General features: G+C 58.3%; 57 protein-coding genes and 1 tRNA gene (2 of these 58 cut by a window edge). 29 read left to right on the top strand and 29 right to left on the bottom strand.

Annotated elements, in window-relative coordinates:
- The 3 genes in view from arnT to arnF are tightly spaced (each overlapping or abutting the next) and all read left to right on the top strand, a layout consistent with a single transcriptional unit that may run on beyond the window.
- A protein-coding gene (arnT, locus tag G5154_RS12075; protein WP_288728582.1) for a lipid IV(A) 4-amino-4-deoxy-L-arabinosyltransferase crosses the window boundary here: on the top strand, positions 1-383 show its 3' portion. Its footprint begins 1261 nt before the window's first position; the window shows 383 of its 1644 coding nt (coding positions 1262-1644); its start codon lies off the left edge, out of view; the stop codon is at positions 381-383.
- Complete coding sequence (locus G5154_RS12070) at positions 383-727, top strand: EamA family transporter (RefSeq protein ID WP_216979916.1); 345 nt, start codon at positions 383-385, stop codon at positions 725-727. Before arnT ends, G5154_RS12070 begins: the two co-directional genes overlap by 1 nt.
- Entirely contained in the window at positions 724-1131 is a 408-nt protein-coding gene (gene arnF, locus G5154_RS12065; RefSeq protein WP_421250904.1) for a 4-amino-4-deoxy-L-arabinose-phosphoundecaprenol flippase subunit ArnF, read from the top strand. Before G5154_RS12070 ends, arnF begins: the two co-directional genes overlap by 4 nt.
- A 78-nt stretch (positions 1132-1209) precedes the next feature.
- On the opposite strand, the gene G5154_RS12060 is transcribed toward arnF, so the two are convergent.
- The 7 genes from G5154_RS12060 to yqhD form a co-directional block, all read right to left on the bottom strand.
- Positions 1210-2538 carry a CoA-disulfide reductase gene (locus G5154_RS12060; protein WP_421250905.1) on the bottom strand — a complete coding sequence of 443 codons (1329 nt, stop codon included), beginning with the start codon at positions 2536-2538 and terminating at the stop codon, positions 1210-1212.
- Between the two features lie 98 nt (positions 2539-2636).
- Entirely contained in the window at positions 2637-4037 is a 1401-nt protein-coding gene (locus tag G5154_RS12055; protein WP_005339766.1) for an L-cystine transporter, read from the bottom strand.
- Between the two features lie 133 nt (positions 4038-4170).
- A complete protein-coding gene (locus tag G5154_RS12050) occupies positions 4171-5457 on the bottom strand; it encodes a serine dehydratase subunit alpha family protein (RefSeq protein WP_421250906.1) in 1287 nt (428 codons plus the stop codon).
- A 278-nt stretch (positions 5458-5735) separates the two neighbouring features.
- Positions 5736-6515, bottom strand: coding sequence for a substrate-binding periplasmic protein (locus G5154_RS12045; RefSeq protein WP_421250907.1), 780 nt, complete (start codon positions 6513-6515; stop codon positions 5736-5738).
- 98 nt (positions 6516-6613) lie between these two features.
- The gene (gene pntB / locus G5154_RS12040) at positions 6614-8098 is read right to left on the bottom strand and encodes a Re/Si-specific NAD(P)(+) transhydrogenase subunit beta (RefSeq protein ID WP_236320159.1); all 1485 of its coding nucleotides are present in this window, start codon (positions 8096-8098) and stop codon (positions 6614-6616) included.
- Positions 8099-8109: 11 nt separating this feature from the next.
- Positions 8110-9636 (bottom strand): Re/Si-specific NAD(P)(+) transhydrogenase subunit alpha, encoded by a 1527-nt coding sequence (gene pntA / locus G5154_RS12035; protein WP_110304129.1) that lies wholly within the window; start codon positions 9634-9636, stop codon positions 8110-8112.
- 507 nt (positions 9637-10143) lie between these two features.
- The gene (gene yqhD / locus G5154_RS12030) at positions 10144-11307 is read right to left on the bottom strand and encodes an alcohol dehydrogenase (protein WP_005356302.1); all 1164 of its coding nucleotides are present in this window, start codon (positions 11305-11307) and stop codon (positions 10144-10146) included.
- 157 nt (positions 11308-11464) lie between these two features.
- Between yqhD and G5154_RS12025 the strand changes: the two genes are divergently transcribed.
- From G5154_RS12025 to G5154_RS12000, 6 genes are all read left to right on the top strand, one after another.
- A complete protein-coding gene (locus tag G5154_RS12025; RefSeq protein ID WP_421250908.1) occupies positions 11465-12367 on the top strand; it encodes an AraC family transcriptional regulator in 903 nt (300 codons plus the stop codon).
- Between the two features lie 17 nt (positions 12368-12384).
- Positions 12385-12897 carry a lipocalin family protein gene (locus G5154_RS12020; RefSeq protein WP_005356301.1) on the top strand — a complete coding sequence of 171 codons (513 nt, stop codon included), beginning with the start codon at positions 12385-12387 and terminating at the stop codon, positions 12895-12897.
- Between the two features lie 450 nt (positions 12898-13347).
- Positions 13348-14043 (top strand): DUF969 domain-containing protein, encoded by a 696-nt coding sequence (locus G5154_RS12015; RefSeq protein WP_005341931.1) that lies wholly within the window; start codon positions 13348-13350, stop codon positions 14041-14043.
- Entirely contained in the window at positions 14043-14966 is a 924-nt protein-coding gene (locus G5154_RS12010) for a DUF979 domain-containing protein (protein ID WP_421250909.1), read from the top strand. The genes G5154_RS12015 and G5154_RS12010 overlap by 1 nt, the downstream gene beginning before the upstream one ends.
- A gap of 14 nt (positions 14967-14980) precedes the next feature.
- A complete protein-coding gene (pcp, locus tag G5154_RS12005) occupies positions 14981-15628 on the top strand; it encodes a pyroglutamyl-peptidase I (protein WP_421250910.1) in 648 nt (215 codons plus the stop codon).
- Positions 15625-16089: a gamma-glutamylcyclotransferase family protein gene (locus G5154_RS12000; RefSeq protein WP_421250911.1), complete on the top strand. Its 465-nt coding sequence runs from the start codon at positions 15625-15627 to the stop codon at positions 16087-16089. The genes pcp and G5154_RS12000 overlap by 4 nt, the downstream gene beginning before the upstream one ends.
- 65 nt (positions 16090-16154) lie before the next feature.
- Here the strand turns inward: G5154_RS12000 and G5154_RS11995 are convergent, their stop codons facing one another.
- Together G5154_RS11995 and G5154_RS11990 are read right to left on the bottom strand one after the other, a co-directional pair.
- On the bottom strand, positions 16155-18047 hold the full coding sequence (locus G5154_RS11995) for a methyl-accepting chemotaxis protein (protein ID WP_064338951.1): 1893 nt from the start codon (positions 18045-18047) through the stop codon (positions 16155-16157).
- Positions 18048-18307: 260 nt separating this feature from the next.
- Positions 18308-18384, bottom strand: a tRNA-Trp gene (locus G5154_RS11990).
- 201 nt (positions 18385-18585) lie between these two features.
- Here G5154_RS11990 and G5154_RS11985 point away from each other — a divergent pair.
- From G5154_RS11985 to G5154_RS11965, 5 genes are all read left to right on the top strand, one after another.
- The gene (locus G5154_RS11985) at positions 18586-19128 is read left to right on the top strand and encodes a hypothetical protein (protein ID WP_421250912.1); all 543 of its coding nucleotides are present in this window, start codon (positions 18586-18588) and stop codon (positions 19126-19128) included.
- Positions 19129-19227: 99 nt separating this feature from the next.
- A complete protein-coding gene (locus tag G5154_RS11980) occupies positions 19228-19422 on the top strand; it encodes a hypothetical protein (RefSeq protein ID WP_421250913.1) in 195 nt (64 codons plus the stop codon).
- Positions 19403-20323 carry an aspartate carbamoyltransferase gene (gene pyrB, locus G5154_RS11975; RefSeq protein WP_005339735.1) on the top strand — a complete coding sequence of 307 codons (921 nt, stop codon included), beginning with the start codon at positions 19403-19405 and terminating at the stop codon, positions 20321-20323. The genes G5154_RS11980 and pyrB overlap by 20 nt, the downstream gene beginning before the upstream one ends.
- A 15-nt stretch (positions 20324-20338) precedes the next feature.
- Positions 20339-20803: an aspartate carbamoyltransferase regulatory subunit gene (gene pyrI / locus G5154_RS11970; RefSeq protein WP_005339730.1), complete on the top strand. Its 465-nt coding sequence runs from the start codon at positions 20339-20341 to the stop codon at positions 20801-20803.
- A gap of 200 nt (positions 20804-21003) precedes the next feature.
- The gene (locus G5154_RS11965) at positions 21004-21495 is read left to right on the top strand and encodes an arginine repressor (protein ID WP_005339728.1); all 492 of its coding nucleotides are present in this window, start codon (positions 21004-21006) and stop codon (positions 21493-21495) included.
- 131 nt (positions 21496-21626) lie between these two features.
- Here the strand turns inward: G5154_RS11965 and G5154_RS11960 are convergent, their stop codons facing one another.
- From G5154_RS11960 to arcA, 4 genes are all read right to left on the bottom strand, one after another.
- On the bottom strand, positions 21627-23033 hold the full coding sequence (locus tag G5154_RS11960; RefSeq protein ID WP_005339725.1) for a YfcC family protein: 1407 nt from the start codon (positions 23031-23033) through the stop codon (positions 21627-21629).
- Positions 23034-23156: 123 nt separating this feature from the next.
- Complete coding sequence (gene argF, locus G5154_RS11955) at positions 23157-24161, bottom strand: ornithine carbamoyltransferase (RefSeq protein ID WP_005339721.1); 1005 nt, start codon at positions 24159-24161, stop codon at positions 23157-23159.
- Between the two features lie 79 nt (positions 24162-24240).
- The gene (gene arcC, locus G5154_RS11950; protein ID WP_139428743.1) at positions 24241-25167 is read right to left on the bottom strand and encodes a carbamate kinase; all 927 of its coding nucleotides are present in this window, start codon (positions 25165-25167) and stop codon (positions 24241-24243) included.
- Positions 25168-25229: 62 nt separating this feature from the next.
- Positions 25230-26450 (bottom strand): arginine deiminase, encoded by a 1221-nt coding sequence (gene arcA, locus G5154_RS11945; RefSeq protein ID WP_139412110.1) that lies wholly within the window; start codon positions 26448-26450, stop codon positions 25230-25232.
- A 747-nt stretch (positions 26451-27197) separates the two neighbouring features.
- On the opposite strand from arcA, the gene G5154_RS11940 reads away from it, so the two are divergent.
- The 3 genes from G5154_RS11940 (at position 27198) to G5154_RS11930 (ending at position 28489) form a co-directional block, all read left to right on the top strand.
- Positions 27198-27374, top strand: coding sequence for a hypothetical protein (locus G5154_RS11940; protein WP_421250914.1), 177 nt, complete (start codon positions 27198-27200; stop codon positions 27372-27374).
- 97 nt (positions 27375-27471) lie between these two features.
- Positions 27472-28119: an AAA family ATPase gene (locus tag G5154_RS11935; protein WP_421250915.1), complete on the top strand. Its 648-nt coding sequence runs from the start codon at positions 27472-27474 to the stop codon at positions 28117-28119.
- Position 28120: 1 nt separating this feature from the next.
- Positions 28121-28489: a CopG family transcriptional regulator gene (locus tag G5154_RS11930; protein WP_421206330.1), complete on the top strand. Its 369-nt coding sequence runs from the start codon at positions 28121-28123 to the stop codon at positions 28487-28489.
- Positions 28490-29209: 720 nt separating this feature from the next.
- Here G5154_RS11930 and hemN read toward each other — a convergent pair.
- The 4 genes from hemN to G5154_RS11910 all read right to left on the bottom strand — a co-directional run bounded on the left by hemN (position 29210) and on the right by G5154_RS11910 (position 33108).
- Entirely contained in the window at positions 29210-30583 is a 1374-nt protein-coding gene (gene hemN / locus G5154_RS11925) for an oxygen-independent coproporphyrinogen III oxidase (protein ID WP_421250916.1), read from the bottom strand.
- A gap of 30 nt (positions 30584-30613) precedes the next feature.
- Positions 30614-31054 (bottom strand): DUF2489 domain-containing protein, encoded by a 441-nt coding sequence (locus G5154_RS11920; protein ID WP_337073314.1) that lies wholly within the window; start codon positions 31052-31054, stop codon positions 30614-30616.
- Between the two features lie 11 nt (positions 31055-31065).
- Entirely contained in the window at positions 31066-31653 is a 588-nt protein-coding gene (gene yihI, locus G5154_RS11915) for a Der GTPase-activating protein YihI (RefSeq protein WP_337073276.1), read from the bottom strand.
- Between the two features lie 837 nt (positions 31654-32490).
- Positions 32491-33108: a c-type cytochrome gene (locus tag G5154_RS11910; protein ID WP_005341942.1), complete on the bottom strand. Its 618-nt coding sequence runs from the start codon at positions 33106-33108 to the stop codon at positions 32491-32493.
- Between the two features lie 142 nt (positions 33109-33250).
- Here G5154_RS11910 and yihA point away from each other — a divergent pair, with 142 nt between their 5' ends.
- Positions 33251-33907: a ribosome biogenesis GTP-binding protein YihA/YsxC gene (gene yihA, locus G5154_RS11905; RefSeq protein ID WP_005339709.1), complete on the top strand. Its 657-nt coding sequence runs from the start codon at positions 33251-33253 to the stop codon at positions 33905-33907.
- A 776-nt stretch (positions 33908-34683) separates the two neighbouring features.
- On the opposite strand, the gene G5154_RS11900 is transcribed toward yihA, so the two are convergent.
- The 9 genes from G5154_RS11900 to G5154_RS11860 all read right to left on the bottom strand — a co-directional run bounded on the left by G5154_RS11900 (position 34684) and on the right by G5154_RS11860 (position 41446).
- Positions 34684-34944: a DUF1488 domain-containing protein gene (locus G5154_RS11900; RefSeq protein WP_019445781.1), complete on the bottom strand. Its 261-nt coding sequence runs from the start codon at positions 34942-34944 to the stop codon at positions 34684-34686.
- Complete coding sequence (aroE, locus tag G5154_RS11895; RefSeq protein ID WP_421206325.1) at positions 34941-35762, bottom strand: shikimate dehydrogenase; 822 nt, start codon at positions 35760-35762, stop codon at positions 34941-34943. Before aroE ends, G5154_RS11900 begins: the two co-directional genes overlap by 4 nt.
- Before the next feature lie 103 nt (positions 35763-35865).
- On the bottom strand, positions 35866-36774 hold the full coding sequence (gene hemF, locus G5154_RS11890) for an oxygen-dependent coproporphyrinogen oxidase (protein ID WP_216979902.1): 909 nt from the start codon (positions 36772-36774) through the stop codon (positions 35866-35868).
- A 112-nt stretch (positions 36775-36886) separates the two neighbouring features.
- Positions 36887-37447 carry an L-threonylcarbamoyladenylate synthase gene (locus G5154_RS11885; RefSeq protein WP_421250917.1) on the bottom strand — a complete coding sequence of 187 codons (561 nt, stop codon included), beginning with the start codon at positions 37445-37447 and terminating at the stop codon, positions 36887-36889.
- Positions 37448-37580: 133 nt separating this feature from the next.
- Complete coding sequence (gene purE, locus G5154_RS11880) at positions 37581-38084, bottom strand: 5-(carboxyamino)imidazole ribonucleotide mutase (RefSeq protein WP_421250918.1); 504 nt, start codon at positions 38082-38084, stop codon at positions 37581-37583.
- A 74-nt stretch (positions 38085-38158) separates the two neighbouring features.
- Complete coding sequence (locus tag G5154_RS11875) at positions 38159-38716, bottom strand: type I DNA topoisomerase (protein WP_042054851.1); 558 nt, start codon at positions 38714-38716, stop codon at positions 38159-38161.
- Between the two features lie 55 nt (positions 38717-38771).
- Positions 38772-39245, bottom strand: coding sequence for a DUF494 family protein (locus G5154_RS11870; protein WP_005341954.1), 474 nt, complete (start codon positions 39243-39245; stop codon positions 38772-38774).
- Positions 39238-40353, bottom strand: coding sequence for a DNA-processing protein DprA (dprA, locus tag G5154_RS11865; protein ID WP_421244911.1), 1116 nt, complete (start codon positions 40351-40353; stop codon positions 39238-39240). The genes G5154_RS11870 and dprA overlap by 8 nt, the downstream gene beginning before the upstream one ends.
- Position 40354: 1 nt before the next feature.
- Positions 40355-41446, bottom strand: a complete 1092-nt coding sequence (locus G5154_RS11860; protein ID WP_337073272.1) for a LysM peptidoglycan-binding domain-containing protein — start codon at positions 41444-41446, stop codon at positions 40355-40357.
- A gap of 108 nt (positions 41447-41554) precedes the next feature.
- On the opposite strand from G5154_RS11860, the gene def reads away from it, so the two are divergent.
- From def to G5154_RS11835, 5 genes are all read left to right on the top strand, one after another.
- Positions 41555-42067: a peptide deformylase gene (gene def / locus G5154_RS11855; RefSeq protein ID WP_005341960.1), complete on the top strand. Its 513-nt coding sequence runs from the start codon at positions 41555-41557 to the stop codon at positions 42065-42067.
- 12 nt (positions 42068-42079) lie between these two features.
- Positions 42080-43024 (top strand): methionyl-tRNA formyltransferase, encoded by a 945-nt coding sequence (gene fmt, locus G5154_RS11850; protein ID WP_236347849.1) that lies wholly within the window; start codon positions 42080-42082, stop codon positions 43022-43024.
- 60 nt (positions 43025-43084) lie between these two features.
- A complete protein-coding gene (gene rsmB, locus G5154_RS11845; RefSeq protein ID WP_421250919.1) occupies positions 43085-44377 on the top strand; it encodes a 16S rRNA (cytosine(967)-C(5))-methyltransferase RsmB in 1293 nt (430 codons plus the stop codon).
- An 87-nt stretch (positions 44378-44464) separates the two neighbouring features.
- Positions 44465-45841, top strand: a complete 1377-nt coding sequence (gene trkA / locus G5154_RS11840) for a Trk system potassium transporter TrkA (RefSeq protein ID WP_005339689.1) — start codon at positions 44465-44467, stop codon at positions 45839-45841.
- A 96-nt stretch (positions 45842-45937) separates the two neighbouring features.
- On the top strand, positions 45938-47380 hold the full coding sequence (locus tag G5154_RS11835) for a TrkH family potassium uptake protein (protein ID WP_421250920.1): 1443 nt from the start codon (positions 45938-45940) through the stop codon (positions 47378-47380).
- 250 nt (positions 47381-47630) lie between these two features.
- Here G5154_RS11835 and typA read toward each other — a convergent pair whose 3' ends face one another.
- Entirely contained in the window at positions 47631-49442 is a 1812-nt protein-coding gene (typA, locus tag G5154_RS11830; protein ID WP_201981586.1) for a translational GTPase TypA, read from the bottom strand.
- A 351-nt stretch (positions 49443-49793) separates the two neighbouring features.
- Here typA and glnA point away from each other — a divergent pair, with 351 nt between their 5' ends.
- The 5 genes from glnA to add all read left to right on the top strand — a co-directional run bounded on the left by glnA (position 49794) and on the right by add (position 55607).
- Complete coding sequence (glnA, locus tag G5154_RS11825) at positions 49794-51203, top strand: glutamate--ammonia ligase (RefSeq protein WP_005339672.1); 1410 nt, start codon at positions 49794-49796, stop codon at positions 51201-51203.
- Between the two features lie 115 nt (positions 51204-51318).
- On the top strand, positions 51319-51900 hold the full coding sequence (locus tag G5154_RS11820) for a DUF4124 domain-containing protein (protein ID WP_421250921.1): 582 nt from the start codon (positions 51319-51321) through the stop codon (positions 51898-51900).
- An 80-nt stretch (positions 51901-51980) separates the two neighbouring features.
- Positions 51981-53036: a nitrogen regulation protein NR(II) gene (gene glnL / locus G5154_RS11815; RefSeq protein WP_043850701.1), complete on the top strand. Its 1056-nt coding sequence runs from the start codon at positions 51981-51983 to the stop codon at positions 53034-53036.
- A gap of 9 nt (positions 53037-53045) precedes the next feature.
- Positions 53046-54464, top strand: a complete 1419-nt coding sequence (gene glnG / locus G5154_RS11810) for a nitrogen regulation protein NR(I) (protein WP_043850700.1) — start codon at positions 53046-53048, stop codon at positions 54462-54464.
- Between the two features lie 141 nt (positions 54465-54605).
- Positions 54606-55607, top strand: coding sequence for an adenosine deaminase (gene add, locus G5154_RS11805; RefSeq protein WP_421250922.1), 1002 nt, complete (start codon positions 54606-54608; stop codon positions 55605-55607).
- A gap of 151 nt (positions 55608-55758) precedes the next feature.
- Here the strand turns inward: add and rmuC are convergent, their stop codons facing one another.
- Both rmuC and G5154_RS11795 read right to left on the bottom strand, forming a co-directional pair.
- On the bottom strand, positions 55759-57099 hold the full coding sequence (rmuC, locus tag G5154_RS11800) for a DNA recombination protein RmuC (RefSeq protein ID WP_421250923.1): 1341 nt from the start codon (positions 57097-57099) through the stop codon (positions 55759-55761).
- On the bottom strand, positions 57096-57311 hold the full coding sequence (locus G5154_RS11795) for a hypothetical protein (RefSeq protein WP_216979893.1): 216 nt from the start codon (positions 57309-57311) through the stop codon (positions 57096-57098). The genes rmuC and G5154_RS11795 overlap by 4 nt, the downstream gene beginning before the upstream one ends.
- A gap of 140 nt (positions 57312-57451) precedes the next feature.
- Here G5154_RS11795 and G5154_RS11790 point away from each other — a divergent pair, with 140 nt between their 5' ends.
- Positions 57452-57671, top strand: the beginning of a protein-coding gene (locus G5154_RS11790; protein WP_216979892.1) for a ferredoxin-type protein NapF. 302 nt of this gene lie beyond the right edge of the window; 220 of the gene's 522 nt are visible here — the first part of the coding sequence; the start codon lies at positions 57452-57454; its stop codon lies beyond the right edge, outside the window.

Here is a 57671-nt window from a genome sequence, read left to right as displayed (position 1 = left end):
TGGCGCTGCCGTTATCGCTGGTGGACTCCAAACTGCCGGAGCACTTCATCAAGGCCAACCGGGAGATCCTGATGGAGTCCCACACCCTGCTGGCCAACGAGGTGGGTACCGCCTCCTCCATCGCCTGGGAGACCAAACGCAGCGAGGTCAACCTGCTCGATAGCATGGGTGAGCTGAGATATGGCCTTGACTATCCCGATGGCAAGGGGCGCTACATCACGCAAGAGGAGTTCCCGAACTGGCTGGCACAGGCACGCAAGAAGGGGCAGGTAGCCCTGTTGCTGCGCACCAATGATGACGAGGAGATCGCTGCGCTGCCTCCGGCAGACCAGACTATCCGCAGTCACCGCTTCACTCTGCTCGTCTACCACGGGAGTCGCTGATGGATATCCTGCTCCTCCTGCTGGTCAGCCTCCTCACCAGTGCGGGACAGATGCTGCAAAAGCAGGCGGTCATCAGCTGGCAACGCACACCGCACGACCACTGGCAGAAGCTCGCTTCCCCCTGGTTGCTGGGGAGCGTTGCAGCCCTTGGCAGCGGTATGCTGCTCTGGATCTACCTGCTACAGCGGCTGCCACTGAGCATGGCCTACCCCATGCTCAGCCTCAATCTGGTGCTGGTGATGCTCGGCTCGCGCCTCTTTTTCCGCGAGCCGGTGAGCAGCCGCAACTGGCTGGGGGCTGCCGCCATCATCGTCGGCGCCCTGTTGTTGGGAGGTCTGCTATGAAGGGTTATCTCTACGTACTGGGCAGCATAGTGCTGGTGACGGTGGCGCAACTCTGCATGAAGTGGGGGGCAATCAGCCTCCCTGAGTGGCAGGCCGATCCCGCCGTGATGCTGGCTCACCCCCTGCCGCTCCTCACCATCGCCATCGGCATCCTCTGCTACGGGCTGTCGCTGCTCTGCTGGCTGGCGGCGCTGCACTCAACGCCGCTCAATATCGCCTACCCGCTGCTCAGCACCAGTTACGGGCTGGTCTATCTGCTGGCGGTGAGCATGCCGGCCTTTGCCGAACCGCTGGTGGCAAGCAAGGCGGTAGGCGTTGCGCTTATCTTCTTCGGCGCAGTGCTGGTCGGCAGCAAACCTGCGGCAGGAAAGCCGGAGCGGCAGATGCCCCCTGCCGGTTCCTGACAAAGGGCAAGGTTAAGCGAAAAATGAGGCGGCACCCTGTGCCGCCTCTTGCCACTGTCAGGTTGGCCTGCCCCCCCTTTATTTGGCGACGTTACCCGCCACGTTCAGGGCATCCCAGGTGCGGGAGAAGGGGGGCGCGTAGGCAAAGTCCAGCATGCCGAGCTGCTCGGTGGTCACCCCCATGGTGATGGCAACCGCCAGCGCGTCGATGCGGTGGACCGCCCCCTTGCGACCGAGGATCTGACCCCCCAGCAGCCGCTTGCTGCCCGCCTCGTAGACCAGCTTGACGTGAATGTCTGACTGGCCCGGGCAGTAGTTGGTGTGGCACTTGTCCTTGATCACCACGGTGCGATAGTCGATGCCCATCGCCTTGGCTTCCTGCTCGGAGAGGCCGGTACGGCCCGCCTCCAACCCCAGTACCTTGAGCGCGGCAGAACCCAGAGTGCCCGGGAACTCTTGCTCTGCACCGGCCAGGTTCTCACCAACCATGCGGCCCAGCTTATTGGCGATGGTGGCGAGCGGCACATAGACCTGCTGCTGCTTCACGGCGTGCCAGACGCTGGCACAGTCGCCGGCCGACCAGACGTTGGCCAACGAGCTGCGTCCCTGCCGATCCACCTTGATGGCACCGTTGCCGAGCCGCTCGATGCCGGTATCAGCCAGAAACTCGGTGTTGGGCTTGACCCCGGTGCAGACCACCACGATATCGGCCTCGTACTCGCCCTGGCTGGTGCGTACACCGGTCACCCGACCATCCCCCAGCAGTGCTTCAACTCGCTCATCCAGATGAAGAGAGACCCCCTGCTCGCGCAGTTCGGTTTCGATGTGCTGGGTGATCTCGCCATCAAACGCATCGGGGATGACCCGATCCGCCAGCTCGATGAGACGCACCTCCTTGCCCTGATGGACCAGCGCCTCGACCACTTCCAGCCCGATAAAGCCGGAGCCAATCACCACGGCGCGGCGATTATTCTTGTCTTGCACCGCAGCTTTGAGCGCCAGCCCGTCGGCCATCCGGCGCAGACCGAATACCCCTTGCTGCTGCAGACCGGGGATGGGGGGCATCACTTCGCTGGCACCGGTGGCGATCATCAGCCGATCGTAGCGGTCGGTGAAGGTGTCGCCGTTGTGCTCCACCACCAGAGTCTGGGCAGCCGCATCGACGCTCAGCACCCGATGGCCAATCTTGACCTCGATCCCCTTGGCGGCGAACTGCTCGGGGGTGAACTCGGCCATGTAACCGGGCTCCTGAAACTCGTCACCGACGAAGTAAGGCAGGCCGCAGGCACCGAAAGAGATCACCTCGGACGCCTCATACACCACGATATCGGCATCTTTGGCCAGACGGCGCGCCTTGGCCGCCGCACTCATACCGGCGGCTTCGCCACCGATGATCAGAATTCTCATAGTTTTTCCTCTCAATGGCGCAGGGAGGGCATGCCCTCCCTGCGGTCTATGACGGGAAAGAGTCGCCCCTTTCCACGGGCAGATCAACCGACAGCAAATCAGACGGTGGACTCTTCGCCGTCCAGACTCACTTCGTGATCGCTGTTGAAGACATGCATGTCAGTCTCGCCCATCAGGCGGCTGGTCACCGTCCCTGCGGTGATGGAGCCGGAGACGTTGAGCGCGGTACGACCCATGTCGATCAGCGGCTCGATGGAGATGAGCAGCCCGGCCAGCGCCACCGGGAAGTCCAGCGCAGAGAGCACGATCAGCGCGGCAAAAGTGGCGCCACCGCCAATCCCGGCCACCCCGAAGGAGCTGACGGTGATGATGGCGATCAGGGTCATGATAAAGCCGGGATCCATCGGGTTGACCCCGACAGTCGGTGCAATCATCACAGCCAGCATCGCCGGATAGATACCGGCACAGCCGTTCTGGCCGATGGTGGAACCGAAGGAGGCAGCGAAGTTGGCGATCCCCTCAGGAATACCCAGCGACTTGGTCTGGGTCTGCACGTTCATCGGAATGGAGCCCGCACTGGTACGAGAGGTGAATGCAAACGCCAGCACCGGAGTGATCTTCTTGAGGAAGCGCAGCGGGTTGATGCCAACCATGCTCACCAGCAGCAGGTGCACGACAAACATGATGGCTATGGCGCCGTAAGAGGCCATCACAAAGCTGAGCAGGTTGAGAATATCCGCGTAGTTGGAACCGGAGACCACCTTGGTCATCAGCGCCAGTACGCCGAACGGGGTCAGGCGCAGCACCAGAGTCACCATCCGCATCACAATGGCGTGGGCCACGGCCACGAAGTGGCTGAAGCTGGCGAAAATCTCCGGCTTCTTGCGGGCGATGCCGGTGGCAGAGAGGCCGATGAAGATGGAGAAGATCACCACGGCGATGGTGGAGGTCTTGCGCGCGCCAGTCATGTCGAGGAAGGGGTTGGCCGGAATAAACTCAAGCATCATCTTGGCGAAAGACATGCTCTCGACGCTGCCGAGGGTGGTCTGCAGCGCGGCGCCCCTGGCGCTCTCGGCGGCACCGGAGGTGAGCCCTTCAGCGGTCAGGCCAAACAGGTTGGACATCAGGATGCCCGCCCCGGCGGCGATAGCGGTGGTGAAGATCAGCACGCCTATGGTCATGGCACTGATCTTGCCCAGCGCAGTGCCGCCATTGAGCTTCAAGATAGCGCTGATGATGGAGACCATGATGAGCGGGATGATGATCATCTGCAGCAGCTTCACATAGCCGCTACCCACAATATCCAGATAGTCGATGGTCTGAACAATGACGGACGAACCAGCACCGTAAAGCAGTTGCAACGCGGCGCCGAACAGAATACCGAGCCCCAGACCGGCAAATACCCGGCGGGTGAAGCTCACATGTTTTTCCTGTAACCGGTAGAGAAAGAACAGCAAGATGGCGGCGATGGCCAGATTGCCGATAACGCTAAATGTCATGGTATGACTCCCCAAAAAGCGGGCTTGCGCCCGAGAAACAAGAGCAAGCGCCATGCTTGCCCTGGCAACCGTGTCAGACGGTCTGCGCCGTCGTGACAAGAACAAGGGGGTCTATCGCCCCCTTGTCACAGATTCACTGCTTCTGCTGTTTCGCTCGCATGATGTTGATGATTTCGATGTCGGTATCCAGCATCCCCTCTTTGGAGAGGCGGCCCAGATTGGCGATGGTCTGGTCCACATCATCGGAAACGATCCCCTCGCTCTGGGGGACATGCAGGTTGTTGATGGCCATCAGCGAAGACTTTACCGCCGCCGAGGTGGAGGTGGAGACCTTCATGGAGCAGGCGCTGCCCGCGCCGTCGCAGATGATGCCGGAGACATCGCCAATCATGTTGTTGATGCAGTGGCTGATCTGCTGATACTGGCCGCCCAGCAGCCAAGTAATGGCGGCACCGGCACCCATGGCGGCGGTACTGGCGGCGCAGAGGGCCGACAGCTTGTTCTGATAGGTCTTGATGTAGATGGCCACCAGATGGCTCATCACCAGTGCCCGGGTCAGCTGCTCGTCGCTCGCCTTGAGGAAGCGGGCGGCCGCGACCACCGGCATGGTGGCGGCAATGCCCTGATTGCCAGAACCGGAGTTGGACATGGCGGGCAGCATGGCACCATCCATCCGCGCATCGGAGGCGGCGGAGGAGAGGCGCATCGCCAGCGTCATCAGGTCATCGGAGAGCAGCTTGCGCTCCACCTGTTCGGTGAGGATCTTGCCAATCTTCAGGCCGTAACCCTGCAACCCTTCATCTGCCAGCGCCTGATTCATGGTGGCGGCCTCGCGGATAAAGTCGATCTCCGCCAGCTGCACTTCCAATGCAAAATCGACGATCTCCCGCAGGGTCATGGTCGGTTTGGCGGATTTGGCTGGCTGGATCTGCACGCCGGGGGCACTGGCCTGCTCCATCAGAACCTCGCCATCCTTCTCCATCAGGATGATACGGGTGTGGTCGGTGCAGATCACCACCCGGGCACTGTGCCCTTCAACTTCGGCCAGAACCTCGGCGTAGAGCACGTCCGGCACATCCTTAACATCCACCTTGATCACCGGCAGCAGCGCCTTGGCCGCTTCCACCTGTTCTGGTGTGAGGGTCTTGAGCACCTCCAGCCCGGCATCGGGATTGCCCCCTGTGATGCCGACCGCAGCGGCCACCGGTAGACCGATCATGCCGGTGCCCGGTACCCCGACCCCCATGCCGTTCTTGAACAGATTGCCACTGACCCAGACGCTGATGCGGGTCGGGGTCTCCCCCAGCAGCTTGCGGCAGTTGGCCGCCGCCAGCGCCACCGACATCGGCTCGGTACAGCCCAGGGCGGGCACCACTTCACGCTTGAGCAGGGTAACAAAGTCGGTCCATTGTGGTTTCATCTGTGCATTCTCATCTTGGTAGTGCAATACCTGTCATCGCCACAGGCAACAGCATGGTAAAAAAGGGTGACACTGGGTCAGCATCAAGCAGGAACGCGTCGCCGTGGCGTCGCGAGAGAGGTGGCCGTCTGATGACAGCCCATACCAATCAACTTAATTTGATTTTAATATCAATAAAATCAAATTAAGTTGCGCAACATCGCTTTTTCAGCGCCATTATGCCCATCTTTTAACAAAGCGCGACAAATTGTGATGTAACGCACAGACGGAGGGGCTGCCTAGAGATGGTAGCGGGCCAGCAGCTGCTTGTAGGCGGGGGTCTGTTTGAACGCCTTGAGGGCAGAGGAGAAGCGGATAGCCAGCTGGTCGTGGCCGGGCTTGTGGGTAAACGCGAGGAAGTTGCGGTTGTCGTCGGTCAGCAGGCGCGAGCCATGGCTCACCTGATCCTGCAGCCCCTGGGTATGCAGCAAGTAGCGACCGACCCGCTCGTTGAGCACCACCCCGTCCAGCCGACCGGCCATCATCAGATGCAGCTGTTTGATGGCATTCCCCTCCCCCGTCATCGGCATCCGGATCACCCCGGGATCGGTCAGAAAATCGGGGCTGTAGGCATAATCTTCCTGAATACCTATCCGCAGCCCCTTGAGGTCGGAGAGCTGCCTGAAATCCACCGGACGAGCCGATGGATAGAAGAGCACTTCACCGCTGTAAGAGAGCGGCTCTTCGGGGTAGTGGAGCCAGTGCTGGCGGGAAGGTTCAAAGAAGACGTCGACTACCGCATCCCCCTGCTTGAGACGGGCCTGCTGCAGAACCCGCTTCCAGGGCAGCACCCTGATTTCAGTGCGATAACCCATCTGGCGCAACACGGTACAGGCCAGATCGAGATCGGCGCCAGCCAGCTCGCCATTGTCACCACGCATCACATAAGGGGGCCACAGCTCGGTCAGCAGCGTCAGAGTCGGCGGCTCGTTCGTCGCCACGGCCGAACCAGTACCAAACAGGGAGGCCAGCAGCCAGCCGTACAACCCGATCCTTCGCCAACCCTGACACCACATCATGGAGATCCCTCATGGTCCGTATGGATTGAGGATATACAAGGGATGAGCAATAAAAAAGGAGGCCGAAGCCTCCTTGATATTCACTCTCTGAGCGGCACTTACAGTGCTTTCAGGATTGCCTCGACGCTGGCCTTGGCATCGCCAAACAGCATCTGGGTATTTTCCTTGAAGAACAGCGGGTTCTGGACACCGGCGTAGCCAGTGTTCATGGAACGCTTGAAGCCGATGACATTCTGCGCTTTCCACACTTCCAGCACCGGCATACCGGCGATCGGGCTGCCCGGATCTTCCATCGCGGCCGGGTTGACGGTGTCGTTGGCACCAATCACCAGCACGGTATCGGTATCGGCGAAGTCGTCGTTGATCTCGTCCATTTCCAGCACGATGTCATACGGCACTTTCGCTTCCGCCAGCAGCACGTTCATGTGGCCAGGCAGACGACCGGCAACCGGGTGGATACCGAAACGCACCTTGACGCCACGATCACGCAGCTTCTGGGTGATTTCAGCCACCGGATACTGGGCCTGCGCCACCGCCATACCGTAGCCCGGGGTGATGATGACGGAGCTGGAGTTCTTCAGCAGGTCAGCAACTTCCTCGGCGCTGGTTTCGCGGTATTCGCCCATCTCCTGATCAGCCGTGGAGGCCACGCCATCGGAGCCGAAGCCACCGGCGATCACGGAGATGAAGGAGCGGTTCATCGCCTTGCACATGATGTAAGAGAGGATCGCACCGGAGGAACCTACCAGAGCACCGGTGACGATCAGCAGGTCGTTGGAGAGCATGAAGCCCGCCGCCGCAGCCGCCCAACCGGAGTAGGAGTTGAGCATGGAGACCACGACCGGCATGTCTGCGCCACCGATGGAGGCAACCAGATGCCAGCCGAAGGCGAAGGCGATCAGGGTCATCACCAGCAGGGCGAAGGTAGAGCCGCCCGCGTTGACGAAGTAGAGCATCAGCGCCAGCGAGGCGACCACGGCCAGCAGGTTCAGCTTGTGGCGGTGCGGCAGCATCAGCGGCTTGGAGGAGATGAGACCACGCAGTTTGCCGAAGGCAACCACGGAACCGGTGAAGGTCACGGCACCGATGAAGACGCCCAGGAAGATCTCGACCAGATGGATGTTCAGCATGGCGCCGGTCAGGTGCTCGACCTGGGCAACGCTGTTGGCCTGCTCGAACGCCGCACGGGCGGCTGCCAGAGTGGCATCCAGGTTGGAACCGACGGAGACGACCACCTCAGCAGGTGCAGAAGGGTGCAGATCGATGAAGCTGTTGAAGCCCACCAGCACCGCTGCCATACCCACGAAGCTGTGCAGCACGGCCACCAGCTCGGGCATCTCGGTCATCTCGACCTTGAGCGCCAGACGCACGCCGATGGCACCGCCGATCACCATGGCCAGGATGATCCAGTGAACACCACTGGTCTCCGGGTTGAATACGGTGGCGAGCAGGGCGATAGCCATACCCGCGATACCGAACAGGTTGCCATGCTTGGCCGTTTCTTGCTTCGACAGTCCCGCGAGACTGAGGATGAAGAGCACGGCGGCAACGATATAGGATGCTGTTACCAGTCCTTGAGACACGTTAAACCCCCTTAATCCTTACGGAACATCTTCAGCATGCGCTGAGTGACGGTGAAGCCGCCGAAGATGTTGATACTGGCAATCAGCACGGCGATGAACGCCAGCGCGGTAACCAGAGTCGACCCTTGCCCGATCTGCAGCAGGGCACCGACCACGATAATGCCGGAGATGGCATTGGTGACCGACATCAGCGGCGTATGCAGGGCGTGCGAGACGTTCCACACCACGTAGTAACCGACCACACAGGCCAGGATGAATACGGTGAAGTGGGAGAGGAAGGCTGCCGGGGCAACGGAGGCGATCCAGCCGAAGGCGGCGATACCGATGGCACCGAACACGAACTTCTTGTTGGAGGGCTTGGCCTCTTCCTTCTTGGCGGCCGGTTTGGCGGCGGCCGGTTTCTGCGGGGCGGCAGAGACGGAGATGGCGGGCGGCGGGAAGGTCACTTCACCGGCCTGGATCACCGTCATGTTGCGCTGAACCACGTCTTCGAAGTCGATAGCGACGTTGCCGTCCTTCTCCTTGCACATCAGCTTCATCAGGTTGACCAGGTTGGTACCGTAGAGCTGGGAGGATTGGGCAGGCAAACGACCCGGCAGATCGGTGTAACCGATCACCTTGACGCCGTTGTCGGTGACATGCAGTTCACCCGGAACCGTGTATTCACAGTTACCGCCAGCCTGAGCGGCCATGTCCACGATGACTGAGCCCGGCTTCATGCTGTCGACCATCTCTTTGGTGATCAGCTTGGGAGCCGGCTTGCCCGGGATCAGGGCGGTGGTGATGATGATGTCCACCTCTTTGGCCTGCTGGGCGAACAGCTCCATCTCGGCCTTGATGAACTCATCAGACATGACTTTGGCGTAACCATCACTGGATGCGCCGTCTTCGCCACCGAAGTCCAGCTTGAGGAATTCCCCACCCATGGATTCGATCTGCTCGGCCACTTCCAGACGGGTATCGAACGCACGCACGATGGCACCGAGGGAACCGGCCGTACCGATGGCAGCCAGACCGGCAACACCGGCACCAATCACCAGTACCTTGGCAGGCGGCACTTTACCGGCTGCGGTGATTTGACCGGTGAAGAAGCGACCAAACTGGTGCGCAGCTTCAACCACGGCGCGATAGCCACCGATGTTGGCCATGGAGGAGAGGGCATCGAGGGACTGGGCACGGGAGATCCGCGGCACCATATCCATCGCCATCACATTGATGTTGCGCTCGGACAGCTTCTTGACCAGCTCAGGGTTCTGGGCAGGCCAGATGAAGCTCACCAGAGTGGCGCCATCTTTAATTTGTGCGATCTCGGCATCGGTCGGCGCATTGACCTTGAAGATAAGGTCGGCTTGCCAGACATTCGGCACCACGCTGGCACCGGCAGCCTCGAAGGCGGCATCATCGAAGCTGGCCGACAGGCCTGCGCCGGTCTCGATGGCGACCTCGAAGCCGAGCTTTTTCAGCTGCTCGACGGTAGCCGGGGTCGCTGCGACCCGGGTCTCACCGGCGAGACTCTCTCTCGGTATTCCAATCTGCATGACTATTCCCTGATGGTTAATAAACAATCGCTGCCCAGTGTCTCACTTCTGACGAAACAAGACATGACCAAAGTGCAGGTCCAGGGCTCTTTGTTATGAAAATCAGTAGGCTTTACCTCAACCTCCTGTCATGGTCAGGCCCCCGCTTTTCAGGCGCGAAGGTGATTAGTATCAAATTTTGGAGTTTTATTACAACCGCAGTCCCGACGGCACTCGTACAGAATTCAGCCCATCCCTGGCTACGATTAAAAAAAACAAACCAAATTAGAGGCTTATACCAGTAAAAACGGCTGAAAAAAGTGATCCAACCAGTCAAAAAAAATGTTTTACCGGCCCTCTATCTTAGCGTTTTTTGTTCTTACGAAATCCGCTTTCGTCGCACTTCTCGCAGCGAAACGCCGAAAAGTAACATTTTCCCAACAAAAGCGGGGCCACTCTGCCGCCAGAAGGCGGGAGAGGGCCCCGACAATTCAATCGTTTCGCCCGTTTGGCACCGATTGGCGGCCCTTACCAGGCCGCTTCATAAATATGCTGGCTCTGCACCAGATCGATGTCGCTGTGCTCGCCCAGACGGGTCATGCCGTGCTCACCCAGCTTGCCGATCAGGGTGTCGATACCCAGATCTTTCAGACCGTAGTCACGCAGTCGGGTCTTGACCCCCATCCGCTCGAAGAAGTCGCGGGTCGCGGCGATGGCATCGTCGATGCGCTCCGCTTCGCTGCCGCTGTTCAGACCCCACACCCGCTCTGCGTATTGCAGCAGCTTGGCATGTTTCTGTTTGCGCTTGGCCTGCAGCAGGGCGGGCAGCACCACCGCCAGAGTCTGGGCGTGGTCGAGGCCGTGCAGGGCAGTCAGCTCGTGACCCAGCATGTGGGTGGCCCAATCCTGCGGCACACCGGCGCCGATCAGGCCGTTCAACGCCATGGTGGCGCTCCACATGATGTTGGCGCGCACCTCGTAGTTGTGCGGTTCGGCCAGCGCCTTGGGGCCCTCTTCGATCAAGGTCAGCAGCAAGCCTTCAGCGAAGCGATCCTGCACCTTGGCATTGACCGGATAGGTGAGGTACTGCTCCACTATGTGGACGAAAGCATCCACTACCCCGTTCGCCACCTGACGCTCGGGCAGGGTGTAGGTGAGCACCGGATCCAGCACGGCGAAGCGCGGCATCACGAACGGCGAAAAGAAGTGCACCTTGTCACCACTGCTGCGACGGGTGATGACGGCCCCCATGTTCATTTCGGAACCGGTCGCCGGCAGGGTCAGCACAGAACCAAGCGGGATGGCGGAACGCACTTCGCTGCCGACGGTCTCGAGAATGTGCCAGGGATCCTTGGCCAGATCGTAGTGCGCGGCAGCGGCGATAAACTTGGTGCCATCGAGCACGGAACCACCGCCAACGGCGAGCAGGAAGTCGACCCGCTCGGCACGGGCCAGCTCCACGGCGCCCATCAGGGTCTCGTAGGCCGGGTTCGGCTCGATGCCGCCAAATTCAAACAGGGTCATGCCAGCCAGCTCGTTGCGGATCTGTTCCAGCAGGCCGCTGCGTACCACGCTGCCGCCACCGTAGGTGATCATGACGCGGGCATCGCTCGGAAGCTGCTCGCGCAACTGGGCGATCTGCCCTTGGCCGAACAGGATTTTGGTCGGGGTATGGAGAGTAAAGTTGTTCATCGACATTGCCTTCTTCTGATAGTCAGGGCGGCCAGGCCGCGAAATCGTGATTGCATTTTTCTCCATAACCACCCTACCATCAAGACAACATTCTGCTTTATTCTTGCCTATTTCTACAAAGCAGCAAAAACCGGAACTATCGAATCAAAGAGCGCACATGCAAAACCGTTACAGCGACCTCGCAACCAGATTGACCCGCCACGTCACCGCCCCCGGCATCACCCCATCACCGGTGAAACAGGTCAACCTCATCTATACCACTGAGCACCATGGCCGCACCCCGGTGCTCTACCAACCGCGGATGATCGTTATCCTGCAGGGACACAAGGTGGGTTATCTGGCGGATCAAGTGTTTCGCTACGACCCCAACCACTATCTGCTGATGACCCTGCCGCTGCCCTGCGAGTGCGAGTGCTTCGCCTCCCCCGAGCAGCCGCTTATCGGTTTTACCATCGAGATCGATCTGGTAACCCTGCAAGAGCTGCTGCTGGAGCTGGGCGATGCCCTACCCGCCCCCGCGCCACAAAAGAGCGGCGTCCACTCGGTCCCCCTGTCGGAAACCATGTTTTGCGCCGCCGAGCGACTGATCGAGCTGATGGACAACCCGTTGCACGCCAGGGTGCTGGGGCCGCAGACGGTGCGGGAGATGCTGTTCCACGCCCTCACCGAGGGGGGAGGCCCGGCGCTGCAGGCGCTCGCCAATCGCCACAACCATGTGGGCCAGATCGCCCGGGTGCTGCGTATGATAGAGTCCCGTTATGCCGACAACCTCACCATGGAGGAGCTGGCGCGAGAGGTGAACATGAGCATCTCCGCCTTTCACCACCACTTCAAGGCGGTCACTGCCACCTCGCCGCTGCAGTACATCAAGTCGTTTCGCCTGCACAAGGCGCGGATGATGATGCTGCACGATGGCATCAAGGCGGGCACCGCGGCGGCCAGAGTCGGTTACGAGAGCAACTCCCAGTTCAGTCGGGAGTACAAGCGCTTCTTCGGCAGCACGCCGACGGATCAGGCCTCCCGCTTCCGGGATGGCCAGCTGCGCATCATCGAGGGATAACAAGAAAGGGATTACTTATGCGTTCACTGCTTTGCCTGTTCACCGCTTTACTGCTGACGGCCTGTACCGGGATTGCCGACGGCATTCGCCCCGTTACTGGCTTCCAGCTCGACCGTTATCTTGGCACCTGGTACGAAATCGCCCGCCTCGACCACAGCTTCGAACGGGGGCTGGAGCAGGTGAGCGCCACCTACAGCCTGCGGGACGATGGCGGCGTCAAGGTGCTCAACCGCGGCAAGCAGAGCGATGGCAGCTGGCGCGAAGCCGAGGGCAAGGCCTACTTCGTCGGCAACCCGGACGAGGCGCGGCTCAAGGTGAGTTTCTTCGGCCCCTTCTACGGCGGCTACAACGTCATCGACCTCGACCCCGATTACCAGCTCTCGCTGGTGACCAGCTACAACCACGACTACCTCTGGATCCTCTCCCGCTCACCCAACCCGCCCAAGGCGAAGGTGGATGCGCTGGTCGCCAAGGCGAAGTCGCTGGGCTTTGCCACCGACCAGCTGATTTGGGTCAAGCAGACCCCCTGAGACAGCACCGGTGGCGATGCCATCGCCACCGGTTCTCTCCGCCTTTCCCTCTCGAGTTCCTCAACCCTGCTCCGCACAACCACCGCCATACCCAGCCATTCGCTGACGGTTGCCAGATAGACATTGCGCAACAATCCCCATCACCCATCACCCATCACCCATCACCCATCACCCATCAATGGAAGAGAATAGCGATCATATTGTCAGCCCAATATTTATTGTCGCCAGGCTCCCCAAAATAATCTGAATGAATGATTAGGGGGCAACAAAATAGCCTGGACGGTGCAGGACTCACCATTTACCAACGAACGATAAACCGACAAAAAGCCCCAACAAGAAACCAATCGAATCCCTTTTTGGGGATTTTTTGTTGCCATCGCAGTAACCAGATGATAAACAGCTCGGCCACCCCAAAATGCATATAAATATTCACTTTAACGAGGTGATTAATTGGAATTTATTAAATTAAGCGGAATTCTTATTATTTTATTGGGATTTTATTTCAAACTCGACACTCTGGCCGTCGTACTGGTGGCCGCCGTCACCACGGCGCTGGTCTCCGGCCTATCCATGACCGATTGCCTCTCCCTGCTGGGTGAAGCCTTCGTCTCCAACCGCATGGTGACGCTGTTTCTGCTGACCCTGCCGATGATCGGCATCTGTGAACGCTACGGTCTGAAACAGCAGGCAGTCACCCTGATCGAGCGGATCAAGAAACTCACCCCGGGCAAGTTCATGACCCTCTATATGTTTATCCGCGAACTGGCCGGCCTCTTCTCGGTGCGGGTTCAGGGTCACACCCAGTTTATTCGTCCGCTGGTCAACCCTATGACTCAGGCTGCTGCTACCAAGGTGCACGGCAAATTAAGCGAAGAGGATGAGGAATATATCAAGGCGCGGGTTTCCGCCACCGAAAACTACGGCAACTTCTTTGCCCAGAATACCTTCGTCGCCTCAGCCGGGGTATTGCTGATCGTCGGTACATTTGAATCTCTTGGATATAGCGTCTCTGCCGTCGATATTGCCAAGGCATCCATGCCAATAGCCATTATTGCCCTGCTGATGGTGGCTATTTCCAATATGTGGTTTGACCGTCAGATGGCCAAGACATATACCGTGAGCAGCGACAAGGAGGGGCAACAATAATGGCGACCCTCATCCCCAACATGCTCGAATTCTTTTATGTGCTGATCGGCGTCATCCTGTTCAGCAGCGCCTGGCGCGTCCTGCGTGACCCCAGCCACCCGGCCAAGATCGGCACCGCCCTGTTCTGGACCATCCTGGGTGTGCTGTTCGCCTTCGGCAGCTATATCCCCAATGTCATCAATGGCGTGCTGATCCTCGCCATGGGGGCCATCACCCTGCTCAAGCAGGTGAAGATCGGCAAGCTGGAGCAGGCGAGCGAGGAGGAGTCCCAGCGCCACGCCAACCGCATCGGCAACCGGATCTTCCTCCCCTGCATCCTGCTGGCCGTGCTGGCGGTGGTGATCGCCCAGTTCACCCCCCTTGGCGGTCAGGTCGGTATCGGTCTGGCGGCGGTCATCGCCTTCGTCATCACGGTACTGCTGACCCGGGCCACCCCCTCCACCGTAGTGGGTGACTCCGACCGGATGATCCAGCAGGTCGGCATCACCGGCATTCTGCCGCAACTGCTGGCTGCGCTCGGGGTGATCTTCAACACATCCGGCGTCGGCGATGTCATCTCCCACGGGATCTCAACCGTAGTGCCGGTCGGCAGCCCCTTCGTCGGGGTGGTGGCCTACTGCCTCGGCATGATGGTCTTCACCATGATCATGGGCAACGCCTATGCCGCCTTCACCGTCATCACCGCCGGCATCGGCATCCCCTTCGTCATCGCCCAAGGCGGTGACCCGGTGTTAGCCGGTGCGCTGGCGATGACCGCCGGCTTCTGCGGCACCCTGATGACCCCCATGGCAGCCAACTTCAACGCCCTGCCCGCCGCCCTGCTGGAGATGAAGGATCTCAACAAGGTGATCAAGGTGCAGGTGCCGATGGCGCTGACGCTGGTGCTGATCCATATCGCCCTCATGTATTTCTGGGCATTCTGACCATTCGGGAGAAGATGATGAAAGTACTGATTACCGGTTTTGACCCCTTCGGCGGCGAGCCCATCAACCCGGCATGGGAGGCGGTCAAACGCCTGCCGGAAACCATTCTGGACGCCACAGTGATCAAGGCGCAGATCCCCACCGTCTTTGGCAAGTCAGCCACCCTGCTGGCAGAGCTGATGCGCCAGTACCAGCCCAACGTGGTGATCAACGTCGGTCAGGCGGGCGGCCGCTTCGCCATTACCCCGGAGCGGGTCGCCATCAACATCGACGATGCCCGCATCCCCGACAACGAGCAGCAGCAACCCATCGACGAAGTGATTCAGGCCGATGGTGCTCCGGCCTACTTCTCCCGTCTGCCCCTCAAGGGGATGGTGCAGCGCATCAAGGAGAACGGCATTCCGGCGGCGGTCTCCAACACCGCCGGCACCTTCGTCTGCAACCACATCATGTACCAGCTGCACTACCTGATTGAAAAAGAGTTCCCGGCGGTGCGCGGCGGATTTATCCACGTTCCCTACATCACCGAGCAGGTAGCGGACAAGGTGAACCAGCCCTGCCTCGCCATGAGCGACATTACCCGCGCTCTGGCGCTGGCCATCGAGGCGGTGGTGCTGCAGCAGGATGGCGATATCAAGGTCGTGGGCGGCGAGATCTCATGAGCCTTTGCCAGCCACGCCCGCTGTTCGTCTACGGCAGCCTGATGGACGGGCTGTTCAACTACCGCCGCTATCTGGCTCACCACGTGAGCCAAGCGCCGCGGCGCGCCCGGGTGCGCGGTGCCCTCTATCATCTGCAGCACAAGGGCTACCCCGCCCTGCTGCAGGGGGATGACTGGGTTTATGGTGAGCTTTTTGTGCTGGACGACTTCCCTGCCGCCATCGCGGCCCTCGACGAGATGGAGAACTTCCACGGTGAAGATGATCCCCAGAGCGAATATCTGCGCCAGCTCATCGAGGTGGAGATCTTCGACCCGACGCAGGGGCGTTATGTCGGCCAGCAGCAGACCTACCACTACCGCTACGTGGTACAGCACGATCCCAGTTGGCAGCAGGGCAAGCACTACCTGCCCGACGGCAACTGGCGTGCCTTCCATCTGGCGCAGCTGGAGAGCGCCGCCTGACGGTCAGCGACAATAAGAAAGGGCAGCCCGCGGGCTGCCCTTTTTCATGGAAGATGGCCTGAGGATCAGAGCCGGAAACGGCCGATCTCCTGCTCCAGCCGCTCGGTCAACGACTTGAGTTCGGCCGCCTGCGCCGCCTCGCTGCCCGCCTGCTCGGCCAGCTCTTGCGAGACGTGGCGGATATTCTCGGTATTGCGGCTGATCTCGCCGGTCACCGAAGTCTGCTCCTCGGCCGCCGCCGCGATCTGGGTCGCCATGTCGCTGATGGAGCCGATTGCCTCGTTGATCCGGGCAAGGCTCTGGTTGGCCGCTTCCGCATCCTCGACGCTGGTACCCGCCAGCTGACGGCTGGTCTCCATGCCACCCACGGCGCGACGGGTGGTCTGCTGCAGGGTCTCGATCATCTGCTGGATCTCGTCGGTGGAGTCGTGGGTACGGCGTGACAGCACCCGCACCTCGTCCGCGACTACCGCGAAGCCGCGGCCCTGCTCACCAGCCCGCGCAGCCTCGATGGCCGCGTTGAGCGCCAGCAGGTTGGTCTGCTCGGCGATGCCGCTGATGGTCGCCAGAATGCCGCTGATCTTCTGGGCATGGCTGTCGAGCTCATTGATGATCTGGCTGGCATCGGCCACTTCGTCCGCCAGACCGGTAATGCTGCGCTGACTCTGGCCAACCTGGGATTGGCCGGCGACCGCCAGTGCGACCGCATCGGTGGCGGTAGTGGCGGCAAACTCGGCGTTACCGGCGATCTCCTGGGTAGCGGAAGCCATCTCGGTCACCGCGGTCGCCACCATCACGATCTCATCCTGCTGCTGGCGCACCCGCTGACTGCGGGCCTGCGCCCCGGCCGCCTGAGCGCGAGACTGGGCCGCCAGCTCGACGGTCACATCCCGCAACCGGCTGACGATACCGTGCAGCCGCGCCACGAATTGGTTGAAGTTCTGGGCCAGCTGACCCACCTCATCCTTGCTGTGAGTGTTGATGTGAACGGTGAGATCCCCCTCGCCGTGGGCAATGTCGTGCAGGGCGTGCGCGACCCGACCGAGATCGGCGAACAGGTATTTGAAGGTGGCGGTGAGCAGGGCGCTGAACACCAGCATCAGCACCAGCGTCAGCCCCACCAGCTCCCACAGCAGGCTGCTGAGCGGCGCCTCCAGCACATCGCGATACATCACCATGGCCAGCAGCCAGTCGGTGCCCGGTACCGGTTGTACCGCCAGCAGCACATCCCGCCCGTCGAGGGTGGCGGCGTGCAGCTCGCTGTTTTCACGGCCCCACTGCTGGAAGGTGGCGGCAGAGAGTCCCGGCGCCAGCTCGGCGATGGGCTTGAGCGCCAAATCCTTCTGCGGATGGCCGACGATGAGGCCGCTACTGTCCAGCAGCATGGCATAGCCCTCACCCTGCACCTTCATCGCCAGCACTTCGTCGATCAGCTTGTCGAGCGCCAGGTTGGCCCCCACGGCACCGACCAGCTCGCCCTGATGGCGCACCGGCTCGGAAAGAGTGACCACCAGCTTCTGCATGGTGACGCTGACATAGGGGGCGGTGACGATGAGCTGCCCCGCTTTCACCGCATCCTGATACCAGGGGCGCTCGCGCGGGTCATAGTTACCGGTGTTGAGGGAGGGGTCCTGCCGGGTCATCACCCCCTGCGCGGAGCCAAAATAGGTGAGGCCGAAGCCGCCCGAGGTGTAGGCCTGCTTCAGGTGCGGCACCAGCTCGGCTTGGGGGTTATCGCTGATCAGGTTGACCAGCGCATGGACGGTGTTCTTGCGATCCGTCATCCATTCGCCGATGGCGACCGAGTAGGCGTGGCCATAGTTGACCGCCTCGCTCTGGATGGCGCTCATGGTGCGGGATTTTAGGGTGTGAAAGGCAACGATGCCGAGCAGTGATGCCATCAGCAGCACTACGCCAAGACTGGTGGCCAGCAGCTTGCCGCGCAGAGAGAGGGTCATGACGACGAATCCTTGTTGTTGTGTCAGGCAGGGAATACCCTGATGTATCAAAGGCTATCGGCCGCAATATGAACAGACTTTAGTGAATCCGTATATTTTTACATCTATCAACAACAGAGATTGCTACCATAAGTTGGTTGCTCGCTATTCCATGCTATCCAGCAGTGGAGCAATCAGGAGAAGAAACAGGGGGCGGGAGGGACAGACGGTGAACGCCGGAAATGCGAAAGGCCAGCTCAATGAGCTGGCCTTTCTGATAATGGCAGGGGCGGCAGGACTCGAACCCGCAACCATCGGTTTTGGAGACCGCTGTTCTACCAATTGGAACTACGCCCCTGCAACAAACGAGGCGTAGTATACAAAGCGGGTTTCAAAGGTAAAGGCTTTTTTCACACTTTCAATGCGATTGCACAAATCCCGAACAAGTCGCGCTTGTTTGTGCAGCAAAGCGGGATAACTTGCTGTATTTGCAGCCCTGCCGGGGTAGGAATGGGACATAAATGGGGGTAGGGTGAAATCAGGTACCGGGAGGCCACTTATGCTCAATTACCGACTGCTCCAACAATTGGCGCCCCTCAATTTCAGGGATGAACGCAAGACAGAAGCCCTGCCCGCCTATCTTGAACGGGTCGCGCCGCTGGTGCCCTTTATTCCTGAAAATGTGCTCTCCCAGTGGATTTACCGTCATTGGCGCGGTTTTGAGTCCAACTGGAGCTTCATCGATCTCGCCAGCCATCAGTTCACCTGTGAAAGCTGGCCCACCGCGCAGCTGGTGGATCAGGTGGACTCCCGCCATATGGAGGTGATCGAGCGCTGGGGCGAGATGCTGCGCAGCAATCGCTATGTGCGCCGCTCCTGGCTCGGCGAGAAGATGCTGAGCGACGGCACCTGGCCCGAACCTGTCATCGTGCTGGTGCCGGAAGAGGGTGCCAGCTACCCGAACGGGCAACCGCTGCCGCAACCCTACTGCTTGCTGGAAGGACACCACCGACTCGGTTATTTGCGCGCCATGGCCCGCGATGGGGAATCGCTGCAAGAGACGCACAAGGTGTGGATTTGTCGTCATGTTTCCGCCACTTAAACGTTTTTCATGCTGAAATTGGCATCGGAAATAAAATTTTGACAATTAAAAAAGCGGCCCTATAATCTGTCCGGTTTTGAAAAAGGTCGGGAAGAAACGATGCAGTTTTTGATTCAGAAAACAGCCTTGCAGACGGGTGGTGCGCACCAGAGCGTCCCCGTTGTTTCCGGTTCCCACCCCAACGATCCCCAGTTATTTTTAAAAAAAGCCCCTGTTTCAGGGGCTTTTTTTTGTGCCCGAAAAACCTCCAATGATGTCAAAGGGAATGCAGACGATGACCAATCCACTCTATAAGAAACATGTCATCTCCATTTCGGACCTGACCCGGTCAGAAATGGAACTGGTAGTCTCAACCGCACAACGGTTGAAGGCTGAACCTGACACCAGCCTGTTGAAAGACAAGCTGGTTGCCAGCTGCTTCTTCGAAGCCTCCACCCGCACCCGCCTCTCCTTCGAGACCGCGGTACAGCGCCTTGGCGGCAACATCATCGGCTTCGCCGACGGTGGCAACACCAGCGCCAAGAAGGGCGAGACGCTGGCTGACTCCATCAAAATCATCGGCTCCTACTCGGATGCGGTGGTGATGCGCCACCCGAAAGAGGGCGCGGCCCGTCTGGCCTCCGAGTTCTCCCGCGTGCCGGTCATCAACGGCGGCGACGGCTCCAACCAGCATCCGAGCCAGACCCTGCTCGACCTGTTCACCATCCATGAGACCCAGGGCCGTCTGGACAACCTCAACGTCGCCTTCGTCGGTGACCTGAAATATGGCCGCACCGTGCACTCGCTGGCCCAGGCACTCAGCCTGTTCAACTGCCGCTTCTTCTTCATCTCCCCGGAAGCGCTGGCGATGCCGGACTACATCTGCGAAGAGCTGGAAGAGAAGGGCATCCAGTTCAGCGTCCACCAGACCATGGAAGAGGTGATGCCGGAGCTGGACATCCTCTACATGACCCGCGTCCAGAAAGAGCGCTTCGACGAGACCGAATACAAGCACATGGCTGCCAAGTTCATTCTGGAGCTGGCAACCCTGGAAGGGGCCAAGCCCACCATGAAGATCCTGCATCCCCTGCCCCGCGTCGACGAGATCGATGTAGCGGTCGACAAGACTCCCCACGCTTGCTACTTCCAGCAGGCTGAGAACGGGGTCTATGCACGCCAGGCGCTGCTGGCACTGGTACTGAACGAAACTGTCTGAGCTTAGGGGAATATCATGTCTGACAAGAACCAACTGCAAGTCGAAGCCATCCGTCACGGCTCCGTCATCGATCACATCCCCGCTGGCCAGGGCATCAAGATCCTCAAGCTGTTCCAGCTGGTTGAAACCCAGGAGCGGATCACCGTCGGCTTCAACCTGAAATCCGGCGCGCTGGGCAAGAAGGATCTCATCAAGATCGAGAACACCCGCCTGACCGAACAGCAAGCCAACCAGCTGGCACTGTTCGCCCCGAAAGCGACCGTCAACATCATCGAAGACTTCAATGTGGTGAAGAAGCACCAGCTGGAGCTGCCGGAGTTCATCGCCGGCGTGTTCCACTGCCCCAACTCCAACTGCATCTCCCACAACGAGCCGGTAGACAGCTACTTCCGGGTGCGCGAAGTGAAAGGCGTGGTACGGATGAAGTGCAAATATTGCGAGAAGTCCTTCACTCAGGACATCGTCAGCGAGCGTTACTGATATCTGATTGGGCCCCTCGGGGCCCATTTTTGAACCCTGTCACATCACCGAATTTCCAGTCAGCTATAATTTGCCATCGCAAGATGGTAATGCCCGCTCATTCCCTGCATATAGATGGATTATCAGTATTTTTGCCTGATAACTGACTGCTATGGCAGATATCGCGCGTTTACCTCCGGTCATCATCAAAGGAATTCGCCGTGGTCAAAACCCTCAGTCGTCCCGTTGCCCAAGAGCCCGATCTGGCCCAGCTGGATGCCTGTCGCCAGATCATCGGTCAGCACTGCTACAGCACCCAGGAAGAGATCCGCCGCGAGCTGTCGGAGCGCGGCTTTGCCGACATCAGCCAGTCCACCATCTCCCGCCTGCTGCGCCGCCTCGGCGTTGCCAAGGCCCAGAATGCCAACGGCAAGAAGGTCTACACCCTGGTCGACGAGCAGCTGGAACCTGCCGGCAGTACCCGCTCGATCCACGACATGGTGCGCGAAGTGGTGCACAACCAGCAGATGGTGCTGATCCACACCACTCCGGGGGCCGCCACCGTGGTGGCTCGCCTGCTGGATCGCAACGCCAATCCCGAGATCATGGGCGCCGTCGCAGGCAATGACGTGGTGCTGGTCGCGCCGCGCCATATCAGCCGTACCCGTCAGGCCCATGCCGCCGTGGTGCGCACGCTGGCGCAGGCCCGCTAAGCCATTTCCCCTAAATATATCGAGGCGACCCGCGGGTCGCCTTTTTGTTGCCTGCTACTTTGTGTCCATCACTTCTTGCGCCCATAAAAAACGGGAGCCCGCAGGCTCCCGTTTCATCTTGCTTGTCACTCTCAGGAGAGCACGGCCCCCAGGCTCAGGCAGACCACGATCAGCACGGTCAGGATACCGAGCAGCGGAGCCACCCACTTCAGCCAGCGCACATAAGGCACCTTGGCGATGGCCAGGCCGCCCATGACCACGGCTGAGGTCGGGGTCACCAGATTCACCAGACCGGAGGCTGACTGGTAAGCAGTCACCACCAGATCGCGGCCCACGTTGGCGAAGTCGGCCAGCGGCGCCATGATCGGCATGGTCAGTACGGCCAGACCGGAGGAGGACGGCACCAGGAAGGAGAGCACCACTTCCAGCACGAACATCACGTTGATAAAGACGATGGTGGAGAGGCCGGTCACGATCCCTTCTGCACTGTGCAAAATGGTGTGAGTGATCATGCCGTTATCCATCACCACCACGATACCGCGGGCGATACCGATGATCAGCGCCACCCCCAGCAGGTCACGGGCACCGTCGATAAAGTTGGAGGTCAGCTCCTCCTCGCTCATGCGGGAGATAAGACCAACGATGATGGCGGCAGCCAGGAACACGCCGGAGATCTGCGCCATCCACCAGCCCAACACGGCCACACCGTAGATCATCACGGCAAAGGCGGCGACGAAGATACCCAGCACGATTTTACGGGTCAGGGTGAACTCCAGCATCTGGTCGCTCTTGTTGCCAAGGAAGTGGGCACGGTTCTCTTCCCACTTGTCAGCCACCAGCGATTTGCTCGGATCGCTGCGCACCATCTTGGCGTAACGCATGACGTAGGCAACGCAGAGCAGCCAGCCGGCGACCAGCATGGCGACGCGCAGCCAGATACCGTCGGTGAAGGAGATACCGGCCGCGTTGGCCGCAATCACGGTCGCAAACGGGTTGATGGTGGAACCCAGAGTACCGATACCGGCCCCCAGCAGCACGGTTGCTGCAGCCACCACAGGGTCGAAGCGGGCGGCCATCATCACCGGCACCAGCAGGGTGTAGAACGGCAGCGACTCTTCGGCCATGCCGTAGATGGTGCCGCCTGCGGCGAACAGCGCCATCAGGATCGGGATCATCCACTCTTCCCGGCCGCGCAGACGATCGGTGACGCGCTCGATACCGGCATCGATGGCACCTGTCTTGGTCACAATGCCAAGAAAACCACCGATGATCAGGATAAAGAGGGAGACGTCGATGGCGCCTGCCTCATAGGTGTCGTGGTTATAGAGGCCATCGATAGGTGCCAGCAGCACATCGACGATCCCCTGGGGATTCCCCTCCACCAGTTTGTAGGTACCCGCCACCGGCACTTCTTTGCCGAGGGCTTCGTTCATGGTCATCTCATATTTGCCGGCCGGCACTATCCAGCTCAGGGCGGCCACCAGGGCGATCAGCACAAACAGTATCGTGTAGGCTGACGGGAACTTGAATTTGGTCATGGTCCAGCTTCCTTCTGTGGGTGTGGTATCCATGCAGGCTGCGGGTTGTAGGGTTAGAGGTATTATGCCGCTGTCACATGGTCGAAAAGCCGGGGGTCGCCCCCCGGCACCACTACTGCGACCTTAGTCGCCCAGCGTAGCAACCATCACTGCCTTGATGGTGTGCATCCGGTTTTCGGCCTCGTCGAACACGATGCTGTGCTCAGATTCGAACACGTCCTCGGTTACTTCCAGGCCTTTCATGCCATATTTGTCAGCCACTTCCTTGCCCATGGTGGTCTCGTCGTTGTGGAACGCCGGCAGGCAGTGCATGAACTTCACATCCGGGTTCTTGGTGGCGTTGATGACATCCATGTTGACCTGATACGGGGTCATCAGTTTGACGCGCTGATCCCAGGCTTCTTTCGCTTCACCCATGGATACCCAGACGTCGGTGTAGAGGAAGTCCGCACCCAGCACGCCCTCTTTCACATCTTCGGTCAGGGTGATGCGTGCGCCGGTCTCTTCGGCGATCAGGCGGCACTTGGCAACCAGCTCCTCTTCCGGCCAGAAAGCTTTCGGCGCGACCAGACGGATGTCCATGCCCATTTTGGCGGCGCCGACCATCAGGGAGTTACCCATGTTGTTGCGGGCATCACCCAGGTAGGCGAACTTGATTTGATCCAGACGCTTGCCCTTGCCGTGCTCCAGCATGGTCATGAAGTCGGCCAGGATCTGGGTCGGGTGGAATTCGTTGGTCAGGCCGTTCCAGACTGGGACACCGGCGTAGGCGCCCAGCTCTTCCACGATCTCCTGACCGTAGCCGCGGTATTCGATACCGTCATACATACGACCCAGTACACGGGCGGTGTCCTTCATGGACTCCTTGTGACCAATTTGGGAACCGCTCGGGCCAAGGTAGGAGACTTGCGCGCCCTGGTCGAAGGCCGCCACTTCAAATGCACAACGGGTACGGGTGGAGGTCTTCTCGAAAATCAGGGCGATGTTCTTGCCGACCAGATGCTTGCGCTCGTAGCCACCGTATTTGGCTTTCTTCAGGTCGATGGCCAGGTCGATCATGTATTGGATTTCGCGCGGGGTGAAGTCCAGCAGTTTCAGGAAGTTACGGTTACGCAGATTAAAAGCCATGATGAGTTCTCTCTATATATGTTTCAGACCAGTTCGGGCAGTAGTGTTGACTACGCATTCTCAGTACAGCTGTCGGTAATTACGCATGTACGGTGCGGGTGGCGACGATATTGGTGCCGGCTTCACCCTTGAGGATGGCGAGGCCATCTTCCAGCGAGCCGATGCCAACCATGCCGCCGGTCGCTTTGACAAATTCACAGGAGGCTTCGACTTTCGGTCCCATGGAACCTGCGTCGAACTTGACCCCGGCCAGCTCGTCCGGGCTGGTGATCCGCAGCGGACGCTGGGTCGGTTTGCCCCAATCCAGATAGACGGCATCGGCATCGGTCAGGATCAGCAGGGCGTCGGCCTTGATCTGCTTGGCCAGATAGGCGGCAGACATGTCTTTGTCGATCACCGCTTCGATACCGGTCAGGCTCTGGCCATCCCAGGTCACCGGGATACCGCCACCACCGGTACAGATGATGAGGTGGCCCTGGGCAATCAGGGTTTCAATGGCGTCGCCTTCAACGATGCGCTGGGGCAGCGGGGATGGCACTACGCGGCGGAAGAACTTGCCGTCAGCCTTGACCACCCAGTGCTTCTCTTCTGCCAGAGTGCGGGCTTCAGCCTCTTCGTAGACGGGGCCGATAAATTTGGTCGGGTTGGCAAATGCCGGATCCTTGGGATCGACCTGCACCTGAGTCAGCAGCGCGGTGACGTTGCGGCTCGGCATCAGGTTTTTCAGCTCCTGGATCAGCATGTAGCCGATCATGCCTTGGGACTCGGCACCCAGCACATCCAGCGGATAGGGGGATACCTTGGTGTAGGCGCTGTTTTGCAGGGCCAGCAGGCCGACTTGCGGGCCGTTGCCATGCACCAGCACCACGTTGTACTCCTGAGCGATCAGTGCGATGGTCTTGGCGGCAGTTGCAATATTCTTGCGCTGGATATCCGCTTCCAGTGGCTCACCACGACGGAGCAGAGCATTGCCACCCAGAGCGACGACGACAGTTGGTTTTTTCATAGTGGTTAATCTCGAGTTTGGTTCTGTGTGGCGCCAGCCTCTGCCGGCGCCACGCCGTCTCATCAGATGCTGTCGCGTTCCATCGGGCAGCTCATGCAGCGGGCGCCGCCGCGGCCACGGCCCAGTTCATCACCCGGGATGGAGAGAACTGTGATACCGGCCTTGTCATACTTCTCATTGGTGTAGGTATTGCGCTCGTAGCCCACCACCACGCCGGGACGCACGGTCAGCACGTTATTGGCGTCGTTCCACTGCTCGCGTTCGGCTTCGAAGCTGTCACCGCCAGTGGTGATGATCTTCAGCTGATCCACGCCCAGTGCTTTCTCGATAGCAGTGACGAAGTAACCCTCTTCCTTGATGTTCATGCCGGTGGCGCCGCCCGGAGTCAGGCTCCAGCACTGCACATCCTTGCGGATCACTTCCGGATAGACGGAGAAGGTGTCGATATCCATATGGGTCATGACGGTATCCAGGTGCATGCAGCTGCGGTGTTTCGGCAGTTCCATGGCGATGACCTGTTTGGCCTGACCATGTTTGAACAGGCTGCGAGCCAGATGCTCGACACCTTGCGGGGTGGTGCGCTCGGACATGCCGATCAGCACGGCGCCGCGGCCGATAACCAGTACGTCGCCACCCTCGATGGTGGAGTTGTCGTAGTCACGATCCTCGTCACCGAAGTACTTGATGAAGTCCTGACCGGCAAACATCGGGTGCCAGCGATAGATAGCCTTCACGTGGTTGGTCTCGCGGCGACGGGCTGGCTTGGCCATGGGGTTGATGGAGACGCCGCCATAAACCCAGCAGGAGGTATCACGGGTAAAGAGGTGGTTGGGCAGCGGCTCAATGATGAAATCGGTCGGTGCGTGCATGCCTACTACCATGTTGACGCCGCTGTAGGGCATCTCGGAGTAAGTCAGACCGCCAGAGAGAATGCGGGCCAGTTCGCGGTGCGGCATGTCAGCCAGGAAGCAGCGCACATCGTTGGCAAAAGAAGAGCCGAGGCGATAGTCGGAGACCTGATGTTGCAGCAGCCAGGTTTTGGCTTCCGGCACATCCAGGGTTTCGGCCAGCAGATTGGTCAGCAGGAAAACTTCGACATTCTGATCGCGCAGTACCTGAGCGAATTTGTCGTGCTCCTGACCGGCACGTTCAACAGACAGGACGTCATCGAACAGCAGATCCTGGCAGTTGGAAGGAGTCAGACGCTTCAGACTGAGGTTGGGGCGGTGCAACATGACACGGCGCAATTGGCCAACTTCAGAACCTACATAAAATTTGCTCATGATTATATTCCGTCTAGCAGTGGTCCCTGCGAGTGATTGAATAGATTCCTTCTATTCATGCTCGTGGCTAAGGCGGGATATTCTTTATGTAGGGTAATCGGCTTGTGTTCTATCCTGCCCTTGCCTTTCGAAGCCGAGGTTAGACCTGCCAATCGCAATAAACTTAGACATTGATCACATTCACTTGGAACTGAATATATTCACCTTTCAATCTATGACTCCAGTAGCAATTTACGCATTTTCCTCCAAGCAAACCCTGAATCTTCATGCAAAACCACCCTGATATATTTCAGGTTGATTCAACTTTTATTCATGCCGACTCACTGGGAAGATTAAAATGAAAAACAAAAAACCATTTAAAAGCAATAAGATGGGTGAAAACTAAAATAATATCTGAATATTACTACCTGTGTATTGAATACATCGGCGTGACGAGAGGAACATAGGGGAAATAAATACTCATATCGCCCAGATTTACTGCATAAATCTTTTCTTGTCCCAGATCATGGCATTGACGCCAACCCCATCAGGCTGAGCCTCATAAGTCATCACCTCTTTGTGCAGTTCAACTTAATATGCACAAAGTCCGCATCGAGGTGGGTAACCATTCTCGTCGGTCATCACAACGCCTTTTGATACTTTTTTCATTAATTGAATTTATTCACTTCACCTTGCGCTGGCGCCAACCTCGACTTAACTCAGAAAGTGATCCGGATCACACACATATGGCACTACCAAGGAGTTGTTATGAAGATGAAACCCATGCTGTTGCTCGCGACGTTGCTGCTCTCTGCGCTCCCTACATTCAGTCAGGCTGAAGGAGCCCCTGCCATGCCCATGGTGGTCTGCCATGTCGACAAGGCCCCCCAGATGCTGGTGCCCGACTATGTCTGCCGCTGGCATGGAGGCAGTGTTCACTATTAACCTGCAGAACGAGAGGAGCATCACTCCTCTCGCCTTGTGATGAGCCAACCCCCTCCTATACTGAAATCAGCGGTTTTCTCGTGGATAGGGGAACGTCATGATCTTGTTGGTCGGTGGGGAGAAGGGTGGCAGTGGCAAGAGCTGCCTGGCGCAAAATCTGGCGGTCTACCTCAGATCCCAATTTCAGGGAGAGGTGTTACTGGTCGACTGCGACCCGCAACGCACTACCTCGGACTGGATTCAGGAACGCAATGACAACCCGGATCTGCCGCAAATCAACTGCGTTCAGCTCTATGGCAATATTCGTAACGATCTGCTCAGCCTGAAAAATCGCTATGACTACGTTATCGTCGATTGCGGCGGGCAAGACAACCGGGCGCTGCGCTCTACCATGGCGGTCGCCACCCACGCACTGATCCCCTTGCGACCCAAGCGGCGCGACCTCAAGACCCTGCCCCATATGGAAGATCTCATCACCACCTGCAAGATGGTCAATCCGACCCTCAATGCAGCCGTTGTGTTGACCCAATGTCCATCTTTACCCAATCAGGTAAAGCGGATTCTAGAGGCCAAAGAGGTATGTGCCTCGTTCGGAGTCGATGTACTGAATTCCATCACCTATGGCCGCAACGTCTACGACGACAGTGAGGAAAAGGGATTATCGGTAATGGAGATCGAGCCGGATGGCAAATCTGCCGAAGAGATCCGGGCCATCGCCAAAGAGTTCTTGCAAGTGGGGGTGTGAGATGGGTCTGGCCGATCTTAAGAAAAAGCACCAGTTGCATCACCAGAAAAAGTTCACTGTTGACGAGTTTATCGAAGATGCGGAGTTCTACGCCAAGGGTAAACCCAAGGTGGTCAGCCTTGAGTTGACTCTGCATAGGGATGAAGCCTTGTCGGCACTGGCCTTTATCGAGAGTGGTGAGCATCTGAAGCCCAGCTACAAAAAAGCCACCTTCTCCATGAGTACAGTGGCCATCGATGAGCTGGGTAATCTGACCCAACAAGACGGCATGAACAAGTCCCTGTTGCTGCGCCTCTTTACCCACTACTTCTCTTCGCTGACTCCTGAAGAGCGCCAGACCATCTATGAGCGCCTCAACCAGCACCTATAAATACCCCATTAACTGCTCTTTTCCTGCCATCACACCCACATTGGATGATCACCATCAGAGCACAGAATCTGTTTCCAAAGTAACCAAAATTCCGTGTAAGAGATCCGCCATTCCACATGTAAGCCAAAAGCCGAAAAGATCCTCGAGATAATCGGAAGATAGGATCTTAAAACATGAAGGCGAATAACTTAACTCCATGTTTATAAATGAATAAATAGAAACACACCGTTTTCGAAAGCGTTAATAACAAAAACGTTTTCCAATCTGGCGTTGTAGCCCGTTAGAAAATCCTTATAGTTACTCATGCACGGACGCAATGAAGTCGGTCAGGAAGACTGGCTGCCAGGGTTGGGCAAATGGACTCACCACAGGATGTGGTAAAGGACACCTCCCAGGACGGAGAAAGTGCGACGGGACAGGATGACTCGTCAGGCCAAGATGGCTAAAGGACACCCCAAAGGATTGGGAAGGGGAAACCTAAAGGAAGAGGTAAACAGTCAGGGATTGCAGGGAGCAACTTCGTTCAAGGATCTGAGCGATACGACTACCGGGGGCGACGAAAGTCGCCCCCATCTTTTTATCTGAGTTTCACATCCCCATCGCTTACCTCAGCCCAGCGCCTTCTTGCCAGAACCTTCTCGGCCCGCTGTTTAAGCACCAGTCGATATGAAAAGGGCACCACGATGGCGCCCTTCTCTATTTTTTGATCAGCAAACAAGCTTAAATCACGCGAGAGAACTGCTGCTGGCGTGCCTTGTTGCGCAGATAGACATCGAAACACATGCAAATATTACGGATCAGCAGCTGTCCTGTGGAGGATACCTCCAGACCATCCTCCGTCATGCGCACCAGTCCATCGTTGATGAAGGTCTGCAGCAGTTTGAGATCGTCAGCAAAATACTCTCTGAAATTGAGCCCGTGCGCCTGCTCGACCGAAGCAAAATTCAAACGAAAATCGCAGATAAGCCGCTTGATCACCTCACGGCGGATCAGGTCATCCTGATTGAGCGAGCAGCCTTTCCACTGGGCATGACCCAGCTCTGAAACCTGTGCGTAGTAGGCCTTGAGCTCTTTCTGATTCTGGGAGTAGGCATCACCGATCATGCTGATGGAGGAGACCCCCAATCCCAGCAGATCGCAATCACCTTGAGTGGTATAGCCCTGGAAGTTGCGGTGCAGCTTGCCCTCGCGCTGCGCCACCGCCAGCTCGTCATCGGGTTTGGCAAAATGATCCATCCCGATAAACTGGTAACCCTGATCGGTGAGGAAGGCGATGGTGTCCTGCAGCATGGCCAGCTTCTCCTGCGGAGCAGGCATGTCGTCTTCTTTCAGCTTGCGCTGGGCGGCAAAGCGGCTCGGCAAGTGGGCATAGTTGAAGATGGAAAGGCGCGCCGGATCCGTCTTGAGCACCTCTTCCAGCGTATGGTGGAAACTGGCACGATCTTGATGTGGCAGGCCATAGATAAGGTCGAGGTTAGTCGAGCGGAAGCCAAGCTCACGGGCCCGTTCCAACATGGCTTTAATAAAGTCGTTGTCTTGCTCACGGTTGACCGCGACCTGCACATCCTTGTTGAAATCTTGCACACCAAGGCTGATGCGGTTGAAGCCGACTTCTCTCAGCACATCCAGCATGGTAATGGCAATCTCACGCGGATCGACCTCGATGCTAAACTCTCCCTCTTCGGCGAAATGGAAGTGCTCACGCAGCATGGCCATCAGTCGGCGTGTTTGCGCTGCATCCAGATAGGTGGGCGTACCACCACCCCAATGCAGTTGGGTGACAAGCCGCTGCTTGAAGAGCGGAGCCTGCGCCTGGATCTCCTGTTCCAGATAGTCGAGGTACTCGTCAGCCTTGTGCTGATGGCGGGTAATGACCTTGTTGCAGCCGCAGTAGTAGCAGAGCTTATGGCAGAAAGGGATATGCACGTAGAGCGACAGGTTGCGCTCGGGATACTGACCAGCTGCACGGACAAAGTCCGCATAGCCGAAGCTCTCGTTAAACTCCAGCGCGGTGGGATACGAGGTGTATCGCGGACCACTGTAGTTATATTTTTCGATCAGAGCCTGATCCCACACAATCTGTTCTGCTTGCACGTTCGCTTCCTCTCTATTGTTATTGTTGGCTCATCGGCCTAACTGAAAATCCTTCAGTTGGGCTACATCCTTGAGGATCTGTGCCTCCAGCTCGGCCTCGTAGCCGCTGCGTTCGAGATCCATCTTCATCACTTCATTGCGTTTGAGTGCTCGTCTTGCCTCGTGAGTCGGCATATCTTTCACCTTCTCGTACAGTCCGTAGAGACCCGGAAATTCGGTAGCAAATCTCCGTCCGCCCTTGATCTGCAACGCATCGAGCAGATTGGTCAGCCGAATAGCACCTTCTGAGTAATCACACTGCCCCTCCTGCACCGCATGGGCAATGACCCGCACGCTATCAAGAATTCGCTCGTTGCGAGCAGTTATCGCCTGCCACTGCATCGCTTGCTGTCGCCTCAGTCTGGCCAGCAGCATGCCTGCATAGATGGCCAATCCTGACAAAATCAGGCCGCCCAACAGGGCGGCCAGCATCCATCTACTCATCACTTTTTCTTCGGCTCAGGCTTGGGTTCCGGCTTGAAATCGACCTGGTTGAAACGGTCCCACAGCTCCTCTTCGGAAGCTGGTTTCTGCTCGTCGAACTCGGCGTCATCGCCATCATCAAACGGCAGCTCGTCATCTTCATCATCGTCGTTGTCGATGATGCCCAGCTCATCCATCAGCTCCTGATAACGGTCGACGCGCTGATCAACCCAGGCCTGCTCGGCCACTTCCAGGGTTTCACCGGCATCAAGACGATCCAGCAGATCATTCAAGCGGTCATCGTTTTCGATGGAAGCCAGCTCCTGCTCGGGCGTCATCACCAGCTTCTTCTCTTTCACCGCCTTGGGTGCTGCCGTCTTCTTCTGTTTGTCATCTACCACCAGTGCTACCGGCTTGCGGGAACCGATACGCGGATCTTTGGACTGGCTGTTGCCAGACTTGTTCTTCGGCTGTTCAACTTGCTGACGAGAACCAGCCTTCAGGCCCTTGCGCTTGGCAGCCCGTTTACGCTCACGGCCTTCCTGAGCACTGACATCAGATTCTTTGCGCTTGCCAGTAGGCTTGCGAGTGGGTTGTTTAGCAGACATGAATGGCTAACTCCGAAAAATAACTGGTTTGACCCGTACCCGGGATGATCTCACCCGGTGGGATACGATGCGAGGAACAGTAAGGCTGGAACAAGAGCAGGATCCCGCACCAATCCGGCCCGATCAGGCCACTGAACACCGCAGGATCGGTATCCTCTGGGCATGTTGCTGGTATTTTGACACAGAATGGCTAATCGGGTTAATGACCCAAAAGAAAAAAGGCAGCCGAAGCTGCCTTGATATGTTCATGCGTGCGCCATCCTGAATGGCAAAACAGTCTGTTTCGTCCTCTCCGTGACAACTTGTCGCCGCAGCATATCGTTGTGTGGTCATCCTGACCTTATATTGGTCGTTCCTGAATGTGCGTGTGCCTGTTTGACCCGTCTCGACCGCATCCTGCCATCGTGCTGGGGAGCCTGCATCCCGCAACCCCATCCCGCTCCGGAGATGGTCACCATCCTGATCCTTCAATCCTTTGCCAGCTCATACGAGCCCATGGCATCCCGCCACGCCTGCCATCCTCTGCTCACAACACCCTGTTGTGAAACCACCACCCAATCCGTGGGTGAATCCATTAAGTCTACTGTATCAACTCTATAAAACAGCTCAATCCACCCAAAAGATTCTCAACATCTCGAAAAATATCAATATTCACATAATCAATTGATAAATAATGGATATTTAATATTTTATGCAATTTTATGAGCCTTGGCCTGCCTTGAGAATGGGAGATCTCTTACAGAACGGGGGGATTAAACCGAGAATTATCTGAAAACCATAAAAACAACGGGGAGCAAAGGCTCCCCGTTTCAACTCGAATAGACCGTATCGACTATATCAGTGCAGACCCGCTACATATTTGGAGAGGGCTTCGATATCCTGATCAGTCAGTTTCTTGGCAACGTCCCGCATCATGCCATTCGGATCGTTGTCACGTGTCCCGGCACGGAATGCGGTGAGCTGGGCCTTGATATAGGCAGGATGTTGGCCGGACAGGCTTGGATACTTCGCCTGCTCGACACCTGAGCCACGGGGACCATGGCAAGCCGTACAGGCAGCCAGACCGCGACTCATGTCACCGCCCATATAGAGTGCCTTGCCCGCTTCGACCACGTCGTCAGGGACCGCGATAGGGGTAACCTTTAGACCGGAGAAGTAAGCCGCCAGGTCATCCATGTCCTGTTCCGACAAAGGTAACGCCATCGGCCCCATCACTGGCGCAACCCGGCCAATTTGACCAGAAGCGGCAGCCTTCAGTTCAACTAACTGCTTTTTGATATATGATGCGTGCTGACCAGCAATTTTGGGGTACATATCAACCAGGCTGTTTCCGTCCGGTCCATGACAAGCCGCACAAACGGCAGCCTTGGTCTGTCCCGCAGCGGCATCGCCCTTGGCTTGTGCCATCCCCGTTACGCCAACCATCAGAGCAAGAGTAATGACTAGGTTCTTCATGGCGTTCCAACTTTTCGTTATTAGGCTTCCAGATCCCATGCCGCTGAAGGCATGTTAAAATAAACGCGTTTAAGCGACGCTATTTTACACCATTTTACAAAAAAGTAACTCTATAACCCTCTATCTCCATGGGGAATTTACGTTGGATACACAAACTCTGAATTTCAATAAGGTGCATTTTGTGACCAGCGCACCCGACATCCGTCACCTGCCAAATGATGGGGGTGTCGAGATCGCGTTTGCCGGCCGTTCCAACGCTGGTAAGTCATCTGCATTGAACACCTTAACCAAACACAAAAACCTGGCGCGCACCAGTAAGACACCCGGACGTACCCAGCTGATCAACCTGTTTGAGCTGGAACCGGGCAAGCGTCTGGTCGACTTGCCGGGTTATGGTTATGCGCAAGTTCCGCTGGAAATGAAGCTCAAGTGGCAAAAGTCACTGGCAGAGTATCTGCAGCGCCGTGAGTCATTGAAAGGTCTGGTGATCCTGATGGACATCCGCCACCCGCTCAAAGATACCGACATGAACATGCTGGAGTGGAGCTCACACCGTCAGTTGCCCGTCATGCTGCTGCTTACCAAGGCTGATAAATTGAGCCCCGGCCCGCGCAACAACCAGGTAATCAAGGTGCGCCAGGCCGTTGCCAACCTCGGTTCCCAGATCCAGGTCGAAGCATTCTCCTCTCTCACCAATATCGGTGTGGAGAAGCTGGCGCAAACCCTGACCGAATGGTACGTCAGTGGTGACGATACCGACCTGCTGAACGCTGACGAACAGCAACCTGCCGAGGAGTAATCTACTCCTCGCTCTCCTTGCAATTGGCGGAGCACTCCTCCGCTGATTGAAAGGGTTTCAGATTGCCGCTTTCACCTGCCTCACGACAAACACTCTGTATTCGCCTCCCCTGCTATATCCATTACCGCTTACAGTTCATATAGATAGGCAGTTAATTCACACAAGGAATTAACCTCTAAAGACGTTGAGAGCGTTTTCAAATTCGTTCTTTCAAAACGAACCAGAATTACAAAAATAGACAAAAATGAAATTTAATTACAAGACCTAACCGAAAGGGATAAAAATGAGGCCGGACGACAGTGATGCCATCCAGCCTGAAATAATAAATTCAAAAAATTGGGAAGAAGCTGAATCTTGAGTACCAGACGACAGGTATTCCTCAAGAAGCAGCCTCATTCTATCAAATGCATCGCCAATTTAAAGCATTTACTCTAAATGACACGCATAAAAAAACACCCCGACGAGAACCTCATCGGGGCAGCTATTCAGCCACATTCAATTACGTGAAATAAAAGGTCTGAAAGATAGAACATCTTACCTCTGTACCCTACGCAGACAACTGTACAGCAAAGCAGCAGAAAGTGAAAGTAATTTATGTAATTTAGTTTCACAACTTACAGATTAAGAAAAAATCTTTTATTTTCATGCAGATAAAAAAATCCCCAGTACGAATACCGGGGAGTTATAAAGGTGACTAGCTAGCACTTCCTCAACTATCTAGTTAGTCAGCGCCATTTCAAAGTAGTTCCGCTACAAAACAAAAAAACTTTGAAAAATCAGAGATAGATAGCGCCATCTTCAGCAAACTCTTGTTCTTCAATGAGTTTTTCAGCCATATCTTCAATATCAAAACGCACACTTTCGAAGGCTCTGACGATGTCATCCTCTCTCGTCAGCGCCAGACCTGTCATTCTCTCCAGTCGCCGCTGGCTGATGTAACAATCTATCAACGCCCCCATCTGCTGGGCAGGAAAACGCACCCGCTGTTCGTCAGCCTGCCACTCCATCAGGTCAGGAAACAGAATACCCTGGTTCATATCACCCCCAAGTTACGCTTCAACTCTCTCAATACCTGTTTAGTCCCGGGACGAATTCCGCGCCACACGGTAAACGCTTCGGCGGCCTGTTCCACCAGCATGCCGAGTCCATCCATGGTTTGACGGGCCCCATGCTGTTTGGCCCAACTGATAAACGCCGTATCCGAGGCGCCATACATCATGTCGTAGATAGCAATATCCGTGTGGATCAGGGTGGGGGCCAACGGCGGCAGCTCTCCTTGCAGGCTGGCAGAAGTCGAATTGATGACGAGATCGAATGGCCCTGCCAACTGCTCATAGGTCTGGGCAGTCACAGGCCCCAGATCGCAGAATTCGGCAGCCAACTGTTGCGCTTTTGTGTGGGTGCGGTTGGCGATCACCAGCTCGCTCGGCAACTCAGCCAGCAGCGGCGCCAATGCACCACGAGCCGCGCCACCGGCACCCAGCAGCAGGATCCGGCTATCCGCCAGCGTCACACCATGGGACTTGAGATCGGCGACCAGACCGGCGCCATCGGTATTATCCCCCAGCAACACGCCATCATCGGTCAGCTTGATGGTATTGACCGCTTGAGCCCGCTTGGCCCTCGGGCTCAAGCGATCGACCAGAGTGAATGCCTGCTCCTTGAAGGGAACGGTGACATTGCATCCCTTGCCCCCTTGGTCAAAGAAGGTGCGCAGGGCTTGGGCAAACTCGTCGACGGCAGGTTCAGCCAGCCCATACTCCAGCTCTTGCTGGGTTTGTCTGGCAAACAGGGTGTGAATGAAGGGGGACTTGCTGTGGCGCACAGGGTGGCCAAAAACCAGATAACGATCCATCAAAGAGTTCCATCAGAGGGCAATATTCCGATTTAACGGGTTTTCACTCTCGGGAACAAGCCGAATAACGGCCAGTAAAAAGGGACCATCATGGTCCCTCTGGTCACAGCCACTCTCGCGGCGTGAGGTAATCGGTGTAGAGCAAGGCTTCAGGAGTGCCCGCCTCCGGCTGCCAGTCATACTCCCAACGGGCCAGCGGTGGCATCGACATCAGGATCGACTCGGTACGTCCGCCGGTCTGCAACCCGAACAGGGTGCCACGGTCATACACCAGATTGAACTCCACATAACGGCCGCGACGATAGAGCTGGAACTCCCGCTCCCGCTCGCCATAGGGTAGAACCTTGCGTCGTTCAATGATCGGCAGGTAAGCATCAAGATAACCCCGACCTACCGCCTGCATAAAGGCAAAGCAGTCGGCAAAGGGCCAGCGATTCAGATCGTCGAAGAAGAGACCGCCCACCCCCCGTGTCTCGTTGCGGTGCTTGAGGAAGAAGTAGCGATCGCACCAAGATTTGAACTCGGGGTAGATCTCATCACCGAACGGCTGGCAGAGATCACGGGAGACCTGATGCCAGAGCTGCACATCCTCGGCAAACGGATAGAAGGGCGTCAAATCGAAGCCACCGCCAAACCACCAAATGGGCTCTTCGCCTTCCTTCTCGGCGATGAAGAAACGGACGTTGGCGTGGCTGGTCGGCACATAGGGGTTATGCGGATGGATCACCAGCGACACGCCCATCGCCTCGAACTTGCGACCGGCCAACTCGGGCCGATGTGCTGTAGCAGAGGCAGGCATGGCATCGCCATAGACATGGGAGAAGTTGACGCCCCCCTGCTCGATCACCGCGCCGTGGCGCAGCACACGGGTGCGACCACCGCCACCGCCTTCACGGCTCCAGGCATCTTCCACAAAGTGTCCACTGCCATCGGCCTGCTCCAGACCACGGCAGATCTCGTCCTGCAACTGCAACAGGAAGGCCTTGACCTGGGCCACATCCGGTTTGCTCATCTTGTCTCCAGTCAGGCAGGATCGTGAACGCCCTGTCCATTTTTATAGTTAAATCAATCCGGTGAGCTCACCGCTCAGCGGATTGATGGCAAATCATGACGTATCCGCCAGCTCAGGAGGGGCGAATAATGGCGCCAGTTCGGGCGTCCTTGATCTCTGATGGATTGGCTTGACCACCCACTTCACCGGGCAGGATATAGGCTAACTTGCTTGCCAGCCGCTCACCGATATCGGCCACCCGACGGGCAGGCTCCTCACCGGTCAGGTTGGCGCTGGTAGAGACCAGCGGCTTGCTAAAGGCACGGCACAACGCCTGTACCTGAGGATGAGCCGTCACGCGCACCGCCAGGGTCTCGAACTGCCCGGTCAGCCAGGCCGGCGTCGTTGCACGGGCAGGCATGATCCAGGTAAAAGGACCGGGCCAGCTGGCTTCAACCCGAGCCAACTGCTCACCGCTAAGCTGACTCAGATCGATGTAATCCTGTAATTGCGCCACGTCGGCAGCAATCAGGATCAACCCCTTATCTACCGGACGCTGTTTGATGGCCAGCAATCGCTGTACCGCCACTTCGGAGTCGGGATCACAACCCAGACCAAACACGGCCTCGGTCGCATAAGCGATCACCCCTTCCTGCTGGAGGGCGGCAACCGCCTGTTCAATTTCATTTGGCATAGGAAAAATGCGGCAGCCTGGCTGCCGCCTCGTCACTTGGTAGCAAGTTGAATTCGTATGGCGGCGACCATGGCAAAGTGACGTGTTGCTGTAGCACAGAAAATACGACACTTCCGGATCGCCACCCGTTCACTTACTTGAGTTGAGCCTGCAGGGCGGCATCCTTGGCCATCACCTCTTCGGCATTCTTCTGGCGTTCGGCCCGAACCTTGGCCGCCAGTTCATCATCGGCTACTGCCAGCATCTGGGCTGCCAGATAACCTGCGTTCTTGGCACCGGCTTTGCCGATCGCCACGGTAGCCACCGGTACACCACCCGGCATCTGCACGGTAGAGAGCAGCGCATCCAGCCCCTTGAGCGGGCCACCATCGATGGGCACTCCAATCACAGGACGAGTCGTGATGCCGGCTACGGCACCCGCCAGGTGCGCAGCCAGACCGGCAGCACAGATAAAGACCTTGCAGCCACGGGCCTCGGCATTGGTCACATACTGATGGGTCGCAGCCGGCGTGCGGTGCGCGGAGGTGACTTTGACTTCCACTGCGATATCAAATGACTTGAGCACCTCGAGAGTACTCTGCATCACGGGGAAATCAGAATCAGAGCCCATCAATACGGCAACAAAGGGTTTATTCATGGTGGGAATTTCCTTACTCCAAGTGGGGGGTTGAAGTTCACCGAAAACGTTTCAATCCGGTTGCGGCGGCGGGATTATACCTGCTCACTTTGGTGGCCGCATTTCTTTTGCGGACAGACCCAACGCAGCGTTCCCCTCACTTTTTTCTCGACCATGATGCCCCAACCACACGCGGGACAAGGCATGGGGATCGGCTTGTCGTTCACCACATATTTGCAATGGGGATAGCCATCACAGGAGTAAAATTGCTTGCCGTAGCGGGAGGTCCGGCTCACCAGATGACCCTTGCCGCACTCGGGGCAGAGGATCTGGGTATCATCGCTCTCCTGCAGGGATTCGATGTGCTGACAGGCCGGATACTGAGTGCAGCCGACAAACAGACCGTAACGCCCCTTCTTGATCGCCAGCGGCTGTCCGCAATCGGGACAGGCAGAGCCTTCGAGCACCTTTTCGATGTCGCGGCCGGATGGCGTCAGGGAGCGGATGTAATCACAGGCAGGATAGGCAGAACAGCCGAGAAAGGGGCCATGTTTGCCCTGGCGGATCACCAGCTCGGCCCCGCACTGCGGGCACGGCTCGCGCTCGAAGGCATGTTCGTGGGCTGAAAAGAGGTGATGATCGATTTTTGACATGGGCCGCGCCTTGAAATCCAGATGGCCTGAATTCTACCAGCGCGGCACCGGACTGTCAGTGAATGACGCCGTCTGACTCATCAAACACCAGCTCTTCCATCTGCTGGTAGGCATTTTCACTGCCCGGTACGTTGAACAGCACCATCATGACGACCCACTTCAGGTCATCCAGCTCGATATCCGGCTTGTCCAACTCGAGCAGACGCTCGATACAGATCTCGCGGGTTTCGGCATTCAGTACCTGGGCCTGTTCCAGAAAGAGCAGGAACCCGCGGCACTCGGTGCTGAGGCGTGCCAGCTCTTGCGGGGCATAGATACGCATCGAGCCTTGCGCGCTGGCGGCCACATAGACCTCCCGCTCGCTATCATGCAGATTGGCCAGTCGCTCCAACCAGTCGAGCGCCTTGTCGATCTCCTCCTTGTCAAAACCGGCTCGGCTCAACTCTTCGGTAAGTTCATTCTGCTCGACCATCACATCTGCATCGCTGTGGATGTAGGTCTCGAAAAGGTACATCAATACATCAAACATGATTCGCCCTCCTCGCTCTGACGTATCCACCGGCTACCGCCATCACTGCACCGACCAACTCCAGCTCTACCAACCTGCCCAATACCACTTCGACAGGAAGCTGGGTCCGCTCGGCAACGGTATCCACGCTCGTGGTCTCGTAATCTACGTTATCCAACAAATCAGCATAAGGCAATTCGCTATTATGCTGTTGCTCAGATGGTATGGCCGACGGATCTAGCCGTGCCCCCCACTCCGGCAGCTCTTCCACTATATCGGCCACACTCAGCACAAGTTTGGCCCCCTGCTGAATTAATCTGTTGCATCCTATCGCTTGGCCATTTTGCGGGGCGCCGGGTACCGCAAACACTTCGCGCCCCTGCTCCAGTGCATAGCGAGCGGTGATCAGCGAACCACTCTGCTCGGTCGCCTCCACCACCAGAGTTCCCAACGACAGACCACTGATAATACGGTTGCGACGAGGAAAATGTTCAGCCAGCGGCCCTTTATCCGGCGCCAGTTCGGAGATAAGCAAACCACCTTTCTCCAGAATCTGACCTGCCAGTCCCTGATGGCGTTTGGGGTAGAGGCAATCCAGCCCGGAGCCCAACACGGCAAGGGTGATACCACCACAAGCCAGCGTCTGCTGATGGCAAACACCATCGATACCGAGCGCAAGGCCCGAGGTGATGGCGAACCCGCATCTAACCAGTTCGCTACAGAGACGGGACGCGTTATCTTTGCCTGCATAGGTGGGATGACGTGTCCCCACCATCGCCAGCTGGGGTAGCGACAGCGCTTCAAGATCGCCACGGCAGTAGAGCAACAGGGGGGCCGCGGGAATTTCACGCAACAAGGGCGGATAAAGAGGGTGATCTTGCGGAATAAGGAGATTGCCAGGTAACGCGGCCCAAGCCAGACTCTGCTCAACAATCGGCGAGGGCCAGCGCAGTTGCCTGATCTGCTCTGACGACAGCCCCATACCGTGCAGCTGTGTTTCATCGCTCTGAAACAGGGCATCAATCGAACCGCCGATCTGCTCCAGCAGCCGAGCGGCGGTCACCGGACCGATGCCGATGACCGCATTGAGGGTTAGCCAGAGAGCTAGACGCCCATCGGGGTAGTTCACGTCAGAAGTGAGTGACCTGATAACCCGAGCTCACCATGTCCTTGCTTTGCATGATGAGGCCATAACTCAGCTTGTCATACACCTTGAACAACATAACCCTGGCAATCGCTTCTGAAGGGAGTGACTCCTTCTGGTTACCGCTGTAGAACACCTTGTCGTAGACAGAGGAAAGCTCCTTGTATTGCACTGCACCATTCTTGGTAACCAGAGCAGCACCGGGTCGTCTGACATCCAATACATCCCCGGCGACTAGCTGATCGCGGCCACCCCGGTTGATCAGCACCACATCAAACTTGCCACCGCCCCGGGTCTTGTTCGGCAAATCGATGATATAGCCCGGCGTGATGGCAGGTGCCGCTTTCGGTGTGAAGACGGCGGGCATGTTCTCTTGAGCCGGCAGCGGCATCACCTTGTCGCCCTGCAGCACTTCGCGCTGGTTATGAGTGAGGGTAACTTCAGTCCGATCGCCATCAAGACGCGCCACGGCCCGCACCACACCGGCAAAGATCGCCTCCTGGCCCAGCAGTTCACCGGTTTCGCGATCCTTGTAGACCACTCCGGGGTGATAAATGCCATAAACCTGCCCCGGCGTCAGGGAGCCCTGCACATAGAGGGTGTCCCCCTCCAGCATGCCGATATGTTTCTGATCCGACCCCAGCAGATAGGGCAAGGTTTTCTGCTGCTGGCTGTCAGCCAGAATATGGTCGGTTTGCAGGAAGGGGCCGATCTCGCTGATAGGCAGGGTCGGAATGGGGTTGGCCTTGTTCTCGTAACGGGTTTTCGGGCCGAGACGGATGACTTGCTTGCCACCCTGCATCGCCTTGCCGAGCCGGGGTTCACCATTGACCCAGCTCAGATGCAGTACATCACCGGGGTAGATCCAGTGAGGATTGGCAATCTGCGGATTGATGTTCCAGAGACGGGGCCAGAGCCAGGGCTCAGAGAGATATTTGCCGGAGATATCCCACAGGGTGTCACCTTTTTGCACTACATAGCTTTCGGGATAACCCGCTTTCAACCTCAGCTGATCGGCCAGAGCGGCTTGGCTCATAGTCACCATCAGGCAGGTGAGGATGGTTTGCTTCAGATACATAACACTCCCTGTTACCTCTGCACGCAAAGTGTTGCTGTTTTTTGTTGGCGTAAATGACTAGAATTACGCCAATATTGACTGCATTTATACGAAACTAAAGAAAAAACTATGGCCATTCTAGATGTATTGCGTTTCCCCGATGAGCGTCTGCGTACCGTCGCAGCCCCTGTCGAGACCTTTACACCCGAGTTACAACAAATTGTAGATGATATGTTCGAAACCATGTATGCGGAGGAGGGCATTGGCCTGGCCGCAACGCAGGTGGATATTCATCAACGCATCATAGTGATCGATGTCTCTGAAAACCGTGAAGATCCTCTGGTATTGATCAATCCGGAAGTGATCTCCCAGTGTGGCAGCACCGGCATTGAAGAGGGTTGCCTCTCCGTGCCCGGCAGCCGTGCTCTGGTACCGCGTGCCGAGCAGATCAAGATCCGCGCACTGGATCGCCACGGCAAACCATTTGAACTGGAAGCGGACGACCTGCTCGCCATCTGTATCCAGCACGAGATGGATCACCTGATGGGCAAGTTGTTCGTGGATTACCTGTCCCCGCTCAAGCGCCAGCGCATTCGCCAGAAGCTGGAAAAGATGGCCCGCGAAGATCGCAAAGTCCTCTGAGGATCTGCTCCATTGAATAAGCTGAAACTGATTTTTGCCGGTACTCCCGACTTCGCCGCCCGTCATCTGGCGGCGTTGTTGTCTTCCGACCATGAGGTCGTTGCCGTTTATACCCAGCCGGACAAGCCCGCTGGCCGTGGTCAGAAGCTCACTGCCAGTCCGGTAAAAGAGCTGGCACTGGCCCACAATCTACCGGTCTATCAACCGGCAACCCTGCGCAAGGAAGAGGCGCAAGCCGAACTGGCCGCCCTTGGTGCAGACCTGATGGTCGTGGTGGCCTATGGCCTGATCCTGCCCAAGGCGGTACTCGATACCCCGCGTCTGGGCTGCATCAACGTCCATGGCTCCCTGCTGCCGCGCTGGCGTGGCGCGGCACCGATCCAGCGCTCCATTTGGGCGGGCGATAGCGAAACCGGCGTCACCATCATGCAGATGGATGTGGGGCTGGATACCGGCGCAATGATCCGCAAGGTTAGCTGCCCCATCGCCGCCGACGAGACCTCCGCCAGCCTCTATGACAAGCTGGCCAAGCTGGGTCCGCAGGCTCTGGTCGACACCATCGATGCCATGGCTGCCGGTGAAACCGCTGCCGAGGCGCAAGATGATGCGCTGGCCAACTACGCCGAAAAGCTCTCCAAGGAAGAGGCCCGCATCGACTGGTCGATGGAGGCTGTTGCCATCGAGCGCTGTATCCGCTCGTTCAACCCCTGGCCCATCAGCTGGTTTGAAGTGGCTGACCAGACCGTCAAGGTATGGCAAGCCGCCGTCATTGACAGCGACCACGGCCAACCCGCCGGCACCCTGCTCAAGGCCGACAAGCAGGGGATCGATATCGCTACCGGCAAAGGGGTACTGCGCCTGCTGACCCTGCAACCGCCCGGCAAGAAGGCGATGTCTGTTTCGGATCTGCTCAACTCTCGCCGCGACTGGTTTGAACCCGGCACGCAATTGAATTGAACTGGATTGAATTGACACAAGCGGGGCCCAGGCCCCGACTTGCGCATCTAAGGTAACTCTATGAAAACACGTGCACAGGCCGCTCTCGTTATTCAACAGGTGCTGGATCAGGGCCAATCCCTCTCCGCTGTTCTGCCTGCTGCCCAGGAGAAGGTCGCGCCTCGCGATCGCGCTCTCCTGCAAGAACTCTGCTACGGCACCCTGCGCTGGCTGCCCCGCCTCGATGCGGCAGTTAACGAGATGATGGACAAGCCGCTCAAGAACAAGAGCCGCATTTTCCACTACCTCATTCTGGTCGGTCTCTATCAGCTCATCTACACCCGCATTCCGGCTCACGCCGCGGTGGCCGAGACCGTCAACGCCGTCAAACTGCTCAAGGGCACCTCCCTGCGTGGCCTCATCAACGGCGTGCTGCGCAACTTCCAGCGCAGCGCCGAAGTCATTCTGCTGCGTATCGACCGCGTTCCCAGCATTCGCCTCGGTCATCCGGAGTGGCTCACCAAGCGCCTGCGTCAGGCCTATCACGATGAGTGGGAATTCATCATGGAGGCGAACAACCAGCGCCCCCCCATGTGGATCCGCAACAACAGCCAGCGCCAGAGCCGCGATGCCATGCTGGCTCGCATGGCCGAAGCCGGCATCAATGCCGTGGCCGGTGAAGAGGGTGAGGATTGCATCCTGCTGGAGCGTCCTTGTGATGTGACCAAGCTGCCCGGCTTCGAAGTGGGTGACTGCTCGGTACAGGATGGTGCAGCACAACAGGCTGCCGCCCTGCTCGACCCGCAACCGGGCGAGTGGGTGCTGGATGCCTGCGCAGCCCCCGGCGGCAAGACTGCCCACCTGCTGGAGCGTCAGCCCGGGCTGGCTGGCGTGGTTGCCGTCGATGCCGACGAAAACCGCCTCAAGCGAGTGCAGGAGAACCTGGACCGCATCGGCCTGACGGCCAAGGTGATCCATGGCGATGCTGCGGCGCCGGAACAGTGGTGGCCGGAGGGTCAGTTTGACCGCATCCTGCTGGATGCCCCCTGCTCCGCCACCGGCGTTATCCGTCGCCACCCCGACATCAAGTGGTTGCGCCGGGATCAGGACATCCGCGAGCTGGCCGAGCTGCAACGCCGTATTCTGAGCGCCCTCTGGGGCAAGCTGAAGAGTGGCGGCACCCTGCTCTACGCCACCTGCTCCGTATTGCCGGAAGAGAACCGCGAACAGATCCGCACCTTCCTTGCCGCGACCAAAGATGCCAAATTGGTACCGTTGCACGAACAGGATACCCCGGACTGCCCGGGTCGCCAGTTCCTGCCGGGTGAAGCCGAGATGGATGGCTTCTACTACGCCAAACTGGTCAAGCTCTGAGCCGGGCATGACCAACCTCATTCGGGAGAGCCGCCAGATCCGTTCTGGCGCCCCCCTTTACAGCATCAACGTGAGTAAACGTTCCCTATGAAGATCATCATTTTGGGAGCCGGCCAGGTCGGCGGCACCCTGGCCGAGAACCTGGCCGGGGAGAACAACGACATCACCATCGTCGACACCGACAGCGAACGCCTGCGCGAACTGCAGGACAAGTTTGACCTGCGGGTGGTCAACGGTCATGGCGCCCACCCCAAGGTGCTGCGCGAAGCGGGGGCTCAGGATGCAGACATGCTGGTCGCCGTCACCAACAGTGACGAGACCAACATGATCGCCTGTCAGGTGGCCTACTCCCTGTTCAACACCCCGAACAAGGTCGCGCGGATCCGCTCGCCGGCCTATCTGACCGAGCGGGATCGCCTGTTCCTGCCAGAATCGGTGCCGGTGGATCACCTGATCGCGCCGGAGCAGCTGGTGACCGACTATGTGCGTCGCCTGATCGAATACCCGGGAGCTCTGCAAGTGGTTGATTTTGCAGGTGGCCGCGTCGGTCTGGTGGCGGTCAAGGCCTACTACGGTGGCCCGCTGGTGGGCAATGCTCTCTCCACCCTGCGCGAACACATGCCGAACATCGAGACCCGGGTAGCGGCCATCTTCCGTCAGGGCCGCCCGATCCGTCCGCAAGGCACCACCATCATCGAAGCGGATGACGAGGTCTTCTTCGTCGCCGCCGCGGGCCATATCCGTGCCGTGATGTCTGAACTGCAGCGCCTCGAGAGCCCCTACCGCCGCATCATGATCGTCGGTGGCGGCAACATTGGCGCAGGCCTCGCCCGTCAGCTGGAGAAGCGTTACAGCGTCAAGCTTATCGAGCGCAACCAGAAGCGGGCGGAGCAGCTCTCCGAACTGCTGGAGAACACCATCGTCTTCTGCGGCGATGCGGCGGATCAGGAGCTGCTGGCCGAGGAACACATCGACCAGATCGATGTCTTCATCGCCGTGACCAACGAGGACGAGGCCAACATCATGTCGGCGCTGCTCGCCAAGAAGATGGGCGCCAAGAAGACCATGGTGCTGATCCAGCGCGGCGCCTACGTGGATCTGGTGCAGGGTGGCTCTATCGATATCGCCATCTCGCCGCAGCAGGCCACCATCTCGGCCCTGCTTACCCACGTGCGCCGGGCAGATATCGCCAACGTCTACAGCTTGCGCCGCGGTGCTGCCGAGGCGATCGAGGCGATTGCCCACGGTGACGAAAACACCTCCAAGGTGGTCGGCAAGACGGTAGGCGAGCTCAAGCTGCCGCCGGGCACTACTATCGGTGCCGTGGTGCGCGGGGATGAAGTGCTGATCGCCCACGATCGCACCAAGATCCAGCAGGATGACCATGTCGTCATGTTCCTGGTGGACAAAAAGTACATCCCGGAAGTGGAGCGGCTGTTCCAGCCAAGCCCCTTCTTCCTGTAACGTCTTCATGCGCACAGGCTGTCAAATCAGACCCGGCTCAGCTCCCCCAAGGGGATGGTCCGGGTCTTTTGTTAATCAACGACCAGGTTATCGAACATGATCAAGCTGCGTCCCATTATCTTCACCCTCGGGCTGGTGCTCTCCAAGCTGGCGCTCTTCATGTGGCTACCCACCTTGCTGGCACTGCTCACCGGGTCAGAGGGATTTGTCGAGTTTCTCAAGTCCGTGCTGATCACCCACGGCGCCGCCCTGCTCTGCCTCCACTACGGCCGCAAGGCGGAGTTTCATCTGGGGGTGCGGGAGATGTTCCTGCTCACCACCTCGGTCTGGGTGGTTGCCTGCGCCTTCGGCGCCCTGCCGTTTGTTTTCATCACCCACATCAACTTCACCGACGCCTACTTCGAGACTATGTCGGGGGTGACCACCACAGGCTCTACCGTGCTCTCCGGCCTCGACAACATGGCCCACAGCATCCTGTTGTGGCGTTCCATCCTGCAGTGGCTGGGCGGAGTCGGCTTTATCGTGATGGCGGTTGCCGTGCTGCCCTACCTCAACGTCGGCGGCATGAAGCTGTTCCAGACCGAGAGCTCGGACTGGTCGGATAAAAGTGCGCCACGGGCCAAGACGGTCGCCAACAACATCGTCGTGGTCTATCTGGTGCTCTCCATGCTCTGCTTCATGGCCTACTGGGCCAGCGGCATGAACATGTTCGAGGCGATCAACCACGCCATGACCACCCTCAGTACCGGCGGCTACTCCACCTCCGATCAATCCATGTCCCACTTCTCCAACTCGGCACACTGGATTGGTACCCTGTTCATGTTCCTCGGCGGCCTGCCCTTCCTGCTCTATGTGCAAAGCCTCAACCATAGGGACTACAGCCTGCTCAAGGATGCCCAAGTGCGCGGCTTCTTCTGGCTGGTTGTGTGGGTCACCGTCATCATGACCTTCTATCTATGGGAGAGAGATCTGTTCGGCTTCTGGGATGCCTTGCGCATCAGCTGCTTCAACATCGTCTCGGTGCTCACCACCACCGGCTACGGCCTTGGTGACTTCGGCACTTGGGGGCCGCTCGCCACCATCCTCTTCATCGTGCTGCTGGCTCTTGGGGCCTGCTCCGGCTCCACTGCGGGCGGCCTCAAGATCTTCCGGGTACAGGTGGCCTTTGCCCTGTTCAAGAAGCAGATGCGCCAACTGATGCACCCTTCCGGCGTATTTCCCCAGAAGTACAACGGCCGGACGGTCAATGATGCAATCATCCGCTCGATGATCTCCTTCGTGCTGGCCTACTTCGCCATCATTCTGGTGATAGCTGCACTGTTGGGCGCCATCGGGCTCGATCCCCTGACGGCCATCTCCAGCTCCATCACCGCCGTTGCCAACGTCGGCCCGGGCATGGGCCCGGTGGTCGGCCCCAGCACCAACTTTGCCAGCCTGCCGGAATCGGCCAAATGGCTGCTGTCGTTCGGTATGTTGCTGGGACGACTGGAGATACTGACGGTCGCCGTGCTCTTCTTCCCCTCCTTCTGGCGCCAGTAATTCCTCACTGCAAGCCAGCAAAAAGCCGCAGCGTTCATCCGCTGCGGCTTTTTTATCTCCCCCATCCCCACGACTTTCGTTCGCCGCTTATCTGCCCACTCATCATCCATTGCTGATGGCCTGAACGAGCTCATCAGGATGGCCAGAGTGGATCACAAGCATAAAAAAACGGGCCCAAACCAGAAGTTTGGGCCCGTTTATCAGTGAACCGTCAGCGGCCGCAAGAGCTGCCGAGACTCAGCACATGGGATTAACCGCGGCCAGAGCGCTTGCGATCCAGCTCGGTCAGCAATTTCTTGCGGATACGGATGTTCTTCGGAGTGACTTCTACCAGTTCGTCGTTGTCGATGAACTCGAGAGCCTGTTCCAGAGTCATGCGGATTGGCGGAGTCAGCACTTGAGCTTCGTCGGTACCGGAGGCACGCATGTTGGTCAGCTGTTTGCCCTTCAGGCAGTTAACAGTCAGGTCGTTGGAACGGGAGTGAATACCGATCACCTGGCCTTCGTACACTTCGGTTGCGTGACCGATGAACAGACGACCGCGGTCTTGCAGACCGAACAGGGCGTAGGTCAGGGCCTTACCGGTTGCGTTGGAGATCAGCACGCCGTTCTGACGCTCGCCGATGCTGCCACCCTTGTGCGGACCGTAATGGTCGAAGGTGTGGTAGAGCAGACCGGTACCGGAGGTCATGGTCATGAACTCGGTCTGGAAGCCGATCAGGCCACGGCTCGGGATCATGAAGTCCAGGCGGACACGACCCTTGCCATCCGGGGTCATGTTGGTCATTTCGCCTTTACGCAGACCCAGTTGCTCCATCACGGAACCCTGGTGCGCTTCTTCAACGTCCACAGTTACGGTTTCGAACGGTTCTTGCAGAACACCATCAACGGTACGCAGGATTACTTCCGGACGAGACACAGCCAGTTCGTAACCTTCGCGACGCATGTTTTCGATCAGGATGGATAGGTGCAGTTCACCACGACCGGATACACGGAACTTGTCCGGATCATCAGTCTCTTCCACGCGCAGGGCCACGTTGTGGACCAGCTCCTGGTTCAGACGCTCCAGAATGTTGCGGGAGGTCACGAACTTGCCCTCTTTACCGGCGAACGGTGAAGTGTTGACCTGGAAGGTCATGTTCACGGTCGGCTCGTCAACGGAGAGCGGCGGCAGGGCTTCAACGGCACCGTTGTCACAGATGGTGTCGGAGATTTTCAGCTCGCCCAGACCGGTGATAGCGATGATGTCACCCGCTTGCGCGTCGGCAACTTCAGTACGGGACAGACCCAGGTAACCCAGCACCTGACCGACTTTACCATTACGGGTCTTGCCGTCAGCACCAACGATGGTGACTTGCTGGTTGGTCTTGACGCGACCACGAGTGATGCGGCCGATACCGATAACGCCCACGTAGGAGTTGTAGTCCAGCTGGGAGATCTGCATCTGGAAACCACCTTCGGCATCAGCCTTCGGCGCTTCAACGTTGTCAACGATGGCCTGGAACAGCGGCTCCATGTTTTCGGACTCGACGTCCTGATCCATGGTGGCCCAACCGTTCAGTGCAGAGGCGTAAACAACTTTGAAATCCAGCTGTTCGTCAGTCGCGCCCAGGTTGTCGAACAGGTCGAATACCTGATCCATTACCCAGTCAGGACGAGCACCCGGACGGTCAACCTTGTTGATGACCACGATCGGCTTCAGACCCTGAGCGAACGCTTTCTGGGTCACGAAACGGGTTTGCGGCATCGGGCCGTCTACGGCGTCAACCAGCAGCAGCACGGAGTCAACCATGGACAGTACGCGCTCTACTTCACCACCGAAGTCGGCGTGACCCGGGGTATCAACGATGTTGATGCGGTAGTCATTCCAGCGGATCGCAGTGTTCTTGGCGAGAATGGTGATGCCACGTTCCCGTTCCAGATCATTGGAGTCCATGATCCGTTCCTGGCCTTCCGTGGAGCGGTCCAGGGTGCCGGACTGCTGCAGCAGCTTATCAACCAGAGTCGTTTTGCCGTGGTCAACGTGCGCAATAATCGCAATATTGCGTAAATTCTCTAACATTCTCGCCTCAATCACCGGGTAAAATTGGGCGCTAATTGTACTCTTGCCTTTGTGATCTGCCTAGCAGAATTGCAGTACATTCGCGCATAACAACAGATCTGGATCATAGACCTCTCTGACAAACCCTGCTTAGATGGGCGGTGACCGTATTTCGCGCACCATTACAGTGCACCAAAACGATCCACCATCGCACTAAATTGATGCAACGCGAGTCGAGATCGCCTGATTTTGGGGAGCCTCTTCAGCGAGATTGCCCTGAAATCAAGCTGTCACAAACTTGGCACGATACTGGCTTATGTGAATACGACGACGCATTCACCCAGAGAGTTTTAACACCGGAGGTTACTTAGCATGTCAGCCCAGAACGTTTTGGCCCTGATCCAGGAACACGAAGTCAAGTTTGTTGATCTGCGCTTTACCGACACCAAGGGTAAAGAGCAGCATGTATCCATCCCTGCTCACCAGGTTGATGAAGATTTCTTCGAAGACGGCAAGATGTTCGATGGTTCCTCCATCGGCGGCTGGAAGGGCATCAACGAATCCGACATGGTACTGATGCCGGACGCAGCCTCCGCCAAGCTGGACCCGTTCACCGAAGAGACCACCCTGAACATCGTTTGTGACGTGCTGGAGCCTGCCACCATGCAGGGCTACGACCGCGATCCGCGCTCCATCGCCAAGCGTGCAGAAGATTTCCTGAAGTCCAGCGGCATCGCTGACACCGTGCTGTTCGGGCCGGAGCCGGAATTCTTCATGTTCGACAACATTACCTTCTCCAACACCATGGGCCACAGCTTCGTGAAAATCGAATCTGAAGAAGCCGCATGGAACTCCGGCACTGCCTATGAGCATGGCAACAAGGGTCACCGTCCGTTCGTGAAAGGCGGTTACTTCCCGGTTGCACCGGTCGACTCCTCCCAGGATATCCGCGCCGCCATGTGTCTGGTGCTGGAAGAGATGGGCCAGGTCGTTGAAGCTCACCACCACGAAGTGGCCACTGCCGGTCAGAACGAAATCGCAACCCGCTTCAACACTCTTACGCTGAAAGCTGACGAAGTGCAGGTGCTGAAGTACGTGATCCACAACGTGGCCCACGCCTACAACAAGACCGTTACCTTCATGCCGAAACCCATGTTCGGTGACAACGGCTCCGGCATGCACTGCCACCAGTCTCTGGCCAAGAACGGCGTCAACCTGTTCGCTGGCGACCTGTATGGCGGTCTGTCCGAGATGGCGCTGCACTACATCGGCGGTATCATCAAGCACGCCAAGGCCATCAACGCCTTCGCCAACCCGACCACCAACTCCTACAAGCGTCTGGTTCCGGGTTATGAAGCACCGGTCATGCTGGCCTACTCTGCCCGCAACCGCTCTGCCTCCATCCGTATCCCGGTGGTACCGAGCCCGAAAGCCCGTCGTATCGAAGTGCGCTTCCCGGATCCGGCTGCCAACCCGTACCTTGCCTTCGCTGCCCAGCTGATGGCCGGTCTGGACGGTATCATCAACAAGATCCATCCGGGCGATGCCATGGACAAGAACTTGTATGACCTGCCGCCGGAAGAAGCCGCAGAAGTGCCGACCGTTGCCGGTTCTCTGGACGAAGCCCTGGCCGCTCTGGATGCTGACCGCGAGTTCCTGACCCGTGGCGGCGTGTTCAGCGATGACTTCATCAACTCCTATCTGGAACTGAAACAGCAGGATGTTGACCGTGTGCGCATGACTCCGCACCCGCTGGAGTTCGAACTGTACTACTCCGTCTAAATCGCAGCAGACAGCCCATTTAGATTGGGTCAGCTTGCCGAATCGTGACAAAACCCGCCAGATGGCGGGTTTTTTCTCTGATAGGATTAAGCAAAATACCGTCAAGGAGAGACGAATGAACAAGATACATGGCATAGGAGCAATTACCCTCCTGTTACTGACCTCCTTCAGTACTCATGCGGCCAAGGTCTACTCTTGGGTCGATGGCAATGGCATTACCCACTACACGGATGCCCCTCCTCCCGGCAAAAACGTAAAGGAGGTGGATCTGCGGGCTGCCCCCCTGCTGGGTAGCGCCCCCAGCTCGGTGCAGGTGGATAACTTCAACAGCCTGACTGGCGCAGACGCCAAGAAGGAGCAGGAGGCGGCCAAACTGGTGATCGAGCTGCTCTCCCCTGAACAGGGCAGCACCCTGCGCGACAACACTGGCAATATCGTCTTTCAGGGTCAAATCAGCCCCAAACCGCCAACCCAGTATGATGTGCGCCTGACTCTGGATGGCAAGGCAGCCCCCATCGTTAGCAACAGCCTCTCTATCCGGGTCGAAAATGTCGATCGCGGTGCCCACGAGGCCCAGCTCGAACTGCTCGCCAAAGACGGTACGATCCTTGCTAAATCGACTCCAGTCACCTTTTACCTGCATAGAGCAAGCGTGGATCCGGCTCCCAAACCCACCCCCAAAGCCAACCAGGGGTGATATAGCGCACCGATGCGGGTAAACTCAATGCACCATATCGGTGCATTGCAGGTGCACAGCACCGTTTTAGGGAGAAACCTGTGCCAACCCGCTCGGACAATGCCAAAACACTCTTGGATAATTTGCTGACCGCCGTGATCCTGATGGATGAACGGCTCTGCATCCAGTTCGTCAATCCCGCCGCCGAGCAGCTGCTCTCTCTCAGTGAACGACGGCTGATCGGCATCGAACTGCCCCATCTGCTGGAACATATCTCCCTCGACCTGCAACGACTGAAACAGTGCCTCGTTTCAGGGCAGGGCTTTACCGATAGCGAAGTGACTCTGGTGGTAGAGGGAGAACCGCGGTTGGTAGAGCTGAGTGCAACTCCCATGGCCGACCACGAGCAGCGCCTGCTGGTCGTGGAGCTGCGCAAGATCGACCAGCAGAAAAAGATCAGTCAGGAGCAGCAGCAGCATGCCCAGCAGCTGGCAGCCAAAGAGCTGGTGCGCGGTCTCGCCCACGAAATCAAGAATCCCCTCGGCGGCCTGCGCGGCGCGGCCCAGTTGCTGCAAAAGGAGCTGCCAGATCCGGCGCTTCGCGAATATACCGGCATCATCATTGAACAGGCCGACCGGCTACGGGTTCTGGTCGATCGGCTGCTCGGCCCCCAGCGCCCCGGCCGTCACCAGATGCACAATGTCCATTCGGTGCTGGAGCAGGTACGCCGACTGGTGGAGCTGGAGCTGCCACCGACGGTGCGCATAGAACGGGATTACGACCCCAGCATCCCCGAATTCGAGATGGAGCCGGATCAGCTGCAGCAGGCGTTTCTCAACATAGTGCGCAACGCCGCCGAAGCGCTGGGCGATCAGACCGGGCTTATCCGCATCAAGACTCGCACTGCGTTCCAGATCACCATCCACGGTCAGCGTTACCGGCTGGCGGCGGAGATCAAGATCATCGACAACGGCCCCGGTATTCCCGATGCCATCCGCGACACCCTGTTCTATCCCATGATCACCGGCAAAGAGGGCGGCACCGGGCTTGGCCTCTCCATCGCCCAGAACCTGATCGACCAGCACAAGGGGAAAATCGACTGCATCAGCTGGCCGGGCCACACCGAATTCACCATTTTTCTACCGCTTCGCAAGTAAGGGAACACCATGACAGCCAAAGTGTGGATCGTCGACGATGACAGCTCTATCCGCTGGGTGCTGGAACGCACCCTAGGCAGCGAAGGTTTCAACTGCGAGAGCTTTGCCGATGGCGAAGCACTGCTGCACGCCCTTGAGCTGCGTTCGCCCGATGTCATCCTTTCCGATATCCGGATGCCGGGTATCGACGGACTGAGCCTGCTGGAGCAGATCCACCGCCGTCAGGCCGATCTGCCCATCATCATCATGACCGCCCACTCGGATCTCGACAGCGCGGTCAACGCCTACCAGCGCGGCGCCTTCGAGTACCTGCCCAAGCCGTTCGACATCGACGAGGCGGTAACGCTGGTGCGCCGCGCCGAGAATCACCTCAAAGAGCAGCGAACCAAGCGCAAGTCTCGTCAGCAAGAGTCCACAGCCACTCCCGAGATCATCGGTGAAGCGCCGGCGATGCAGGAGGTGTTCCGCGCCATCGGCCGCCTGTCGCGATCCAGCATCTCGGTGCTGATCAACGGCCAAAGCGGTACCGGCAAGGAGCTGGTCGCCCACGCCCTGCACAAACACAGCCCGCGCGCCCACAAGAACTTTATCGCCCTCAACATGGCGGCTATCCCGAAAGATCTCATCGAATCCGAGCTGTTCGGTCACGAGAAGGGGGCTTTCACCGGCGCCAACAACATCCGCCACGGCCGCTTCGAGCAGGCCGACGGCGGCACCCTGTTTCTCGACGAGATCGGCGACATGCCGCTTGATGTGCAAACCCGGCTGTTGCGGGTCTTGGCCGATGGCCAGTTCTACCGGGTAGGCGGCCACCAGCCGGTACAGGTGGATGTACGGATCATCGCCGCCACCCACCAGAATCTGGAGAAACGGGTCGCCGATGGCGAGTTTCGCGAGGATCTGTTCCACCGCCTCAACGTCATCCGCATTCATATTCCCGCCCTCAAGGAGCGCCGTGAGGATATTCCCCAGCTGGCCCGTCATTTCCTGCTGCGCGCCGCCAAGGAGCTGAACGTGGAGGCCAAGAGCCTGCACCCGGATACCCAGGCCTATATCAGCCGCCTGCCCTGGCCGGGTAACGTGCGCCAGCTGGAAAACGTCTGCCGCTGGCTCACTGTGATGGCCTCCGGGCAGGAGGTGCTGGTGAGCGATCTTCCCCCCGAGCTGCTTACCCCCATCACCCACAACGCCGAGCCCGGCCAACCGGCGTTGCCCGGTTGCTGGCAGCAACAGTTGCAGGAGTGGGTAGCCAGCAAGCTGGCGCTGGGAGAGACCGACATCCTGGCCGATGCCATGCCCCAGTTCGAACGGATCATGCTGGAGACGGCGCTGGAGCACACCCATGGCCACAAGCAGGAGGCGGCCCGTCTGCTTGGCTGGGGTCGCAACACCCTCACCCGCAAGCTGAAGGAACTCGATCTCTCCTGAGTCCCTGGGAAAAACGATTCCCATCACGCCTTGATAAATCACCGACCAATAAGACCCCGTTTGCCAGCAAACGGGGTATCTTTTTTGAAAGCCCCGCCTAGAATGGCAGGCGTTCAAACCCGACTCGAAGAAGGCGCCATCATGATTGACAGATCTCTCCCCCTGACCGACCTGCACCGCCATCTGGACGGCAACATCCGTCCGCAGACCATCCTCGAGCTGGGTCGCCAACACAATATCCAGCTGCCCGCCTTCGAGCTGGAGGCGCTGCGCCCCCACGTACAGATCGTCGAGAACGAGCCAAGTCTGGTCGCCTTCCTGAAGAAGCTGGACTGGGGTGTTGCCGTGCTGGCCGACTACGACGCCTGCCGCCGGGTTGCCTACGAAAACGTGGAAGATCTGCTGCGCGCCGGTATCGACTATGCCGAGCTGCGCTTCAGCCCGGCCTATATGGCGATGGCCCACAAGCTGCACCCGCAGGGTGTGGTGGAAGCCATCATCGACGGCGTGGCCGCGGGCAGCCGTGACTTCGGCATCAAGGCCAATCTGATCGGCATCATGAGCCGCACCTTCGGCACCGATCAATGCAATCAGGAGCTGGCCGCCTGTCTGGCCCACCGCGACAAGCTGGTCGCCATCGATCTGGCCGGTGACGAGCTGGGCTTCCCGGGGGAACTCTTTGTCGACCACTTCCACAAGGTGCGCGATGCAGGCATGCGCGTCACCGTACACGCTGGTGAAGCCGCTGGCCCCGAAAGCATTTGGCAGGCCATTCGCGAGCTGGGTGCCGAGCGTATCGGCCACGGTGTCAAAGCGATTCAGGATCCGGCCCTGATGGCCTATCTGGCCGAGTACCGCATCGGCATCGAATCCTGCCTCACCTCCAACGTCCAGACCACCACGGTGGCGAGCCTGACAGAACACCCGATCCGCCAGTTCCTGGCTGCCGGCGTGCTGGCTTGCCTCAACACCGACGACCCGGCGGTGGAAGGGATCGACCTGCCCCACGAATATGAAGTGGCCGCTCCGGCCGCCGGCATGACCGCCAGCGAAATCCGCACCGCCCAGCAGAACGGCCTGACCCTGGCCTTCCTGAGCGATAGCGAGAAAGCCGAACTGGGCGCCCGCGCCGCCTGCCGCTGATTAACATCGGTATTGCAAATAAAAACGGCCCACTTCGGTGGGCCGTTTGCTTTGCGGATTTCTGATGATGAGTCAGCAGTGGGCGAGCTGGCAGATAGCAAAAGGCCCAAACCGGGTTTGGGCCTTTTGCGGATGGCGATGCAGGGGAAAACTACTCCCGCTCCTTATCACGCTCCAGCGCCCGCTCAACCAGGGGCTCGGGCAGGCTCTTGGTCACCTCCACCCCCAGCTCGCGGAAACGCTCGACCTGAGCGATCAGGTTGCCACGGCCGTTGACCAGCCGTCCCATCGCCTTGTCGTAGCTCTCCTGCGCCTTGTGCAGGCTGCCGCCCATCTGCTGCATCTCCTCGACAAACAGCCGCAGCTTTTCGTAGAGGCGACCGGCCCGCTCGGCGATCTGGCGAGCATTCTGGTTCTGCCGCTCGTAGCGCCACAGGTTCTCGATGGTGCGCAGCGCCACCATGAGATTGGTTGGGCTCACCAGCAGGATATTGTTGTCGAGACCGTAACGCACCAGCGATGGATCGGCCTCCATCGCGGTGAGGAAGGCGGGCTCCACCGCCACGAACATCAGCACATAGTCGAGGGTACGCACCCCGGGCAACTGCTGGTAATCCTTGCGACCCAGCTCGCGGATATGATTGCGCACCGAGGCGACGTGCTCTTTCAGCGCCACCGCCTTCTCCAGCTCGTCATCGGCGTTGTACCAGCGCTCGTAGGCGGTCAGCGACACCTTGGCGTCGATGATGATGTCTTTCTCTTGCGGCAGATGAACGATGACATCGGGCTGGTAGCGCTTGCCCTTCTCCACCTCGATATTGACCTGGGTGTGGTATTCGTGACCTTCGCGCAGACCGCACTCGCTGAGGATCCGCGCCAGCACCACTTCCCCCCAGTTGCCCTGCTGCTTGCTGTCGCCCTTGAGGGCTCTGGTCAGTGCCGCGGCCTCTTCGGTCATGCGGGCATTGAGCTCGGCGAGACGCTCCAGCTCGAACTTGAGACTGTGGCGCTGGGCCGTCTCCTGAGCATGGGTCTCCCCCACCTGACGGCGAAAGCCCTCGAGCTGCTCCTTGAGCGGAGTAAGCAGCAGATCGAGACTGTTTTGGTTCAATTCGCGGAAGTTGCCGGAGTTTTGCTCGAAGATTCGGTTGGCAAGGTTCTCGAACTGCTGGCTGAGGCGCTGCTCAGCCTCCTGTTGCAGTTGCAGCTTCTCGGCGGCGGCCAGCCGTTCGCTGCGCAGGGTTGCTTCCGCATCCTTGAGACGGGCGGTGAGTTTGATGAGCAGGGTCTGCTGCTGATCCAGCTTCTGCTGCCCCTGTTGACGCTCATCCTGCAACTCGTCAAAACGCTCCTGCAGCGCCTGATAACGCTCCTGTGTCAGCAGCAGCTCCTGAGCCTGCGCCGTGCTGCTGCGCCGGCCAATCAGCCAGCCAAGTCCGAGAGCCAAAAGGACCGCGGGCAGCAGGATGATCCAGAGTCCGGGGTCGATCATTTGCGGCTCCGCTGACGCAGGAAGAGTTCGAGATAGCGGTTAACCAAGACCCAGAGCACCACATAGAGAAGGTAAGCGGCCAGCACCACCCACTTGTGGCTGTTGACCCCGGTATCGAGCTCGGCGAACTCGATGCCCTTGATGCGGCAGTAGCCCCACATCAGCAGGGGAAAGATATAGAGCAGGGACGCACGCCAGAGAAATAGCCACATATGTTTTCATTCAACCACGTAAAAAGACCCGCCTAGCTTACACAAGGGCAACAGCCCTTGCGATCCTGGCGGCCGCTATTCTCTGGCCTGCTTGCCGAAACTTCGATAAAATTAACCCCTAATAGGTATCAGGGGCGAGCATGACTCACTATTTCCTCCGTTGGCTGACACAAGGTTGGCAAGCTTCCCGCAAGCCCGCCGTGGTTTGCCATGAAGCGCGCCCGCCGTGGGCCATCGAGGAGTCCCAGTACCTCTCCCTCTGCAGCCGCTGCGGCGAGTGTTTCAAGGCCTGCCCGCGCGGTCTGCTCAAACCGGCCAGCCAGCCCGAATACGACGACACCCCGATCTCCGGTACGCCGG

It is taken from the genome of Aeromonas sp. 600527, assembly GCF_049175415.1.
Taxonomy (GTDB): Bacteria; Pseudomonadota; Gammaproteobacteria; order Enterobacterales; family Aeromonadaceae; genus Aeromonas; species Aeromonas veronii_A.
Note: the sequence above shows the minus strand (reverse complement) of the source record. Positions and strands in the feature narration are given on the sequence as shown.

Excerpts from the sequence above, each read along its gene's own strand:
- G5154_RS11995 (WP_064338951.1), bottom strand. The coding sequence starts at position 18,047 with ATGACCCTCTCTCTGCGCGGCAAGCTGCTGGCCACCAGTCTTGGCGTA.
- glnG (WP_043850700.1), top strand. The coding sequence starts at position 53,046 with ATGACAGCCAAAGTGTGGATCGTCGACGATGACAGCTCTATCCGCTGG.
- G5154_RS11940 (WP_421250914.1), top strand. The coding sequence starts at position 27,198 with ATGAAGATGAAACCCATGCTGTTGCTCGCGACGTTGCTGCTCTCTGCG.
- typA (WP_201981586.1), bottom strand. The coding sequence starts at position 49,442 with ATGTTAGAGAATTTACGCAATATTGCGATTATTGCGCACGTTGACCAC.
- add (WP_421250922.1), top strand. The coding sequence starts at position 54,606 with ATGATTGACAGATCTCTCCCCCTGACCGACCTGCACCGCCATCTGGAC.
- G5154_RS11860 (WP_337073272.1), bottom strand. The coding sequence starts at position 41,446 with ATGTATCTGAAGCAAACCATCCTCACCTGCCTGATGGTGACTATGAGC.
- G5154_RS12020 (WP_005356301.1), top strand. The coding sequence starts at position 12,385 with ATGCGTTCACTGCTTTGCCTGTTCACCGCTTTACTGCTGACGGCCTGT.
- G5154_RS11985 (WP_421250912.1), top strand. The coding sequence starts at position 18,586 with ATGCTCAATTACCGACTGCTCCAACAATTGGCGCCCCTCAATTTCAGG.
- G5154_RS11820 (WP_421250921.1), top strand. The coding sequence starts at position 51,319 with ATGAACAAGATACATGGCATAGGAGCAATTACCCTCCTGTTACTGACC.
- G5154_RS11980 (WP_421250913.1), top strand. The coding sequence starts at position 19,228 with ATGCAGTTTTTGATTCAGAAAACAGCCTTGCAGACGGGTGGTGCGCAC.
- G5154_RS12050 (WP_421250906.1), bottom strand. The coding sequence starts at position 5,457 with ATGAAACCACAATGGACCGACTTTGTTACCCTGCTCAAGCGTGAAGTG.
- G5154_RS12070 (WP_216979916.1), top strand. The coding sequence starts at position 383 with ATGGATATCCTGCTCCTCCTGCTGGTCAGCCTCCTCACCAGTGCGGGA.
- trkA (WP_005339689.1), top strand. The coding sequence starts at position 44,465 with ATGAAGATCATCATTTTGGGAGCCGGCCAGGTCGGCGGCACCCTGGCC.
- G5154_RS11920 (WP_337073314.1), bottom strand. The coding sequence starts at position 31,054 with ATGCTGGCCGCCCTGTTGGGCGGCCTGATTTTGTCAGGATTGGCCATC.
- pcp (WP_421250910.1), top strand. The coding sequence starts at position 14,981 with ATGATGAAAGTACTGATTACCGGTTTTGACCCCTTCGGCGGCGAGCCC.
- aroE (WP_421206325.1), bottom strand. The coding sequence starts at position 35,762 with ATGGATCGTTATCTGGTTTTTGGCCACCCTGTGCGCCACAGCAAGTCC.
- G5154_RS11960 (WP_005339725.1), bottom strand. The coding sequence starts at position 23,033 with ATGACCAAATTCAAGTTCCCGTCAGCCTACACGATACTGTTTGTGCTG.
- hemF (WP_216979902.1), bottom strand. The coding sequence starts at position 36,774 with ATGAGCAAACCGGATGTGGCCCAGGTCAAGGCCTTCCTGTTGCAGTTG.
- G5154_RS11875 (WP_042054851.1), bottom strand. The coding sequence starts at position 38,716 with ATGTCAAAAATCGATCATCACCTCTTTTCAGCCCACGAACATGCCTTC.
- arnF (WP_421250904.1), top strand. The coding sequence starts at position 724 with ATGAAGGGTTATCTCTACGTACTGGGCAGCATAGTGCTGGTGACGGTG.
- glnA (WP_005339672.1), top strand. The coding sequence starts at position 49,794 with ATGTCAGCCCAGAACGTTTTGGCCCTGATCCAGGAACACGAAGTCAAG.
- G5154_RS11885 (WP_421250917.1), bottom strand. The coding sequence starts at position 37,447 with ATGCCAAATGAAATTGAACAGGCGGTTGCCGCCCTCCAGCAGGAAGGG.
- argF (WP_005339721.1), bottom strand. The coding sequence starts at position 24,161 with ATGGCTTTTAATCTGCGTAACCGTAACTTCCTGAAACTGCTGGACTTC.
- yihI (WP_337073276.1), bottom strand. The coding sequence starts at position 31,653 with ATGTCTGCTAAACAACCCACTCGCAAGCCTACTGGCAAGCGCAAAGAA.
- pntA (WP_110304129.1), bottom strand. The coding sequence starts at position 9,636 with ATGCAGATTGGAATACCGAGAGAGAGTCTCGCCGGTGAGACCCGGGTC.
- G5154_RS11870 (WP_005341954.1), bottom strand. The coding sequence starts at position 39,245 with ATGTTTGATGTATTGATGTACCTTTTCGAGACCTACATCCACAGCGAT.
- G5154_RS12045 (WP_421250907.1), bottom strand. The coding sequence starts at position 6,515 with ATGATGTGGTGTCAGGGTTGGCGAAGGATCGGGTTGTACGGCTGGCTG.
- G5154_RS11935 (WP_421250915.1), top strand. The coding sequence starts at position 27,472 with ATGATCTTGTTGGTCGGTGGGGAGAAGGGTGGCAGTGGCAAGAGCTGC.
- G5154_RS12060 (WP_421250905.1), bottom strand. The coding sequence starts at position 2,538 with ATGAGAATTCTGATCATCGGTGGCGAAGCCGCCGGTATGAGTGCGGCG.
- G5154_RS12025 (WP_421250908.1), top strand. The coding sequence starts at position 11,465 with ATGCAAAACCGTTACAGCGACCTCGCAACCAGATTGACCCGCCACGTC.
- G5154_RS11795 (WP_216979893.1), bottom strand. The coding sequence starts at position 57,311 with ATGTGGCTATTTCTCTGGCGTGCGTCCCTGCTCTATATCTTTCCCCTG.
- rmuC (WP_421250923.1), bottom strand. The coding sequence starts at position 57,099 with ATGATCGACCCCGGACTCTGGATCATCCTGCTGCCCGCGGTCCTTTTG.
- def (WP_005341960.1), top strand. The coding sequence starts at position 41,555 with ATGGCCATTCTAGATGTATTGCGTTTCCCCGATGAGCGTCTGCGTACC.
- G5154_RS11835 (WP_421250920.1), top strand. The coding sequence starts at position 45,938 with ATGATCAAGCTGCGTCCCATTATCTTCACCCTCGGGCTGGTGCTCTCC.
- G5154_RS12055 (WP_005339766.1), bottom strand. The coding sequence starts at position 4,037 with ATGACATTTAGCGTTATCGGCAATCTGGCCATCGCCGCCATCTTGCTG.
- G5154_RS12000 (WP_421250911.1), top strand. The coding sequence starts at position 15,625 with ATGAGCCTTTGCCAGCCACGCCCGCTGTTCGTCTACGGCAGCCTGATG.
- pyrB (WP_005339735.1), top strand. The coding sequence starts at position 19,403 with ATGACCAATCCACTCTATAAGAAACATGTCATCTCCATTTCGGACCTG.
- G5154_RS11930 (WP_421206330.1), top strand. The coding sequence starts at position 28,121 with ATGGGTCTGGCCGATCTTAAGAAAAAGCACCAGTTGCATCACCAGAAA.
- arcC (WP_139428743.1), bottom strand. The coding sequence starts at position 25,167 with ATGAAAAAACCAACTGTCGTCGTCGCTCTGGGTGGCAATGCTCTGCTC.
- G5154_RS11910 (WP_005341942.1), bottom strand. The coding sequence starts at position 33,108 with ATGAAGAACCTAGTCATTACTCTTGCTCTGATGGTTGGCGTAACGGGG.
- arcA (WP_139412110.1), bottom strand. The coding sequence starts at position 26,450 with ATGAGCAAATTTTATGTAGGTTCTGAAGTTGGCCAATTGCGCCGTGTC.
- pyrI (WP_005339730.1), top strand. The coding sequence starts at position 20,339 with ATGTCTGACAAGAACCAACTGCAAGTCGAAGCCATCCGTCACGGCTCC.
- G5154_RS12010 (WP_421250909.1), top strand. The coding sequence starts at position 14,043 with ATGGCGACCCTCATCCCCAACATGCTCGAATTCTTTTATGTGCTGATC.
- purE (WP_421250918.1), bottom strand. The coding sequence starts at position 38,084 with ATGAATAAACCCTTTGTTGCCGTATTGATGGGCTCTGATTCTGATTTC.
- rsmB (WP_421250919.1), top strand. The coding sequence starts at position 43,085 with ATGAAAACACGTGCACAGGCCGCTCTCGTTATTCAACAGGTGCTGGAT.
- G5154_RS11900 (WP_019445781.1), bottom strand. The coding sequence starts at position 34,944 with ATGAACCAGGGTATTCTGTTTCCTGACCTGATGGAGTGGCAGGCTGAC.
- yqhD (WP_005356302.1), bottom strand. The coding sequence starts at position 11,307 with ATGAACAACTTTACTCTCCATACCCCGACCAAAATCCTGTTCGGCCAA.